Below are 57,671 nucleotides of genomic sequence, written 5' to 3'. Positions count from 1 at the left end.
GCGCGGCATCTCGGCAATCGCCGAGGCGGCAAGTTCGCCGAACTGCTTGGTCAGCGCGCCCCACCATTGCATCGGGTCGACCACGCCGGCCGGCGGCGCTTCGGTCTCCGCGGCTGCTGGGGGTTCCGGCGCGGGCGCTGCGGCTGGCGGTGGCGATGCAAAGGCGGAAGCGAAAGCCGAGGGTGCGGGGCTGGGTGCCGCAGCCTGCGGCTTGAGCATCATCGACTCGCGCAGGTCGGCCATCGAGACGTTCATGGTCTTCAGCGTCGACAGCGTCATGCGCTGCACTTCCAGCGCCTGGATGGTGGTGCCCAGCAGGCGGGCGTTCTGCTCCAGCCAGAACTGCACCGTGCGCAGCTCGTTGATGCGTTTTTCCAGCTCTTCGAGGTTCAGCGTCGGCGCGACCCACTGGCCCATGGCCGGCATCGCGGCACCGGCGTTCTTGACCATGCCTTGCAGGAACTCGAAGCCCGGCACCATCTTCATGAACGAGGGGGTCTCTGACATGGGCGCTGTCTCCTGCTGGTTTCTATTTCGGGGTGGCCACACGGGCCGGCGATGCCGATTCTGCGCCCGGCCCCGGGAGCGCTGCAAAGCGCACGCGCTCGACTTCGTAACCACGGGCCTTCAGCAGCGCCGGCAGCCCGTGCGGGCCGATCATGTGCAGCCCGCCGACCGCCACGAACACGCCGCGCGCGCGCTGGTGCAGCCGGGCGATGGCCGCGGCCATCGCGACGTTGCGCTCGTCCAGCAGCCTGCGCATGGCCTGGCGCTGCTCGGGGCTGTTGAGGCAGTCGCACCACTGCGGGTAGGTGGCCAGCGTGTCGAAGTCGCTGCCGGCCCAGGCGTTGACCAGGCGGCGCAAAGTGCGCTGGGCCTGGCCTTGCGCCAGTTCGTCCAGGCCTTCGGCGACGATGGCCTCGCGGGCCGCGGCGTCGTCGCCCAACAGCAGCTTGATCTGGCGCTCGGGCGTTTCCAGCGAGTGCACTTTCTTGCCCATGCCGTGGGCCATGCCGGCGAGGAAGTTGTCCACGCCCCAGCTCGGGTCCAGGCCTTCGCCACGCAGCACCAGCGCGGTCAAGGTGGCCACGCGGATCTCCGGCCGCAGGCCTTGCAGCGCGCTGCCCAGGCAAGCCTGCTGCTCGGCCTTGACCAGGCGCTCAGCCAACGCGGCGGGCAGTGGCGGGCCATCGGCCGGCTGGCGGGTCAGCGCGGTCAGGCGCTCGATGATCAACGGGTCCAGCAGGTCCAGCTCCAGCGCCAGTTCCTGTGAGCCGCGCAATGCGGCCATCACGGCCGGGCCGGGGAACATCCAGTCGCGCTGGGCGACGTGCACGGTGCCGTAGAGCCAGGAGGTGCGGCCATCACGCTTGAGCTTCCACAGCAGGCCGTGGTCGCGCGCCTGGGCCATGGCTTGGCGGACTTCCTCGGCGGTGGGCTCGACTGGTGCCGGCGGGCAGGCCGGGTCGACAGGCTGGGACGCCGCTGGCGCGGGCGCCGAGGCGGGCGGCTCGGCAACGGGATCGGCTGCGCCCGCCGGCAAGCCGGAGCCCGCGGCGAGCAACAGTGCGCAACAGGCCAGCAGGTGGCGGATCGGCAAGGGCATGCGCTTACTCCGCCTCGGTGACGCTGTGTTCGATGGCGCCGAAGACGCTCAGGCCGTCGCGGCCCTTGAGGTCCACGTACAGCGTGTCGCCGTATTCGGCGTAGGCGGTGCGCGGCTCGCCGTGAGCCTGCATTTCCTGCGCGCGCTTGTCGGCCAGGCAGGCCACCCCCTTGGCCGCGTCCTGGTTGCTGACCGGGCCGCTGCCGACCAGGCAACCGGCACCCAGCGGCCGCTGGCGCGAGAGCTGGGCGATGAGCTGGCCGAAGTGGAAGCTCATGTCGCTACCGGTGTCGCACTGGCCGATCTTGCGGCCATTCCAGCTGACCTGCAGCGTGGCCGAGACCTTGCCGCCCTGCCAGGCTTCGCCCAATTCGTCGGGCGTGACGGCAACCGGGCCGAAGGCCGTCATGGGCCGGCCTTGCAGCAGGCCGGCACTGGCGGGGCTGGTGGGGCTGACCTCGCGGCGGCACCAGCTGGTGCTCAGCAGCAGCAGGCGCACGGCGTCCAGGCCTTGTGCGCTGGAAGCGCCGGCGGCCAGGTCGCCGGTCATCACCGCCAGGCCGGCCTCGAAGTCCAGCCCGCCGGCCACGCTGGCAAAGCGCTGCTCGGCGCAGGGCGCGAGGAATTGATCGCTGGCGGCCGGTGCCAGCAGCGGCTCGCCGAGCAGGGCTTCAGGCATTGGCTCGCCGCGCTGCGCATGGCCCAACTGCAGGTGCTGCAAGTAGGCCACGCTGCTGGCCCAGTGGTAGGCGCGCGGCAGGGGCGAGAGGCATTTGGCCGGCTCGAACGGGAAGGCATGGCGCGCCTTGCCGTGGTTCAGCGTGATGGCCAGGTCCTGCAGCTGCGGCGACAGGAAGTTCCAGTCGTCCAGCACCTGCTGCAGCCGGCTGGCGATGCCGGTGGCGTAATGGGCGGTGCTCAGGTCGCGCGAGACGACGACCAGTTGCCCGTCGCGCGAGCCGTCTTGGTAGGTGGCGAGTTTCATCGGAAAGCGGAAGTGGCGCGACAGTATTGTCCAATGCGCCTGTGACCGCGCAGAACGCCCTTCCGCCCCCGCCCGCCGCACCCCGTCATCGCGGTGTGCTGCCGGGCATCGTGGCCGCCGTGCTGGTGGTGCACGGGCTGCTGTTGCTGGCGCCGAGCTGGCGCGACTGGCGCTGGACGCCACCCATGGCACCGACGAAGCGCAGCGCCAGCGTCACGCTGGCCGCCGTGCGCCCGCTGCCGCCGCCGGCCGCTGCCGCACCGGCCGTGCAGCCGCATGCCGCGCCGCCAAAACCGCAGCCCAAGGCCACGGCCCGGCCGCCGGCGGTCGCCAGCACCACGGCTTCGGCGGTGCAGCCGGCCTCGCCGGACAGCGTGGCGCAGGAAGGCGCGGAACCCGGCCTGCCGGACATCGGCGGGCTGATGCCCGAACTGCCGACGCTCACGCTGCCGCAGCCCCTGCAACTGCGCTACAGCGCGCAGCGCAACGACGGCCAGCCCGGCCAGGCCGAACTGCAGTGGCAGCCGGACGCGCAGGGCGAGCACTACACGCTGCACTGGCAGGTCAACCTGCCCGGCGGGCGCGGCGAACAGGACTGGCAGAGCAGCGGCGAGCTGGGTGACCAGGGCCTGCTGCCGGTGCGCATGGTGGAGCGCAAGCGCGGCAAGGACCAGCACGCGGTGAACTTCCAGCGTGAGAAGCGGCTGATCAGCTTTTCCGGCCCCAGCGGCATGCAGCGCCTGGTGCCGGGCACGCAGGACAGGGCCAGCTGGCTGCTGCAGCTGCCGATGATCGTGCAGGCGCTGGGCAACGGGGTCGACGTGGGCACGCTGGTCACGCTGCCGGTGGCCACCGTGCGTGGTGATCTGGAATTCTGGCAGTTCGAGGTACAGGCCGGCCCGCCGCTGATTCTGCCCGGCCAGGCCCATGCCTGGCCCGCCTGGCGGCTGGTGCGCGAGCCGCAGCGACCGTATGACCAGCGCATCGAGGTCTGGCTGGCGCGCGAGCGCGGCATGCTGCCCGCGCAGCTGCGCTTCACCACGGTGCCAGGCGAAGCCAGCCTGATGCTCACAGTGCAGGACGGCCTGCCGCCACCCGCCGAGACTTCTGCCTCGGCACCGCAGCCTGGTCACGCAGGCCGCCCTTGAAATCGGCTCACGGGTCGGCATCTGCAGTGGCAAGACCCGAGACAGCGCCCCCAGACCTGCCGCTTCGCGTCAGGCCCCCCGTGGGGGATGAGGAAACTTGGGGCGGCCCGGCGTTTCCTCATGAGGAGCCCTTGATGCACATGCTTTACAACTCCGACAGCTTCGCCGTGCTGGAGATCGACGCGGCCGAGCTAGCGAGCGGCGCCCCGGCGGGTGAACCGAGCGACAGCGGCCCCAGCGGCTACGAAATCGTCGACAAGGCCGCCCGCAAGGGCATCTTCATCGACGGTGAACTGGCCCGCGGTTTCCGCGCCCGGGCCCAGGCACTGGTGCAGGAAGAGGCTGACGAGGACACGCTGGAAGCCTTTGTCGCGACCTATGCCGGCCTGGCCCAGCAACCGATGGCGCTGCATTGATGCCCTGCTGAAGCCTTTCGGCTGAGCTGAAGCCAGGCCGCCCAGGGCTTGCCGGCCCCTCACGGCTGCGCCAAGATCGGCCTCGCCGGGCCGCATGGCCCGCCGCTGCGAGGCAATCCATGGTCGAACGTGTGCCGGAATCCCAGCTGCTGCTGTCGCCAGGCCTGAGCCAGGCGCCGGTGCTGGACCGCATGTGCTCGCATTTCGTGCTGGCGCTCACGCTGGCGCAGGTCAGCCGCTTCCCGCTGCGGCGCGACTGGAGCGCGCTGCTGAGCCTGACCGGCCGCCACCTCGTCTGGCCCCAGCCGGTGCTGCACCGGCTGCGCCGCTTCCTGCAGCGCCGCGGCCTGCCGCAAGGCCCCTGGCTCGGCCACGACAAGCTGGACGACGCCACTTTCCTCGCCCGCCACGGCAGCTGGAACGGCCCTTACGAAGAGGGCACGCTGTTCTTCTACCTGGACGATTACCTGAAGGACACGCCCAAGGACCTGATGGCGGTGCTCAACAGCACCGCTGACTGGCTGGCGCGCGACCTGAAGAAACACTCGACGCTGGTGCAGCAGAACATCGCGGCTTTGGGCCAGCTGCTGCAGCTGAACCCGGCAGAGCGCGCGCTGCTGCTGTACGGCACGCTGGCCCGCTACCAGCGCGAGCTGCGCGGGTTGCTGCTCGAATTCAAGGTCTCCAGCGCGCAGGAGGCCCATGCCGCGCTGGCCCGCGTGGCCGGCGTGGACGCGCGCGAGGTGGCAGAGGCACTGCGCGCCGGCTCGCGGCTGGAGCGCATCGGCATGGTCGAGAACCTGATCTCCGAGCACAACGTGACGGACCTGGCCGACCTGATGAAGGTCAGCGAACAACTGCCCACGGTGCTGATGCGCGAATACCGCGGGCCGGACGACCTGATGGCCGTCTTCACCCGCCCGGCCCGTGCCACCGAGCTGAAGCCGGGCGACTTCTCCTTCGTGGCCGATGACGTGCAGGTGCTGGCCGGCCTGCTGCGGGCGGCCGTGGCGCAACATGCCGTGGGCGTCAACATCCTGCTCTACGGGCCGCCCGGCACCGGCAAGACCGAGCTGGCCAAGGTATGCGCCCAGGCCGCCGGGCTGGCGCTGTACGAGGTCGAGCATGCCGACCGCGATGGCAACGCCCTCTCCGGCCGGGACCGCTACCGCTCGCTGCAGATCAGCCAGGCCTTCCTCAAAGGCCATGTCCAGGTGGCACTGCTGTTCGACGAGGTGGAAGACGTGTTCCCGCCGCTGCATGGCGACACCGCGCAGCTGCTGGCCCGGCTGGATGCGGGGGACGCCGCGAGCGCCAGCGTCTCCGGCAAGGCCTGGGTCAACCAGGTACTGGAGAGCAACCCGGTGCCGGTGATCTGGGTGACCAACCGCATCGAGCAGATCGACCCAGCCTTCCGCCGCCGCTACCAGTACCACCTCGAACTGAACTCGCCGCCGCCGGGCGCGCGCGAGGCGCTGGTGATGCGCGCGCTGGCCGGCTCGGATGTGAGTGCAGACTTCACCGCCAAGCTCGCCAGCCGGCGGGGCCTGACCCCGGCGCAGCTGCGCACCGCCGTGCGTTTTGCGCAGCTGGCCGGCGCCGGTGCGCAAGCTGCAGGCATGGCGGCCGCCCAGCCGACGACCGAATACCTGATCGAGCGCCAGCTGGCACATGCGGACAAGGCGCTGGGCCACGACGCCGGCGCAGGTCGGCCGGCGCGCAGCATCGTCACCGACTACCAGCTTGGGCTGCTGAACCTCGAAAGCCGATTCGCACCCGCGGCGATCATCGAGGCGCTGCGCCGGCGTGGTCACGGTGCACTGTGTTTCTTCGGCCCGCCCGGCAGCGGCAAGACTGCGCTGGCAGAGCACTTGGCGAACCAGCTCGGCAAGCCGCTGCTGCAGCGCCAGGCCAGCGACCTGGTCAGCAAATACGTCGGCGAAACCGAGCAGAACCTGGCCCGCATGTTCGCGGAAGCCGCGGCCGAAGAAGCCGTGCTGCTGCTGGACGAGGCAGACAGCTTCCTGCGCAGCCGGCGCCTGGCCGAGCGGCACTACGAGGTGACCGAGGTCAACGAGATGCTGCAGGGCATGGAGCGCTTTGCCGGCATCTTCATCTGCACCACCAACCTGTTCGAGGACCTGGACGAGGCGGCGCTGCGGCGCTTTGCCTTCAAGGTTCGCTTCCTGGCGCTGCGGCCCGAGCAGCGCGAGCAGATGTTCGCCGCAGAAGCGCTGGCGGGTGACGCGGCGGCGCTGACCGGCGAGCAGCGCCAGCGCCTGGCCGCACTGGACCAGCTGGTACCGGGCGATTTCGCCGCCGTGCAGCAACAGGTGCAGATCCTCGGTGCGCCGTTTGCGCCAGACGAATTCCTGGCCCAGTTGGAGAGCGAACACCGCGTGAAGCCCGAGGTGCGGCAGCGTCGCGGCATTGGTTTCATGCGCTGAGCCCGCCCATGCCTGCAATGCTCACGCCCACCGTGTTGCGCGCGCTGGGCCTGGTGCCGCTGAGCTGGCGCGCGCTGCTGCGCGGCTGCGGCGACGCGGGGCCGACCGGGGGAAGCCCCCAGCCGGCCGGCTTCAGGTTGCGGCGCGGGCGCGGCGCGCAGCGACCGCGCGGGCCAGCGTGCGCAGCACGGGCTCGGTGTCGGCCCAGCCGATGCAGGCGTCGGTGATGGAGACGCCGGTCTTCAGTGGCTGGCCGGCGACCAGGTCCTGACGGCCTTCTTCGAGGTGGCTCTCGATCATCACGCCGGTGATGCGCCGGTCGCCCGCGGCGATCTGCGCGGCCACGTCTTCGCCGACGTTGACCTGCCGCCGGTGCTGCTTCTCGGAGTTGGCGTGTGAGAAGTCGATCATGACCTGCTCGCGCAGGCCGCTCTTGCGCAGCACGTCGCAGGCGGACTGCACATCGGCCGCGGCGTAGTTGGGCTGTTTGCCGCCGCGCAGGATGACGTGGCAGTCGGCATTGCCGCGGGTCTCGAAAATGGCGGCCTGGCCCATCTTGGTCATGCCCATGAAGGCATGCGGCGCCGCAGCGGCGACGATGGCGTCAGACGCGACTTTCACGCCGCCATCGGTGCCGTTCTTGAAGCCCACCGGGCAGGACAGGCCTGAAGCCAGCTGGCGGTGGCTCTGGCTCTCCGTCGTGCGTGCGCCGATGGCGCCCCAGGAGACCAGGTCGGCGATGTACTGCGGGCTCAGCAGGTCCAGGAACTCGGTCCCGGCCGGCAGGCCCAGGGCGGCCACGTCCAGCAGCAGCTGGCGGGCGCGGCGCAGGCCTTCGTTGATGCGGAAGCTGCCGTCCAGCCGTGGGTCGTTGATGTAACCCTTCCAGCCGACGGTCGTGCGCGGCTTCTCGAAGTAGACCCGCATGACGATCTTCAGCTCGCCGGCCAGTTCGTCGGCCAGCACGCGCAATAGGCGCGCATAGGCCAGCGCCTGCTCGTGGTCGTGGATGGAGCACGGGCCGACGACGACGATCAGCCTGTCGTCCTCGCCGGAAAGCACCGCGGCCAGCTGGTTGCGCGCCTGCTCGACCACGGCTTGCGCCGCAGCCGGGGCCGGCATGTCGTCCAGCAGCAAGGCGGGCGAGATCAGCGGGCGGACCGCGCCGATGCGCAGGTCGTCGACCCGCGTGGTGTCGTGGGTGGCAGGCGGGGGCAGCAGGGAATCGCCGCCCACTTCGTGGTCATGCTGCCAGTCATCGGGACGGTTCAACGCGGGCTCCTGTGGGCTTGGCCGGAAAAGCCTGCGATTATCCCCGCCGGCCCAACGCCGTGCGGCGCGCGGCACACTTGGCCTCGGAACGAGCGGCTCACGGGCCTTCGTCTTTTGTCACGGCAGACTTTCTCCGTCTTGCTGTTTTTTTCTTTCAGGAGCCTCAGCGTGATCCTCGAACTCGCGGACATCCGCATCCAGCCCGGCCAGCAGGCCGCTTTCGAAGCGGCCATCCAGACGGCCCTCGCCACGGTAATCCGCAAGGTTGACGGCGTGCAGCGATTCAACGTGCACCGCGGCATCGAAAGTGCCGAGCGCTATGTGCTGCAGATTGTCTGGGACACGCTGGAAGCGCACACCGTGGGCTTTCGCCAGTCGCCGGCCTTCGCCGAATGGCGCGCCATCGTCGGCCCGTTTTTCGCCGGCCCGCCGATGGTCGAGCACTTCGAGCTGGTCACCCAGTCCTGAGCTTGCGAGGGCTCAGGCGCTGGCCAGGGCCGCGGCACTGACACGCTGCGCCAGCCAGCGCGAGAAACGCCCTGTCTGCTGGGCATATTCCTCGTCCAGCGCTGCCCGGCTGGTCACCGCCTGGGCATGCAGCGCCGCCAGGCAGGCCACGGGGTCGGGCAGCAGCGTGTCGAACAGGTAGTCCACCAACGCCTCGGGCGAATCCAGCACCGGCAAGGTCCACAGGTGGGCCAAGCCTTCGGCACCGGACGGGGTCGTCAGCACCGGCTTGCCAAAGGACAGCGGCTCGACCGTCTTGATCTTCAGGCCGGTGCCGCCCACCATCGGGTTCAGTGCAAGGTCGATCCCGTCGTAGAAGCCACCCAGCTCCTTGACGAAGCCGATGTTGACCAGGCCCGGCATCTCGCGCACATGGCGGCAGATGCCACCGGCGACAGCCACCTGGAACGGCAGCACCGGCGCCTTGCGCGCCAGCGCCGCGACAAAGGCCTGCATGCTGCGCACGTTCCAGTCGTTGCCGCTGCCCACGTAGCCCAGCCGCAGCCGCGGCACCTGCGCCGGTGGCTCGAACGGGCGAACCTGCGCCTCCACATACGGCAGGTACAGGACATGGCGATGCCCACGCGCCGCCATTTCCTGCGCCTCACCGCGCTGGATCGCCAGCACCGCGTCGGCCATGCGGAACGCGCTGTCTTCTTCAGCCAGCGTGGTGCTGAACCAGCTGGGTTTCATGCCCGCAAGGCGGTATTTCTCGCTGCGCTCGGCAAACAGGTCATGGCTGTCCAGCACCTTCACGACTTCCGGCCCGAAGCCTGTCAGCAAGGGCGCATACCAGACGTAGTTGACGTGCACCACCTGGTAGCCGCGCAGGCTGTGCATCTCCTGGCAGACCTGCGCCAGCGCCGGGTCGTACCAGTCGGACAACAGTGCGAAGTGGCCCTCGCGAATGCGCTTGGAGGCCCGCGAAGCCAGCACCTGGACCCGGCCGAACTCGGCCTGCATGGCCTGCGACAGCCCGGCGTCCAGCCCTTCCTCGTTGTGATAGACGAGGTCGATCTCGTAGCCCAGCCGGCGGTAGACACCGACCAGCTGCATGATGCGCCGCGAGTTGCCCTGGTCGGCCGGCATCAGGCGGTTGAAGGTGACGAGCAGGACGCGTGGCGGCGGCGGCGCCTGCACCGTCATGGCTTGAGCTCCAGGCTGAATTCGGCAGCGCCGATGTCGCAGAAATCGTCGGGTGGCAAGGCTGCCGCTGGCAAGGTCAGGTGCAGCATGGCTTGCCCGCCAGGCCGACCGGCCGGGAACACAAAATCCACCAGCGCCCCGTGCTCGGTGTAATGCACCGCGGCCGGCGGCAGGTCCGCCCCCTGGCATGCGGCGTGCAGATCGTCCACCTTGCTGCGCACATTGCGCAGCAGCAGCCGGACCCGATCAGCCCCCGCCCACGGCAGGACCACGGTGGCTTCGCCTCGTGCCCCGAACAAGGCACGGTCCTTCACCAGCACGTGATGCAGCATCGGCTCCGCCAAGGTGGCAATGCAACTCACCGCAACCGGGCGGAACTGGAGGCGGGGATGGCCTTGCGCCGTCACCTGCAGTGAGAGGCCCGCCGGCGTGCGGTCCGCGAGCGCTGCGAGCAAGCGCCTGGCCAGCGGCAGCTGATAGTCCGCATCCAGTTGCAGTGCCTGCGCGGCGGCGGCCAGAGGACGACCCACCAGCAGGCGCCAGCCCCGGGGCGCGGGCAGGGCCTGCCACTGGCGCGACGTGTCCTCGACACAGCGCCACGCAGGCGCCTCCGCTTCGCCCGCAACCAGCCAGGGCGCATCGGGCTGGAGCTGCGCGAGGAACGGCTGCAGCGCCTCCAGCGATTCGGCGCGGCGTGGCAACACGACCACGCCCAGCGCAGCACGCTGCAGCAGTTCCAGCGCCTCGCCACCGCGCCTGTCCAGCCCGATGCGAAGCCGGGTTGCTGGCAGGCGATGGGCCGCAGCATGGAAGTCTGCCCATGGCGACTGGTGCGGCTGCAACCAAGCGGTGGGCAGGCCCTGCTCCACCGCCGGCAGCCAGCGGTGGTCCTCGTGCACGACCACGGCCGGCCCGGTTGCGGCGGCCGCGGGCACCAGCGCGGCGGCGATCAGGTCCAGCCAGGCTTCGGCGCTGCTCAAGATGCCACCCCCACGGTCGGAGACCGTACCGCCTCACCGGGCTGCGTCAAGCGCCAGGATTCGTGCAGCCAGTCCCGCAGGCCGGGGTACAGCAGCGCGGGCGTCAACGCTTGCTGGCGCAAGGCTTCGTCGGCCTGCCGGCTGGCGCGGGCGGCAGGGCTGTCTTGTTGCCACATCCGGTAAGCGCGCAAGATGCCTTCGACCAGCGCGGGCACGCAAGGACTGCCAACGGGAACCGTCCGGACCTGAGGCGACTGAAACTCGGGGTAGGCGCCGATGTCGACCGTCAACACCTGCCCGCCACCCAGTGCGGCGCGGGGCAGGATGCCTGAGGACTCGCCATAGGTCGGATAGCGCAGCACGAAGGACAGGTCGGCGCGCCCCAGCAGCACATCAAGTTCGTCCGCTTCGAGATAGCCACTCACCTCTGGTCGGTCGCCTTCGGGCCACCAGCCGGCAATGCGCTGCGACACCGGGTATTCGTCGGCCCGCTCTTCGCCGGCCAACAGCAGCTGGCTGCCAGGGCATTGCGCCTGGACCTGGCGAAAGGCAGCCAGCACTTCGTAAAGCATCTTGTTGCCGGTCAGAAAACCCGGCACCAGCATCAGGAAAGCATCGGGCGAGACGCTGAACTTTGCCAAGACCTCGGCGCGCCTGTCCACCGCCAGCGCTGGCGGCGGCAGCACGAAGTGCGGCATGCGCAGCAGTGGCCGCCCTTGCTCGGCGCCCAGCGGCAGGCCATGAACGGCCCCGCGCAGGCGGCGCTCGGCATAGCGCGTGTGCACCATCACGCCCTGCCCGGCGCCAACCACTCGGCGAAGCATCAGGCACTCCTGGTACAGCATGCCGGGCGTGCTGTGCAGTGCGCCGTCACGATGCAGGAACTCACCGGGAATGGCATGGCCTTCTTCGGCCAGCCAATGCCCGAACAGGCTGTTGGCCCAGGCGCGTTGCAATGCCAGCTGGTGCAGGTAGAACAAGGACACGTCGTGCACGATCACGGCGCCGGGAAAGGCGCGAAGGTGATCGAGCATGTAGACGCAGTCGCCGTTGTTGCCGAGGTTGAACAGCGTCTGCGCTGCCGGATCGGGCTGGCGTGCCAGGAATTGCGACTCGCTGATCAAGGTGATCGGCAGCGAAGTCAACGCCTGCTGCGAATCGAGCAGATGGCGGGCCTGCGTGACCGCAAGCACCTCGAAGTCCTGCGCCAGCAAGCCCAGGTACTCGACCAGGTAGTCGGCCAGGCCGTTGCGCTGCGGAGGCAATGGCGAAAACACATACAGGCGGCGACGTGCGCGGACCACGCTGGCTTCAGCGGCCGCCGCCTGCGCCGGCGTCGCCGGTGGGCGCCGTCTCATCGGCCCAGGCGCAGGCCGAGCCGGCCCAGTGCGGGCGCCGGGCTTGCCGGCGCGGCACGGGCGGCAAGCCCCATTTCCACGGCGGCCAGGGCCTCCCGCTCGAAGTTGGCGCGCTGCAGGGTCAGCATTTCGGAGCAGATGCCGACGATCTCGCTTTTCAGCAGCGCAAGCCGGGCCGGCAGCGCCTCGCTGGGCTGGGACATCATCAAGTGATTGAGGAAGCCGACCTGGGCTTCCAACGCCACCACCCGCCGCTGCAGTTCGCTTTCGGCCTGCGCACCGAGCTGGATCGGATAGACCGCCAGCGGCTGGCCGTCGCGGCCAGTGAGGTGCAGCGAATTGCGGCCTTCGCTCAGCGCCTTGACCGGCAGGTCCCAGAGAAAGAAGTGCGCCCGCCCGTCGCCCGCGCTTTCCAGCCACAGCCGCTCTGGCGGGCCATCGTTGAGTCGCCAGTACAGCGTTGGCTGCCTGCCCGCGCCGAGCTTGTCCAGCACCACGCCATGCAAGGCGCCGTCGCGCACCCCGCGGAACTGCACTTCATACAGCAGGTCCAGCGGCGCACCATCGGCCAGCTGCAGCAGTTCCTGCGGGCCTTGCAGCGCATGTTCGAACACGATCTCGCCGCGCGTGCTGCGCACCGTAAGCTTGACGCTGTCCTGGCTCAGCTGCGAAGGCAGCAGGCTGCCCGACGGCACCCGCAACTCGAAGGCACACGCCTCGCGCGAAGGCAGCGGCAGCCCCGTCAAGGCCTGCGCGAGCTCGAACACCGAACGATTGGCCACCGCGGTGGCCACCACCCGGCCGTCCAGTGCGAGTTCGACCACGTCGAACACTTCGCCAGCATCGGCCGGCACCGAAAAACCGATCACGCAAGCCTTGGCCCAGTCGATGCGCGCGCCCCGCGCCGTCATGCCAGCGGCGCTCATGGCGCCACCTCGAAGATGCCGTCGGAATCGGACGAAGCGACTGGCACCGCCATCGCGGTTTCATCGACCACCAGCACGGCCGAGAGGCGCCGCAAGCTCAGGATACTGCGCGCCGCTGGCGTGAAGATCACATGGAAGGCCAGCATGGAAACATCTGCCGGTACCCAGTGCCCCAGGTCCGCTTCGAAGCTCATGTTGGCATTGGCATGCAGCTCGAAATCGCGGTTTTGCACCTGGCCATCGACCGTCAAGCTGCAGCGCAGCTTGACCGGCATGGCGGGCTCGGTCTGCGCGTGCGCTGACAGCAGCAACCGGGCCTTGCCCGCACGGCTTTGAGCAATCAACGGCTGCGCATCAAATACCAGCGACAACCAATCGCCGTCAAATTCCGCGACCTGAACAATCAAGCCATAGCCAAAACCAGCATCCACATCCGCGGTAAGCGGCTGCTGAACAACCTGCACGTAACCGCCGCGGCGATCGCTGTAAAACGCCGCACCTGCAGCAACACTGGCTCCGCGGCCCGGCTGCTGACACAGTGGAGCCGTCTCGGGCAGTTGGAAGCACGCTGGAACAAACAACCATTCCTGCCGCACGTTTGGCTCGTCGGCGATTTGCAAAGGCGCAGCACCAATTTCGCCACACAGCGCTTCGACGGTCTTGTTCATGCGATCTTGCAACGAGCGCAGTTCAAGCGTCAGCTGTCTCACTTTGTCACTGCGTGATGGACCGACTTTTCTCAACTTGTCACCTCAAACACTGGGTGTCGCCGATCCACAGACTGTGGCTCCGGCATGCGGAGTCACAATGATATGCTGACCCTGCACTCAGATTGCACGACGCAAGACACGCCCACGCGCAGGGTTCTCGTCAAAGCCACTCGCGCAGACCCGGTTGCAACATGGCAACCCACGGCTGACCGTGTCCTTCGAACAGCAGCACGCATGACATCCGCAGCAACCTCCAAGGTATCGGGCCCACCTTTTTTCATCATTGGCTGCGTTCGCTCCGGCACGACGATGTTGCGCAACATCCTGCGCCTGCATCCGAATCTGGCCAGCCCGGAAGAAACCCACTTCTTTCGCTGGAGCGACCCCTTCGGCAGTCCCGGCTACCGGCATGTGGTGACCAAGAATCCGGTGCTTCGCCGCCACCGGGAACTCGACGGCGTCACTGAGGCCGAATTCGAAGCCATGCTGCAGGCATCCACCAGCCGGGCTGACTTGTGCACACGCTACATCCAGCACTATGTGTCGCTGCGCAAGCCGACAGCCAGGCGCTGGTTCGACAAGTCGCCGCAGAACGCCTACGGCGCGGCAATGCTGGCGGGTGAGTTTCCGCGCGGCAAGTTCCTGCACATCGTGCGCAATCCGGTCAACGTGGTCGCCAGCCTGCGCATCGGCAAGGTCATGAAGATGGACGACCTGGTGGGGGCTTGCAGTTACTGGAACGAAGCCATTGAAAACCTGGCTTTGCTGCAGCGGGCCCACCCCAGGCGCGTGCTCACACTGAGTTACGAAAAATTCACCGCGGATCCGTTGGAAGGCATTCGCGACGTACTGGCCTTCATCGGCGAACCCTTCGACGCGGCCCATTTCGCCGACGTGGTGACCAAGGAAGTCCGGCACGAAGAGGCAGGCATCCTGACGGACGACGAGCTCGCCAAGGTCCGTTCGCTGTGCCAGACCGGTCGCCTGATGCACGGCTACGGCACCGAAGAGGAAATGGAAGCGGAGCGCCAACGTGAAGCCACCCGCCTCAAGCGGCGGGAGTCCCACGCCGCAGCCGTGTCGACGGCGCCCGGTGACATGCCTGGCAAGCCCGCCGCTGGCGCCAAGGCCGTCAGCAAGGAGCCCGGTGCGCCCCGGACCGGCAAGCCGGCAGGCCCTGTCCACGAGACCAAACGAAAGGCTTGATCCGAAGCCTGCCGCGGGGCTGTTGCGCCATCCCTGTCGGCGTACCACGGCCCTGAAACGTTGGGCGTGGTCTGCCTCGTGGCAGCGGCTTGCGGGAAGTGGCCCGCAGACTGCATTCGGAGTGACCGATGACCTCTTCGCTTCAAGCCGCCCTGGCCGCGCACCGCTTCGGCCTCGGTGAGCCCGATCTGGCCGTCGTCGGCCCGGATCCGCTGGCCTGGCTGCGAGGCCAGATCGGCCCGGCTGACCCACAACGTGGCGGCGCACTGGCCAGCACTTCAGAAGCCATGCGCGCGCGCGCGGAAACCGCCCGCAAGGCGGCACGCCAGGGCGTGGCGATTCCGGATGCGGCCGCCATGGCCGACCACGCCAAGGCGCGCGCCGAGATGCATCCCGGCGTCAAGAAAAAGGACGATCCCAACCGTGTCGACGCCGCCGCCCGGGAAGCGCAGCGCGACATCGCGGCGCAAGACGTCTACGCCAGGCTGTTGACTGCCAGCCAGACCCGGCGTCCTTTCGCCGAACGCCTGGCGCTGTTCTGGATCAATCACTTCAGCGTTTCCGGCCAGGCGGCCAAGGTTCGCGGCCTGGTCGGCGCATTCGAGCGCGACGCGATCCGCCCGCACATTGCCGGCAACTTCCAGGACCTGCTGCACGCCTCGACACTTCACCCTGCGATGCTGCGCTACCTGGACAACCAGCGCTCGGTGGGCCCGCATTCGCGCGCCGCGATGCGCCAGCCGGCGGGCGACAAAAAGCCCAGGGCCACCGGCCTGAACGAGAACCTGGCGCGCGAGGTGCTGGAGCTGCACACGCTCGGCGCGGAAAGCAGCCGGCCTGGTACCAACGGCCAGGTCGCCTACACCCAGGCGGACGTGACCGAATTTGCGCGCGTGCTGACCGGCTGGACCACGCCGGACCGCGCAGATGCCAGCGCACCGGTGGCGTTCGAGCCGAACCGGCACGAACCCGGCGACAAGCACCTGCTCGGCAAGACCTATCCCGCGGGCCAGCAGGCGCTGGACATGGTGTTGCACGACTTGGCACTGCACCCGGCAACGGCGCATTTCCTGGCCACCAAACTCGCTCGGCATTTCGTCGCCGACGATCCACCACCCGCGCTGGTCAACCGCCTGGCGGCTGCCTACCTCGACAGCAAGGGTGAGCTGCCGGCGATGTATCAGGCCTTGCTGGCTTCCCCGGAAGCCTGGCAACCGCAGTTGGTCAAGTTGAAGACGCCGGAGGAGTTTGCCGTTTCCAGCGCCCGCATGCTGCAACTGGACCAGCGCTGGCTGCAACCCGCACGCGACGGGCAGGTCTCGGTGATGGGCCAGGTGCTGCATGAGCCGCCCTCGCCTGCGGGCTGGTCAGACAAGGCCGAGGACTGGCTGGGGCCGGACGCGCTGTGGAAGCGCATCGAATGGAGCACCGGGCTGGTGACCCGCTTCGGCACCGCACTCGACGCCCGCGCACTGGCACGGGACGGCATGGGGCCGCTGCTGAGCGCAGAGACGGGCCAGCAACTTGCCCGCGCGGCGGACGGCAGCCAAGCCTTGTCGCTGCTGCTGATGTCGCCCGAATTCCAGCGCCGCTGAACCAGCCGCGCCTCGTCAGGAGAATGGCCATGACCGGCTTCGATGCTTCCCTCTCGTTTTCACGGCGCGGCTTGCTGCGCGCAGCTGGCGCCGGCGCACTGCTCGGCGCTGCCTCTGGCTTGTCTACCCTGGCGCTGGCCGGACCGGGGCAACCTGGCGGCCCGCGCCTGGTATTTGTGATCCTGCGCGGCGGACTGGACGGCCTCTACGCCGTGCCGGCCATCGGTGACCCGGCATTCGCCAGCGCACGTGGGCCGCTGGCCGAATACGCCAGCGCACCATTGCCACTGCAAGGCGTGTTCGCGCTGCACCCGGCGCTGACCGAACTGCATGGCATGTACCAGCGCAACGAGGCTGCCGTGTTGCATGCCGTTGGCCTGTCGTACCACGAGCGTTCGCACTTCGACGCCCAGCAGGTGCTGGAGTCCGGTGGCACGCAGCCCTATCAGCTGAAGGACGGCTGGCTGGGGCGTGCGCTGCAGGCCGACGCGCGCAAGGGTCTGGCGATGAACACCGCCGTGCCGCTGGTGCTGCGCGGCAGCCGCAACATCGACACCTGGGCGCCGTCACGCATGCCCGACCCTTCGGACGACCTGCTGCAACGCCTGTCGCGCATGTATGGCAACGACGCGGTGTTGGCCGCGGCCTTGCAACGCGCCAGGGGCTTGCGCGATGGCGCAGACGGCGACGCGATGGCGGATGGCATGGCCGGTGGCAAGGCGTCCGCCGCATTTCCGGCGCTGTGCGCGCGCGCGGCCGAATTCCTCGCGCAGGATCAGGGGCCGCAGGTCGCCGTGCTGGAGATCGAAGGCTGGGACAGCCATGCCGACCAGGCCGCGCCCAAGGGTCGCCTGTCGGCCAACCTGCGGCAGCTCGACACCGGGCTGGCCGCCTTGCGTACAGGGCTCACGGCGCCAGGTGCCAACGATGCCTGGCGAAGAACGGTGATCATGGTTGCCACCGAATTCGGCCGTACGGTCGAAGTCAACGGCACGCGCGGAACCGACCATGGCACCGGTGCCGCGGCCTTCCTGCTGGGGGGCGCGGTGCGCGGCGGGCGAGTGATCGCCGACTGGCCCGGGCTGGCCGCAGCCCAGCGATTCGAGGGCCGGGACCTGAAGGTGACGACCGATTTGCGTGCGCCGATGAAGGCGCTGTTGGGCGAGCATCTGAGAGTCGCCAGTACGGCGATCGAACGCGACGTCTTCCCCGGCTCTGCAGCCATCAAGCCTGCGGATGGCTTGCTGAAAGCCTGAGCGGCGCGCACGCGGCCTTGCCGGTCATGCCACGGCTGGTGGCCGCACCGCGTGCGAGGCCAGACGCTGGACCAGCCAGCGCGTGAAGTGGCCCGCCTGCCGGTCACATTCCGCTTGCCAGGCCACGCGTGTGCGCAGCGCCTGCTCGCGCAGCTGCGCAAGGCCTTCCGCAGCGTGCGGGGCCAGTTCGGTCACCAGGAACTCTGCAAGTTCGGCCGGTGACTCGAACACCGGCAGCTGCCAGACCTGGCTCAGCCCGTGAATTCCTGACTGCGTGGCCAGCACAGGGCAGCCATAAGCCAGCGGCTCCACCGTCTTGATCTTCAGGCCGGTGCCGCCCACCATCGGATTGAGTGCCACGTCGACCGACGCGTAGAAACCGCTCAGTTCCTTCACGAACCCGTAGGGCACCAGCCCAGGTGTGTTGCCCAGCTTGGCAGCGTGCCAAGCCAGGCTGCCGGCCACGATCAACTGGAAAGCCGGTCGCCCGCGAAGGGGTCGCTGCATTAGCGCCTCAGCCAGTGCCTGCAGGCTGCGCACATTCCACATGTTGCCGCTGCCCAGGTAACCCAGCGTCAGCACACCGCCTGCGCCGTTGCTCGGCCCATCCGGGCGCGGAACGAAGTCTCGCACCGGGACTTCCACCCAAGGCAGGTACAAGATGTGCCGGTGGCCCCGCGCGGCCATCTCTCTGGCCTCTTCGTGCTGGATGGCCAGGACCACATCGGCCATCTCGAAGGCACGGTCCTCCTCAGCACGCGTGGTGCTGAACCAGGCCGGTGGCAGGCCGGCCTCGACATGCCGGGCCGCGCGGTCGGCAAACAGGTCATGACTGTCCAGCACCTTGGCCACGCCGGCGCCGAAACACTGGAGCAGCGGCGCGTACCAGACGTAGTTGACGTGCACAACCTGGTACACGCGCAAGCGATGCATTTCCAGAGCCGGGGCTTCCAGCCCCCTGTCATACCAGTCCGAAAGGCGGCAGGCGTGATCCGCGCCGATGCGCTTGCTGGCCCGAGCAGGCACCACCCGCACCAGGCCGAACTGGGCCCGCATGGCCTGCGAAAGGCCCACGTCGTGCCCTTCGTCGGCGTGATAAAGCAGGTCCACCTCGTGGCCCAAGCTCCGATAGATGCGCAGCAGCTGCAGGATGCGCCGCGAGTTGCCCTGGTCCGCCGGGGCCAGGCGGTTGAAGCAGACCAGCAGGACGCGGGGGCGCATCTGCACCGATACAGGCATGCCGCCGCAGGTCAAGCCGACACGACGCCGCTCGCCGCCGGCAGGTAACCGTGCCGGCGCATGCCTGCTTCGCAAGCCTGCAGCACGACCTGAGTGTCCTCGGGCGAGAGCACTTCTGCACCGCGATGGTCTGAAGGGGTCATGACGAAGTCAGCGAACCAGGTTGGGTCATAGGCTTCGCCGAGGAAAGACATCAGCAGGCGCGTGTGGCCCGGACCATCGTCCATCAGGTCTTCATAGCGCATTTCGTAGACCCGGTCCGGGAAGGCTTGTTTCAGGCCGCGCATGATGTGCTCGGCCTCGGTCCAGTAGTTGATGGCGCCCAGCAGGGCTCCGACCTTGATGACCTTGCCCAGCCGCAGGCTGGCCACGACATTCAGCGGATTGCGCACGATGTGAACAAAGCGGGCATCCGGCATCGAGCAGGCCATCAGCATCGCGCCGTAGACGTTCTGCGGCGTCTTGTCAAACCAGCGACCGGCCTGCGGCTTGTTGCGCTCGATGTAGCACTGCATGTAGCGCTGGTACAGGTCGGCGCGCGAGGTGCTCTGTTCCATCATGCGCGTGAATTCCGATTCCTGAATCTGGTCGATCTTGCGGTGCTCACGCAGCACGGGGTTGCTGGACAACACCTTGCGCAGGTTGTCGGTGCCCATCGGGTCACCCCAGCGGTAGAAATGTGTTTCTTCCGGGCAAGCCAGGTTGGGATGGCGGCGCAGCAGATCGCGCAGCATGGTTGTGCCTGAACGGACACAACCGACAAGGAAAAAGGGTTCGGGCCTCATGAACCGATTCTCCGTCACTGAGCTAGCGAAGCCCAACGTCTGGCATCAGACCTGTGAACGACGAGCTGTCCACATAGCGCGTGGAATGCACGGTCGAATACAGCGTGCCACTGGCCTCGGCCAGCAGCGACATGTATTGGCGATACTCTTCCGCCCCATTGAAATGCTGCTTGCGCGCGACCTCTTCCTGCACCTTGCGGGCAAAGCCCGCGTGGTACTTGAAGTGCGCCAGCCAGGCATGCTGGGGCGACACCTTCACACCAGACGCGTAGTGCACACCTTGCGACAGGCGCACCCAGGGCATGTAGCGCAAGGCGATCAGCTTCTGCGAGGTGTACTGGTTGGGCGCAGAGCCGGGAATCAGCCGATGCCGCAGCGCACTCACGGTGCTGGGCGCATTCGAATACCAGCCACTGCCCAGTCGCCATGGCAGCAGCGGGTGGCGATCAAAATAGGGCGCAGCGTCAAATGGCGCGACCTGCTCGAAGTCCGCCGAGGTCAGGCTGCCGGCGGGGTACATGTCGATCATGCCACCCCGCACACCATCGAAACCTTGCGCCTGCTGTTGCCGCAACCAGTCCAGCAGCGGCGTTTGCTCGCAGCCTTCGAAGACCATGAATTCATCGATGTCGGCCAACACTGCCCAGCGGCCCAGCCCGTGGGCAGCCAGGACCGCCTGCTGCCAAGCCACGCCATAGTGCGACAGTCGGTACTGCGAATCGACGGAATAGAGCACAACGTCCGGCTGCGACAGCAAATACTCGCGCGTGCCGTCATCCGACAGGTTGTCGATCAGAACGAAGTGGCGCACGCCCAGTTTGCGGTAGTGCTGGAGAAAATGCGGCATCAGGACCCGCTCATTGCGCGCCACGGCCACCACCAGCAGTTCAGCCTGCTCGTGCATGGCCCGCACCACCGAAGCGGGTGACAGCAACTCCAGTTGGCCAGAGGCCTTGCCGTGCCGGTCCGTCAGGCTGGGTGCCTGGCAAGTGGGCCAGATGCGCAATGGCGCAACGACGGCCTGGGACAGGCCTTGGTGAACGGCGTCCAGCGCGTTGGCATCGTCCAGATGCGTCAGCATCGTCGGACTGAGGGGGCCAGGATAGAAAGTGTTCTGCCAGCAATTCACTGGCACTGCGTTGTGCCCCAGCTTGCGGCGCAGCAAAGTCTCGTAGCCAGCATCCGTCAGCGGGATATCGGCCGCCCGAAGCAGGTCGCCCACCAGCTTGTCTTCCATGAAGACACTGCGGGTCAGGCGCGCGCCCCGAGTGGTCTGCAGCAACTTGCACAACCGCCCCATGGCCAGGCGCGACAGCAGGTAGCCCGTGCCACCGTCGGCATACACCGAGGGCTCGGGCGACTTGTCGATCGCGTTCGCTGCGCGGGCATCGTGCGACTTGGCCTGATGCCAGCGCCGGTCGGTGCCGCCCTCGGCCCGATGCAAGGGCCGGCCGAGGTAGTGCGCCCCCCAATGAGGGCAAAGATCGAAAAACGCATCCACCGCCAGGTGGCAGTCGTCGTCGATCTTGTAGAGGTGATCGAAGTTGGTGTGACGCCACACCCAATCGATCAAGGCCAGGCTCTTGGCCGGCAGGTCTTCGTAATGGTCCGACACCCGAAGGCCGAGCACACCGTCCGGCTCGATCTGACCGTGACCGTCGCCCACGGCAATGAGCCAGGGAATGCCCCTCGCGGTCAGGTCTCGGCCCCAGGTCTGCCGGATGCGTTCGACCCGCGTGGCCAGATTGGCGCGGCAGGAGTAGACCACCACCAATGTGCGGGAAGACCATGCCGGCGAGGCAAAGCGCAACGCTTCGCCCGTGGGCAAGGTCAGCGCCCAGGCGTCTTCGGCTGGCAGCACGGACAGAAATTCCTGGACGAGGCTTTCTTGCAGACTGCCTTTGGCTGCCGGCGTTGCCTGCAGCAACAACAACGCATTGCACAGTGGCGCAGGCACAGCGTGGGAAGGCTGGGCGATCACGGCGCCACACGGCGTGACCGGCAAGCTCATGTGCGCGGTCATCCACCAGGCCCGCAATTCCGATAATTCAGCGTCAACCTGGGCAGCGTCCCAGCGAACCCGGCCGATGCACCAGCGCCACGCCGCCAACTGCACGCCAACAAAATCGTGGGCAGGTCCCGCCAAGCGACGGCATGTGGCAAGCGACGGCAAAGGCTGCGTGGCGTCGCTGGCCAATGTGCGCAGTTCGCGGAGCAACCGCTGCTGCAGTTCTCGTCCGGCCCGCTGCGTCACCCCACCTGCAGCCCTCATGCGGTCGACCAAGTCGTCCTTCCCGGCCAACAGCGCGGGAGGCAACAATGGATGTGCCGCCAACCGCAAGGATTCAGACGCGCCCAAGCCGTCGGTCTCAGCCCATAACGGCAGCACATCCGCGGCCACTTCGGTGTCCAGTTGCGGCACCGCTGCCTGCAGAATGTCCCGCGAGAACTGCGGCACGTCGATGTTGCCGCAGGCCCGGAAAGGCTGTAATTGCAGCAAGAGGGCTTGCGCACGTGTGGGCGACAAGTCCGACCTCAGGCCCTCGCTCACCGATACAAAACCACGATGAACCGAGCGCAACTCAGGAGGCCACAGCAGACCCGCAGGCCAGCGACTCTCCAGTCGGGTCCAGAAGCTGGGGACCAGCGCAAACAGCTTCAGGCAGGATTGAAGGACAGCGTACGCGGCATTTGCCGGCAGCACGGGCGCCAGCAGCAAAAGCGAGACCTGGGCATCCACGATGTGCTGGTCGTGCAAACGACCCCAGTAACCAGCCTCGCTCATGGAGGCCAAGAGGGCCAGGAATTTCTCAACCAGTTTCAGCGCCTGTCGGTCGTCAACGGACGAGCTGCCCAGTTCCTGCAACAGCAAGTCCGCCGCCTGGCCAACACATTCGGTATTGAGCCAGCCAGACTTGCCCTTCACAAGTCGCTTGACCAGCGTCGCCGCTGCGTTGTAGTCAGAAGTCGCCACCAGCTCTGGCAACAGCTGAGACAAAGACCATACCTCGTCCGAGTCCGCAAGCTCCCGCAACTGACTGACTCGCAACAGCGGCCGCAGACTGGCGTAGTCCCGCTGACCGGCAAAGACAGGAATCAGCGCTCGCAGAAAGCGATCCTGCACCTCGCCGGCCACGGGATGACGCGCAAGCACCGCTTTCAGGCTGGTCGCCGCCGTGGCACCAGGCTGCCCCATCTCATCGCTGAGGGCGCGTTGCAGTTGTCGCATCGTCGCCTGGTCAGGTTGCGGCAGCACCATCGGCGAACGATCAGGCAAAGTGGCCTGCGCGGGCAGCAGGTTCGTCAAGCCAAAGCGCTCGGCTTGCCGCCTGGCAAAACGCATCAAGAGATCCGGCAGCAGGTCCCAGGCCTCGGCCGCGGCCAAGTGCTCCAGCGCTTGCATCACCTGGTACTGTCCCTCGAAACCCGCCAGCTCAAGAACCGGCAACGCCGCCAACCGGCCGAAGTGACTCACAAGGTGACTGACGTCCAACCGCCTGGGCAGAGGCGGCAAGGATCGTGAACCGACCGCCAGCCGGAACTGGCAGGCCCCCGCCGAGTCCCGATGACGCCAGATGCCTGCCGGCAGCTCCAGCTCGAATCCGAGCATGGGATCTTGCAGCCCCAGCGCCGCACGCACATCGTCGCGATGAACGCGGATGACACTGGCTGACAAGTTGCCCGAAGGGGTCCGCAGGCACAGCGCCTGCCCCGAGGTGGCGTCCAGCTGCAGCCACCCGGCCAGCACCAGCCCCTCCATGGACTCGATCTGGCCACGCAACGGGGACGGCACATGCCGGGCCAATGCAGAGTCAGGCTGGGTCAGTTCGTTTTCCAGATGCCGGGCTCGGGCCTCCTGCCGGAGCCAGTCGGCAGCAGGCCCCAACAACTTGGAGGGGCCACCGGCCACCGCCACATGGTGCATCAACCAAAGCACGCTTTCCTCGCGCGCATCGCCATCAGGGAGTTCGCGCAGGAAGTTCGCCCATTGCTCCATGGAGCCGGCGATTGGCAAGGCCAGTTCAACACTGCCCTGGCGCAAGCGCAAATCGCCCGCCGCTGCGCAGCGTGCCAGATGAGGCGTCAGGTAGACACTGAAGCCATAGGCGTCGTCACCTTGACCTCCCAATGCAGCCTTGACATCCGCGCGCGAATGACGTTGCAGCACGACGTCTGCCACAGGCTTGCCGCGCAGCAGCAACTGAAGCTCGCCCGGATTGACCGAAGCATCTGCGGACCAGCCCTCCAGCATCCCAGGCCAATGGCGCTCCAACGTGATCCGGGCAACAGGCACAGGCTCCCTCCGACTTTGACAACCAGCCCGCGCCGTGCGCCAGGGAGCTGTTGGACACACCGTCGGCCGATTGGGCAGCCGGACACGATGTCACTGACAGTTAAAAGCCGATCGCCACCTTGGCTGCGATCGCGATCTGATAGAGGATCTGCGTGATGCCACGGGCCACCTCGATGCTCTTGGATTCGATCTTCGGCAGGATCATGATCTCGTCGCCCGGCTTGGGCGTGGTACCGGGAGGAGCCACGCTGCCATTGCGGTGCAACAGGATCTGCTTGGAGGTGTCGGCCGATTGGGTGTAGCCGCCGGCCAAGGCAATGTAGTCGTCCACCGCCGCATTTGGCTGGTACACCAGCGCGTTCGGAAACAGCACCTCGCCGCTGAGCAGCACCATGTTGCTGCGCTCAGGTACAACCACCAGATCACCATCTTCCAGCGGCAGCTGATCGGCCTGTTCACGATCGCTCAGCACCACTTGCCCCAAGGGCTGGATCTGCTGGGCCCGGGTGATGAACTGAAGCATCAGGGTGGCCTCAACCTGGCGCAGCGCCGCCTCTTCGCTGGTCGAAGAACGTGCGGTCAGCGCGGCGGTTTCCAGGTTGTGCAGAGAGATGTCGAGCGAACGCTTCTGCCGCACGGCCACGGACTTGCGGAACAGCTGCAGCGAACTCAGGTCTGCCTGCGGCGAAGGTGAGAGACGCGCGATCACGTCCTTGAGTTTCGCGCCATTGGGCATCACCAGCGCGCGCTCACCCAGTTGCGCGCCGTCGATGCGCACCAACAGCGTGGTGGCGTACTTGTCGGCGGTGAAGGTCACCAGATCGCCGCTCTGGATCTGCACATTGGCGGTGCTGCCCAGCGGGTAGTACTCGCTCTTCAGTTCCACGCCGGTGTTGCGCACGATGCTGATATGGGTGGCATCGGCCTTTGGCTGTGCCAGCGCGATCAGCTCGGACGCCGGCACCGACTGCCTGGGCAGTTCGAACACGTAGGCGTTCTGGGCTTCGCCCTGCACCGCCACCGCGTACTGACGCGGCCGAACGACGATGGTGTCCCCGTCCTGCAGCTGGATGCGGTCGATCTTGCCATCCAGCAGGAAGCGGTACAGGTCGATGGTCGCCCTCGGCTTGCCACCCCGCAGAACCTGCACCGAGAGATAGCTGCCACGGTCCGGATCGATGCCACCGGCCAAGTCGAGGTAGGTCAGCACGGTGTCCGACGACAGGCCGCCATAGAGGCCTGGCGCGCGCACGAAACCAGTGACGTAGATCTTCACGGGCTGGGCCGCTTCCAGCGTGGCATAGACGCCCACGTTGGCCTTGAAGGTCTTCTTGACCAACTCGTCGACCTGTCGATTCAGGTCTTCGTTGCGAACCCCCAGCACGCGGATCGGGCCGGCGTTCTGCAAGAAGATGTTGCCTTGCGCATCGACCGCCTGCACACCCTCCTGGGTGACAGCTCCCCACATGCGAATGCTGACCCGGTCGCCGACGGTGATCTGGTAATCAGGATTGAAGCCGCTGCTGGACTGCGCGAAGCGGCCACTGAAGATCTGCGAGCCGAACACCACGGACTTGCCAACCCCACCATCACTTGGCAGCGATGGCAAAGGCGTGCTTGCCGCAGCCGGGGTCACAGACGGCGCCTGCATCGTCAGGCCTTGCGTGGCCGGGCTCTGCAAGGCCGCGGTATTCAGCGTGACGCCCGGCGGCAAGGTGATGCTCTGCTGCGCCTGCACAAGGGGCGATGCCACAATGACGCAGAGGGCAGTCAGCGAAGCAATGACAAAAGACTTGGTCATGACATTCAATCCTGGTGCTCGCGCACCGTGGCATAGATCAGGCGGACGATGGCGAACAGCATGGTGCAAACAGCCAACACGGTCAGCCAATCCATGATGCGGCGCGGATAGAGGGCCAAGTCCGGCAAGGTTGGCGACTCCAGCACCAGGATTGTCTTGAGCTTGCGCGATGCTTCCAGCCTGGCTTGTTCCACCGACAGCAGGGCGCTCTTGTAGGCGTCCTCGGCGTAGCCGGCTTGCAGCAACAAGCCCTGGTATTCGATCGCAAGCGCGGGCAACTGGCTGCCGTTGACGGCCGCGGTGGCGCGCAGTCGCTCGACCTCCAACTGGGCTTGTGTCGCCCCAAGTTGACTGCGCAAGCTGCGCACCTGCAGGCTGTCGGGGCTCATGAAGGCCTCAGCAGCCTTCAGGTCGGCCTCCTGCTTTGCCTGGGCCGCCTGCAAGCTGGCCGTCAACGTGTTGGCCGCAACCGCCTGGGACAGCGGATCCAGCAATTTGTATTTTGTCTGGAAGGCCAGCACATCACCCTTGGCACTGCGCACGCGTTTCAGCGAATTCGCTTCCTCACCCTCGTAAAACGCCATGCGGTCGCGGGCCACCCGGTGGGAGTTTTCGTTGATGTAGCCCTCACCCTCGTCGATCATGGCCTGCGCCAGCTTCTGCGCAAATTCCCGATCGAAGGCCTGCACTTCGACAGTCAGCAGCCCGGACATTTCATCGTGCGTGATGGACACGCGGCTGTTGAAATAGTCGAGGAACCTCTCGCGCTCGGCATCCTTTGAAATGCGGTAGAACAGGTCCAGCTTGGGCTGGCTGTAATGCGCCCGCAGATTGAACTGCTTGTCCATCTTCAGCATCATGGCCATGGAGTGCATGTAGCTCTCCAGCATGTAGGCATCCGACAGCGAGACGGGCGCCCCACCCCCCCCCAGCAGCAAGCTCGCGGCCGAGAGCCCACCGCCGCTGGACCCGCCGGACGAGGTGTCGCGGATACTCAGCACGGCATGGCTGGCATATCGATCGACGGCGACGAAGCTGTAATAGACCGTGGCCAACACGGCGGGCACCACAAACAGGGCCAGGCTCAATCGGCGCGGCGTGACGATGTCGAAAAACTTCATGGTGTGGCAGGCGGCAAGGAGTTGTCGGCCCCGGCGGGCAGGGGCGCCGCGGGTGGAAGCGCAGCCGGCGCCGCAGGGCTCCGGCCGAGCGCAGATTTCTGGCGCTGTTGCATGTTCTGGTAGATCTCCAGACCTTCCTTCACGTCGCTGTAGAGCGTGGCGCGCCCATCTTCCAGCACCACCACCACGTCGCACATGTTCTGGATGTCGCGCACCACATGCGACACCAGGATCAGGTTCGAATTCTTGACCCGGTCCTTGAAGACTGCCTCGGCCTTGCGCTTGAAGATGGGGTCTCCCGCCGACATGCCCTCATCGATCAGGTAGTAGTCGAACTCGAAGGCCATGCTCAAGCCAAAGGTAACCCGGCTGCGCATGCCCGAAGAGTAGGTCTTCATCGGCATGTCGAAGAATTTGCCGATGTCGGCAAAATCCTCGACAAACTTCACCCGCTCACGCGTCTCTGCGGGAGATGAACTGTAGAGCCGGCAAACGAACCGGACGTTGTCGCGGGCGCTCAGCGAGCCCTGGAAGCCACCGCCCATGCCGACGGTCCAGGAAAGCGTGTTGCTGGTTCGCACCCGGCCACTGTCCGGCGAAACCACGCCAGCGATGATGCTCATCAGCGTTGACTTGCCGGCGCCATTGCGCCCCATCAGCCCGATGCTGGCACCGTCGGGGAAGGTGAAATTCAGGTCCCTGAAAACATAGTGCCGCCCGGTGGGCGTGGGGAAGTACTTGGTGAGGTTGACCAGCTCAATCATGGCGCACCTTCATTCGCCGGCAACCAGCCGCTCGCGGCGCAACCAATACATGCAGATCCCGATGGCCCACAAGGTCAGCGTCCACATCAACGGATAGGTCAGGCTGACACCCTGCAACGGCACATACCCTGGCAGGAAGGCTGCTCGCGCCAACTCCACCAGATGCAGCAGCGGGTTGAACAACAGCCAGTAGCGCGCTTCGCTGGTGAAGCCGTGGACCGAAAAGATCACCCCGGCCGTCAGATAGAGAGGCAGCGAAAGCAAACCGATCGCCAGGCCGAGGCGAGGCAGCGGACCGATCAGCGTCGCCAATACCAGACCCATGCCGGTACCGAACAGGATGAAGGCCATCCAGGTGCCCAGGTAGCCGATCAGGCTGTCGGGCAGGATCGGCGAGAAATTGAGCCGCGCCAGGATCATCAGCGTCAGCACAAAGACGATCACGTCGGTTGCCACCTCAAGGATGGTCCGCGCGATGAGCGTGTCGAAAGGCTTCACCTGCCGGTAGTTGAACAGCCCCAAATTTGAAGTGATGCCGGTCATCAACTGCCCCCAAAGGCCAGAACACAGCCGATAGGGAATCAAGGCGATGATCAGGAAAATCGCGTAGTCATAGGTGCCGCGGGTCAATCGTCCACGCAGGAAGGTGTTGACCGCCACCAGCGCGAACATCTGCGCCAATGGCGCGCCCAACATCCAGACCACCCCCGTCCAATGGCCGCCGAATCGGGTCTTGATCTCGCGCATGAGCAGCGCAAAGATCACAGCTCGTTGAATTTGCCAGGGGGTGCGCTTGATCACGGTGACGGACAGAACTGAAGCTTGAGATGCATGGAAACGTATGGAGACGCGGAACGCGCAAGGCCTGTAGCGCGAGGAAACGCTGCTTCGGCTTCAGGCTTGATGGCAGACCTACGGACACAGACCATACGGACCTACAAGCAAGCGCGCCGCCCGGGAGAAACCCGCAGGCAGCGCGACGCGGACTTTACCCCAGCCCATATCGGCAAGCCAAGCCGCCAAAACGGAGCTTTGCGAGGCGAATGCCGCATCTTTCCGCGCGCGACAGGTCTGTGACAGCCAGACGACCGCACCCGCACTCAGCCTTCACGTCGCAGCAACATTCCGCCTGCAGCACTCTGCTGGCCCAGCGCCGCACCCGTCGGATCCGGCGCCCGCATCGCCCGCAGCAACAAATCGGCGAGTTCTTCCGGCTCATCGGCCAGCCGCAGCGGCAGCACCAGATGCTGTGGATCGTGCAGCCGGGCGCGATCTGCCTGCGCCCCGAGGTCGAACACCGCGATGCGTCGGCCGCTGCGCAGGGCACCGGACAGCACATAGCAATAGGTCTCCGGCCAGACCGAAGGCACCAGGATCAGGTGCGGATCGAAGCTGCTGATCTTCTCTGACAGCTCGTTGTCGAAGTAGCGACCGAGCAGCTTCACCCCGGCACCGGCCAGGCGGCCATCGTCTGACGAATAGCCCAGCAGCGAGAATTCCAGCGGCAAGCCGCGACGACTTGCCGTTTCAGCCAGCCCCAACAGCACGTCGTAGCCCTTGATGCGGTTGATCGCGCCGATCACCATCAACCGCACCGGCTGATCCGCTGGCACCAGCACCGACGCCGACACCCGGGGCGGCGGGTCCGCCTCATGCGGGGCCACCCGCACCGCAGTGCTGGCGGCGAGCATCGTCAGCCGACGTGCCACGTCCTCCGACGGCACAACGACCTGCTTGGCGGCCTGCAGCAGCCTGCGGGCCTCGCCGCGCCAGACCTGGATGGTGCCGGTCTGCTGGATCAGCTGGTCCTGCGTCAGGCAGCGGTTGCAGTCGTCGTCGCCGGGCAGGCCACAGAACCGGCCCTCCAGGTTCACCAGGTTCACCCGTGGGCACAGCGTGTAGTAGTCATGCACCGCCAACCGGATCTCGATGCCCAGGCGCTGCGCCGCCTCGATCAGCTGCGCGCCGGTCTCGGGGGGGAAGTCGATCAAATGGTGAATGTGCAGCTCGTGGATCTGCAGCCGCTGCAAGGCTTCGACCAGCATGTCCATGGGCCGCAGCGGGAGGCTGGCCAGGTTCTGCAAGCCGAAGAGACCAGGATGCAGCAGCGAAACGCAGCCGGCCTGCGGCGAGGGTCGCAGCTCGAAGACGCCGCAGCCTTCGTTCAGCAACTCACGGCTTTGCTCCAGCAGGTGGCGCTCGGTGCCGCCGCCGCGGTTGTGGCAGACCAGCAGCACGTTGCGCTGGGTGCACTGCCGCGCCAGTCGCGCCAGGTCCAGCCGCGCCCGGTGCATCCAGGACGGGTCGTCGGCGATGTAACGCAGCACGTCCGGCTCGTACTTGGGGTGCAGCCTGGCCAGCGTCTTCATCGCCGCCTGGGTGCGCTCCAGCGCCTCACCCTTGAAGCTGACCGAGCCCACGTGGCGCACATAGATGTCGCAGGCGATGCCGTTGGACCAGCCGCGGCGGATCGCCCGCTGGCACCAGTCGTTTTCCTCGCCATACCCGCGCCCGAAGTTGCGCTCGTCCAGGCCGCCGATGTCATCGATTGCCTCGCGCCGCATGTACATGCAAAAGCCGACGCCGGTCGGCGCTTTCACATGCTGCAGCCGGTTGGTCTCGGCGGCCAGCTGGTCGATCTCCTGCGGCGTCAGTTCCAGCGGAATGCGGTTGTCGCCCAAGGTCTCCGGGTAGCTGCAGATCGTCGCGTTGTTCGACAGCGGCGTGACGCTGGCCAGGCGGGGATGTTCGGCGGCATGCGCCAGCAGGCGGTCCAGCCAGTCGTTGTAGACCACGGTGTCGCTGTTCAGGATCACGACATCGCGGTCGCGGCACAGCCGCAGGCCGTGGTTCACCGTTTTCACGAAGCCCTGGTTGCTGCGGTGCTGCTCCAGCACGAACAGGTCGCGTGCGGCCAGGCTGCGCAGCATCGCGTTGAGCTCCGGCACCGGGCCGGCATCGTTGATCAGGACCAACCGATGCGGCGTGCGCACTGGCGCGGTCAGCACGCTGTGCAGGCAGCGCAAGGTTTCCTGCAGTCCGCCATAAACCGGCACGAAGACGTCGACCACCGGCGCGCTGTCCCACTGGCGCGGCTGCACGCTGACCCACTGCGCGGGATCGAGCATGTCGGGCTCACGCAAATGCGGGGAGCGCTCGACTGCCCGCAACGCAGCCTGGCTGGCGCCTTCCTGCATGTAAAGCGCCATCCACTCCGAACCGAACAAGGCCAGCACGCTGCCTTTGACCATGCGCAGCTCCGGCCGCGAATTCAGCAACCTCCGCATGTCCAGCCCCGGCAGCGGATTGCGCCCTTCGCGCCAGCCCCAGCGCTGGAAATGGTTCAGCGCGTCGATCGGCCGCGCGCCAACGTCAGGATTGCTGCGCAGGTAGTAGTCGATGTCGAACCAGGGCGTGGGCGACAAGCCTTTGTAACTCGCCACCAGCCCGTAGTGCAGCAGCCGGTTGATGCCATGCCGCGGTCCGCAATGGGCGTCGTAGTGACGGATGTCGAACAGCGGGCTGGGCGACAGGCCAGCGGCGTCGCCATGCAGGACGTAGTGGCGCAGCGGCGTCATGCCGTTCAGGCTGGCCTGCTCGACCTGCGCGACATAGTGGTCGCGATCAAACAGGCCGAGCAGGCGGGTCAACTCGACCTCGAAGTCCAGCAGCGCCGGCTTTCGCCGGCCCAGCAGACGGGCAGCGGCGCGCAGCAGGCGGATGCTGTGCAGCATCACCTTGGCATCCAGCGCCCGTTGCGGCACCTCGATCAAGGCCGACCTCTGTGATTTCCCGACATCTTCGTTTGCATGATTCCAGCGCGAACGCGAGCGCCACGCTGCCGTGTCGTGGGCCAGCGTCGCGCGCGTGTGGACAGCCCGCCGGGCCGGGCAAAGCCTGCGGCGAATGTATCCCACTTGACCAGGCAGGCCGTCCCCCGTACGGGGTGGGCGGGCGCTGGGCACCTCATGCGACCAACCCCGGCACTGGCGGCGCCAGGTCGCTCAGGCCCTCGGCCCGCCAGCGCTGCAGCAGCGCGCGCTCGGCATCCCAACGATGGCGCCGGCCGGCGGCGTGCCCGGCCAACAGATGATGCCCGCCCAGGGGCGTGGCGCCCCAGCCTATGCCTGCGGTGGACAGACCTTGCCATCCCGCCCCGAGCTGATGCAACCACGCCAGCATCAGCACACCGGCGCTGGGGGGTGCCTGCAGTTCACGAACCAGTGCACGCCAGACGGCCAGCGGCACGGTCAGCACGGGCACGGCTTGTTGTTCAAGCGCCCGCGCCTGCCGCCAGCGCGGCAAGGCTGCGCAAGGATCCGGCCCGGAAAACAAGGCCCATTCCAGCCCGGCCGGGGGCGCCTGCTGCAGGTCTGGCGCCAACACCCAGACCTGCCAGGCAAGGCCAACGTCCACGGAAGACACCGCTGTTCCGTCGACGGCAGTCGGTTGCCATCGATTGAAGCGCAACACCGCCGCGTGCGCATCAATGCGCTCACCCAGCGCGCTGCCCCGCAAGCCGGCCGCATTGCCGACCACGCACACGCCGCCAGCCGCACGCCGGCCTGCCAGCCAGCCGGCAAAGGCCTGGCGCCGTGCGGCCATGGCCTGCTGCACCGGACCGACGTCCGCCGACAGCAGCTCGCGGGCACGCAGCGCCGCAGCCGGCCCCAAGCACGGCAGCGCAGCCGTCAGGGGCGCTCGCCAACGTGTGGGCAAAGCCAATCCAAAATCTCGCCGGCACAAGGCCAGCTGCAACAAGCTGGCCGGACGCGGCCAACTGCGAAACAACCACCAGCGCCAAGCCAGCAAGCGCCGCCGATAGCGCCCCTGGCGACGCTGCCAGGCGCACCAGCCGCTGATCGGAAGATCGAGGCACAAACGCCAGAATCCGGCTGCGCGGCTCGCTGTCGTGAACAGTCCGCCCGCCCGGTGGAAGGCGCGGCTCACGCCCGCAACGCCGCCGAAGCGGGCGGGCGCGGCGCCAGCATCACGCCCTGAAGCCACTCGGCAGCGACGCTGTGCACATTGGCATGGGCCATCACCCGCGCCCGCAAGCCGGTGGCGTGCTGTGCATGGAAGCCGTCATCGTCCAGCAACCGTGCCAGCAAAAGACGCCACTCCGCATCCGTACTGGCGGCATGGGCCCCGGCGTGGACCAGGCGCCGTGCATCGGGCAGCGGCGAGCAAACCGTCGGCACGTTCCAGAATCCGGCTTCGATGACCTTCAATGCCGACTTGCAGCGGGTGAAGCGGGTGTCTTCCAGCGGCGCCAGATTGACCCGCGCGCCACGCACCGCCTGGTGGTAGCGGTCAAACGGCAGCTTCTCGCGCCGCGTCACCTGGTGCGGCGGCAGCGCCAGCTCGCCATCCAGCGGACCGACGATTTCCAGTCGCACACCAGGGCGCTCGCGCAACACCGCGGCAAGCGGCGCAGCGATCTGCGCAAAGTCGCGCTCATGGCTGCGCGTGCCGGGCAGGTAGCGGATCACCGGCGCCGGGCCATCTTCGTCTTCACTCAGCTGCCGGCCCAGGGCGCTCCAGCTGTGGTGCACCGCATTTGGCACGACTTGCACCTGCGCCCGCTGCCTCAGCACCGGCAGCGCCAGCAGCTCGTCACGCAGCGGCTCGGTCGCCACGGTGAGGTAGCCAAAACGCTGCAAGGCCTGGCGGTGGCGCTTGAAGCGCTGCTCGATCGCGGCCAGCGTGGCTCGGCCGCTCAACACGGCCGGGCTCAGGTGCGCCATCGCGGGGTCGAAGATCAGGTCATCCACATCGGCCACCAGCCGCACCTCGCGCTGGCGCAACCAGTTCATCAGCAGCCACAGACGCGGCGAAAGCTGCGGACGGTGGAACACCACCACGTCGGGGCGGGAGGCCCAGTCAAAGCGCGTGAAATGCTCGCACAGGACCTTGTGGCCTTGCTTGGCGAGCGCTGCCGCCAGGTTCTCGCAGCGGTAGACAAAAGACGCGTCCTCGCGGAACCGCCCCGGGTTCTTGTTGCAGGCCAGAAAGGCAATGGCCAGCGGACGTGACACGGGCGGCGGACTCCGGAACGATCAGACAACAGATAACAGGCAACGGTCGAACACGCCACCCACGCAACGCGTGCCCGCGGGCTCGTGCTTCACTAGAAAGTCAAGTTTAAGGTAGGGCGCCTGCGACGCTGCTGCCTGCACACCCCCTAATGTGTGTGCTGCTGCGCACAAACCTGCTTCACACAGTTCAGGGCCGCCCCAAGCTTCCTCCTTCCCCTCGGGGAGCCTGGCGCGAAGCGGCAGGTCCAGGGGCGCCATCAGGCCCCCGGCAGCGCGCGCCGGTACTGGACAGCTTCGGCCACCTGGGCCACTGAAACCGTGGGGGACCCGGCCAGGTCGGCAATGGTGCGGGCCAGCTTCAACACCCGGTGCAGGCCGCGGCCGGACCAGCCCAGCCGCTCGGCCGCAGCCCGCACGAACGCCGCAGCAGCCGGATCCAGCTCGACCAGCCGGTCCAGCGCACCGGCATCCAGCGCGGCATTCAGGCCCGCCTGGCGGCTGTGCTGGCGCTGCCGCGCCAGCAGCACGCGTTCGGCCACCGCCGCCGAGGACTCGCCCATTGCCCCGTCCAGCAGTTCCCCCGGTCGCACCGCCGGCACCTCCACCTGCATGTCGATGCGGTCGAGCAGCGGGCCGGACAGGCGCGCCTGGTAGCGCAGGATCGCCTCAGGCGAGCAACGGCAGGCACGCCCTGTTGCCGCAAACGCGCCCTGCCACCCGCAAGGACAGGGATTCATTGCCGCCACCAATTGGAAGCGCGCCGGAAACTTGGCTTGGCGTGCTGCCCGCGAAATGGTGATGTGCCCCGTCTCCAGCGGCTCGCGCAAGGCCTCCAAAGCCGTGCGGGCGAATTCGGGCAGTTCGTCCAGAAACAACACGCCCCCGTGGGCCAGCGAAATCTCGCCTGGCCGTGGCGGCGAGCCGCCCCCCACCAACGCCACCGCACTCGCACTGTGATGGGGCGCACGCACCGGGCGCGTGCGCCAACCGGCCTCCAGTCCGTGGGAGCCCAGCCCGCACAAGGCCGCGCTCTCCAGCGCCTCCTCATCGTCCAGCGGCGGCAGCAAGCCGGGCAGCCGCTGGGCCAGCATGGACTTGCCGGAGCCCGGCGGCCCGATCAACAACAGGCTGTGCCCGCCAGCCGCCGCCACCTCCAGCGCCCGCCGCGCTGCGGATTGGCCACGCACCTCGGCAAGGTCCGGCCCGGGCCGGGATGGCGGATCAACCTCCCCCAGCGCCCGCGGCAGGGCCTGCCCGTCGGGCAGCAGCGACTCGACCACCTCGGCCAGCGTCGCCGCCTCGCGGATGTCCAGGCCCGGCACCCGGGCGGCCTGGCGCGCGCTTTCGGTCGGCAGCACCAGGCAACAGTCGGGCGAAGCGCGCCGCACCGCCAGCGCGAGCGCAATCGCGCCGCGCACCGGGCGCAAGCCGCCTGCCAGCGACAGTTCCCCGGCAAATTCAAAGCGCGCCAGCCGGGCCGGATCGACCACGCCCTGCGCCGCCAGGATGCCCAGTGCAATCGGCAAATCGAAGCGGCCGGACTCCTTGGGAAGGTCTGCCGGCGCCAGGCTGACGGTGATGCGCTTGTTGTGCGGGAACTGGAACCCGCTCTCCATCAGCGCAGCCCGCACCCGCTCCCGCGCCTCTTTCACCTCGGTGTCCGCCAGCCCGACCAGCGTGAAACTGGGCAGGCCATTGGCCAGATGCACTTCCACCTGAACCGGCGGCGCCTGCACGCCATCAAGGGCGCGGCTGCTGATCACGGCCAACGTCATGCGGCCCTCCCTGGTTTGATTGTTGTCCCCCCGTGGGGGCTGCCTGCCATTGTCCAAACGGGAGAAGCCCCGGCAATCCCGCTGTGGAGGGAGACAAAGGCGATTCGCACAAATCTGGTGCCTCACCATCCCCTGGATCGCACCAACTTAGAACAAACACCGGTGCAGCTTGCCGTACAGGCGCATACAAGCCGGTATCAGGCAGTTTCAGGTTGCGGGCATGAAAGCTGCAGTTCTCCAGGCGCTGACCCCGACCCGACCCCACATAAACCGCGGACTCATCAAGTACCCCGGAGCCGTTGCATGAAGAAGTCCTTGACGGCGCCTGCTGCGCCGAGTCTGTCAACTTTGCACACCAGTGCGGATGCGAGCCTGATGGTTCGCATCGGTCACGCGTGGAAGACGGCGGACAAGGGCTTCGATTTCCAGGATGCCCAGAACCCGGGCCATCTCGATCCGAGCGCGAACTACAAGTTCGCCGAAGGCTGGACCGCCAACCCGCGCGTTGGCTTCACCGCTCGCCCAGGCAGGGCCATGGAAGGCACCGGTCTTGCAATGCCACCGATGACGAGCTTGGCGCGATCTACAACCCGGCTGCGCGACGCCGGCCCAACGTATTCGCTTGCGCTTGCAATGAAGCAAGGCCTCTGATCGATTGAATCCCCCGGCCGGTAGCGCCTTGCGCAACCCGGCCCCAACCTCTGGAGCAGACAATGAAAATGGTGACTGCCATCGTCAAGCCTTTCAAGCTTGACGAAGTGCGTGAAGCCCTCAGCGCCATCGGCGTGCAAGGCATCACGGTGACTGAAGTGAAAGGCTTTGGCCGTCAGAAGGGCCACACCGAGCTGTATCGCGGCGCGGAGTACGTGGTGGACTTTCTGCCCAAGGTGAAGATCGAAGCGGCCGTGGACGACGCGCTGGTCGACCGCGTAATCGAGGCCATCGAGTCCTCGGCCCGCACCGGCAAGATCGGCGACGGCAAGATCTTCGTCTCCGCCCTCGAGCAAGTCGTCCGCATCCGCACCGGCGAGACCGGCAAAGACGCCCTCTGATACTGAGCGCCCCCAGACCTGCCGCTTCGCGTCAGGCCCCCCGAGGGGGTCAAGAAAACTCGGGAACGGCCCTTCGTTTCCTTGAGATCCGCCAGCACACCGACCAAGAGACACACACACCATGAGAAAGCTGATTGCTTCCCTCGCCCTGGGCTTTGCCGCCCTGGGCTTTGCGGGGACATCCCTGGCACAGGACGCTGCTTCGGCGCCCGTCGCCACCGCGGCCTCCGAAGCCACGCCCGCTGCAGCACCTGCAGCCGCCGCTTCCGAAGCTGCGCCGGCTGCGTCTGACGCTGCTGCCGCACCGGCTCCCGTGCCAAACAAGGGCGACACCGCCTGGATGATGGTCTCCACGCTGTTGGTGATCATGATGACCGTGCCCGGCCTGGCGCTGTTCTACGGCGGCTTGGTCCGCAGCAAGAACATGCTGTCGGTGCTGATGCAGGTGATGGTCACGTTCTCGATGATCGTCGTGCTGTGGGTCATCTACGGCTACAGCCTGGCCTTCACCGAAGGCAATGCCTTCGTCGGCGGCTTTGACCGGCTGATGCTCAAGGGCATCTGGGACAACGCAGCTGGCACCTTCGCCAACGGCGCGACCTTCAGCAAGGGCGTCTACATCCCCGAGATCGTCTTCGCGGCCTTCCAGGCGACGTTTGCAGGCATCACCTGCGCGCTGATCGTCGGCTCGTTCGCAGAGCGCATCAAGTTCTCGGCCGTGCTGCTGTTCATGGCGCTGTGGTTCACCTTCAGCTATGCGCCGATCGCCCACATGGTCTGGTTCTGGATGGGTCCGGACGCCTACACCGCCGCCAACGTGGTGGACTCGATGAATGCCAAGGCGGGCTACATCTGGCAGATGGGCGCGCTGGACTTCGCCGGCGGCACCGTGGTGCACATCAACGCCGCCGTTGCTGGCCTGGTCGGTGCGTACATGATCGGCAAGCGCGTGGGCTACGGCAAGGAATCGATGGCCCCGCACAGCCTGACGCTGACGATGGTCGGTTCCGCCCTGCTGTGGGTGGGCTGGTTCGGCTTCAACGCCGGCTCGGCGCTGGAAGCCAACGGCTTCGCTGCGCTGGCCTTCATGAACACCTTTGTCGCCACCGCTGCTGCGGTGCTGGCCTGGTCGGTAGGTGAAGCGCTGCACAAGGGCAAGGCCTCGATGCTGGGCGCTGCGTCCGGCGCCGTCGCCGGCCTGGTCGCCATCACGCCGGCAGCTGGCAACGTCGGTGTGGGTGGTGCGCTGATCATCGGCGTCATCGCCGGCTTTGCCTGCCTGTGGGGTGTGACCGGCCTGAAGAAGCTGCTCGGCGCGGACGACACGCTGGACGTGTTCGGCGTGCACGGCGTGGGCGGCATCCTGGGTGCGCTGCTGACCGGCGTGTTCAATTCGCCGAACCTCGGCGGCCCGAGCGCCGTGGCCGATTGGGTCACCGTGGGCATGATCGCCCCCGATGCCTACAGCATCGCATCGCAAGTCTGGGTGCAGGCCAAGGCCGTGCTGATCACCATCGTGTGGTCGGGCGTGGTCTCGCTGGTCGCCTACAAGATCGTCGACCTGGTCATCGGCCTGCGCGTGCCGGAAGACCAGGAACGCGAAGGCCTGGACATCTCTTCGCACGGCGAAACCGCCTACAACAAGTGATGCCACGCGGCGCCAGCGCCTGAGTCGCTGGTGCCCACAAGTTCGGAGCGAGTTGGGGACTGCCTGGAAAGGCAGTCCCCTTTTTTATCTGCATTGCTCATGCGGATCTTGCAATTTGGCTCGCCAACCCCGATTTGCAAACGCGGCGCTTCCCGCGCCATCTGCCAGAATTCCAAAGAGTCCCCTGTCGCACCCAGGCAAACACGGCCCTGGCGTGCGTGCAAGCGTTCCGCTGTCTCCCGCCGCCGCACACGCCAGAAAACACCATGGTTCCGCACCTCGTCACCGCCCTCACCGGACCGATCAATGAACTGGAACTGCGCATGCTGGAGTCCATGCCGGCGATCGAACGCTGGTTCCGGCTCGAATGGATGGAGCACACGCCCCCGTTCTACAGCTCGGTGGACCTGCGCAATGCCGGCTTCAAGCTGGCGCCGGTCGACACCAACCTGTTCCCGGGCGGCTTCAACAACCTGACGCCCGAAATGCTGCCGCTGGCGGTGCAGGCGGCGATGGCGGCGATCGAGAAGATCTGCCCGGAGGCCAAGAACCTGCTGCTGATCCCGGAGAAGCACAGCCGCAACATGTTCTACCTGATGAACGTGCAGCGCCTGGTGCAGATCTTCGGCCAGGCCGGCCTGAACGTGCGCCTGGGCACGCTGGACGAAGCCATCACCGAGCCCAGCACGCTGGAACTGCCCGATGGCAGCACGCTGACGCTGGAACCACTGGAGCGCAGCCAGCGCCGCCTGGGCCTGAAGAATTTCGACCCCTGCACCATCCTGCTGAACAACGACCTGTCAGCCGGCATTCCGGACGTGCTGAAGAACCTGCACGAGCAGTACCTGCTGCCGCCACTGCACGCTGGCTGGGCCGTGCGCCGCAAGACAAATCACTTCCGCAGCTACGAGGAAGTGGCCAAGAAGTTCGCCAAGCTGCTGGGCATGGATCCTTGGCTGATCAACCCGATGTTCTCGCACTGCGGCCCGGTCAACTGGGCCGACGGCACCGGCATCGATGCGGTGCAGACCCAGGTCGATGCGCTGCTGACCAAGATCCGCCGCAAGCACAAGGAATACGGCATCAACGAGAAGCCGTTTGTCGTCGTCAAGGCCGACAACGGCACCTACGGCATGGGCATCATGACCGTGCGCGATGCCAAGGAGCTCGACGAGGTCAACCGCCGCACGCGCAACAAGATGGGCGTGATCAAGGACGGCCAGGAAGTCACCGACGTGCTGATCCAGGAAGGCGTGCCGACCTACGAGCGCGTCAACGACGCGGTCGCCGAACCGGTGGTCTACATGATCGACCGCTACGTCGTCGGCGGCTTCTACCGGGTGCACGCGGACCGCGGCATCGACGAGAACCTCAACGCCCCCGGCGCCAGCTTCGTGCCGCTGGCCTTTTCCGACAGCCATCTGCTGCCCAAGCCCGGCAGCCGCCCCGGCGCCAGCGCCCCGAACCGCTTCTACATGTACGGCGTGATCGGCCGCCTGGCCATGCTGGCCGCCTCGTACGAACTCGAAGCGACCGATCCGGACGCCGAGGTTTACGACTGAACGCAGCCCTGGCACGCCCCCCGGATCAGGGCTGCATACCACGATCACGTGGGCTTGGAAAGACGCTTCCTGCACAGGTAGGCGGCGCACAATAGCGGCTCCGTTTCGCCGAGTCTGCGCTTGAGTTCATCCGCCCCACCCAAGTCACCCGCCGCGCTGGCCGCCCTGACGCTGGCCGCGCTGGGTGTGGTCTATGGCGACATCGGCACCAGTCCGCTGTACGCGCTCAAGGAAGTCTTTCATGCGGGGCATGTGCCGGCCACGCATGGCAATGTGCTGGGGGTGCTCAGCCTGATCTTCTGGACGATGACCATCATCGTCTCGTTGAAGTATGTGCTGCTGATCCTGCGGGCCGACAACAACGGCGAAGGCGGCTTGATCGCGATGCTGGCGCTGGCGACGACGGCCGTGCGCGACCAGCCGCGGCTGCGGCGGGTGCTGATGGTCGTCGGCCTTTTCGGCACCGCGATCTTTTACGGCGACGGTGTCATCACGCCGGCCATCTCGGTGCTGTCTGCCGTCGAGGGCCTGGAGGTCGCGGCGCCTGGGCTGCACAGCTTCATCATCCCGATCACGCTGCTCGTGCTGACAGGACTGTTTTCGGTGCAGCGCTTCGGCACCGGCGGCATTGGCAAGTTCTTCGGCCCGATCACGCTGGTCTGGTTCGCCGTCTTGATCTGGCTCGGCCTGCCGCACATCATCGAGAATCCTGCGGTGCTGGTGGCGCTGAACCCGCTGCATGCCGCGAGGTTCTGCATCGACCAGCCGCTGGTGTCGTTCATCGCACTGGGCGCGGTCGTGCTGTGCGTGACCGGCGGCGAAGCGCTGTATGCCGACATGGGCCACTTCGGCCGCAAGCCGATCCGCATCGCCTGGTACAGCATGGTCATGCCGGCGCTGGTGATCAACTATTTCGGCCAGGGCGCGATGCTGCTGGAGCACCCTGAGGCGGTCGAAAACCCGTTCTACATGATGGCGCCCGCCTGGGCCCAGTTGCCGCTGGTGTTCCTGGCCACCGCCGCCACCGTGATCGCCTCGCAAGCGCTGATCTCGGCCGCGTTTTCGGTCACCAAGCAGGCCATCCAACTCGGCATCCTGCCGCGCATGACGATCCGCCACACCTCCGTGCGCGACACCGGGCAGATCTACGTGCCCTTCGTCAACTGGGGCCTGTTCGTCTTCATCGTGCTGGCGGTGGCGCTGTTCAAGAGCTCATCCACGCTGGCTTCCGCCTACGGCATTGCCGTCACGCTGGACATGACCATCACCACGGTGATGACCTTCTTCGTGATCCGCTACGGCTGGCGGTATCCGCTGCTGCTGTGCATCGCGGTAACCGGCTTCTTCTTTGTCATCGACCTGACCTTCTTCCTGTCCAACCTGCTGAAGCTGATCGCAGGCGGCTGGTTCCCGCTGGTCATCGGCTCGGGCATGTTCCTGCTGATGCTGACCTGGAAGCAGGGCCGGACCATCATGCGGCATCGCGTGCGCGACGACGCCATCGAACTTGAAGGCTTCCTCGAAGCCGTGTTCGTCAGCCCGCCGGTGCGCGTCTCCGGCACCGCCGTCTTCCTGGTTGCCGAGGAAGGCCTGACGCCGAATGCGCTGATGCACAACCTCAAGCACAACAAGGTGCTGCACGAGCACAACTTGTTTGTCACCGTGCGGCACCACGAGGTGCCGTGGGTCGGCTTCGACAAGCGCTTGACCGTGCATTCGATGGGCCACGACTGCTGGCAGGTCACGCTGAACTTCGGCTTCAAGAACGACCCCGACGTGCCGGAAGCCCTGCGCCTGCTCGAAGGCCGCGGCGTGCCGATGGATGACATGGACACCAGCTACTTCCTGTCGCGCGAAACCGTGATCCCGACCTTCGGCGACGGCATGGCCATGTGGCGCGAAAAGCTCTTCGCCGGCATGCACCGCAACGCCACCGACATGGCCGACTTCCTCAACCTGCCGTCCAACCGCATCGTCGAGCTGGGCGCCAAGGTTGAGATTTGAACCAGTGCTGCAGCGACTGCTGAAAGATGCGTCGTTCTCGGCCACCGTGGCGGGTTTCGTCGCGGTGCTGGTGGGCTTCACCAGTTCGGTCGCACTGATCTTCGCTGCGACACAAGCCCTGGGCGCCACGCCGGCGCAGACTGCCTCGTGGATCTGGGCGCTCGGGCTGGGCATGGGCTTCACCAGCCTGGGCCTGTCGCTCTGGTACCGCCAGCCGGTGCTGACCGCCTGGTCCACGCCGGGCGCCGCGCTGATCGCCGCGACGCAGGGCGTGCCGATGGCCGAGGCCATTGGCGCCTTCATGGCCTGTGCGCTGCTGATCGCCATCGTCGGCTACACCGGCTGGTTCGAACGCATCATGGACCGCATCCCGATGGCGATTGCCTCGGCGCTGCTGGCCGGCGTGCTGGCGCGCTTTGCGCTGGACGCGGTGCTGGCCAGCCGTGCCCAGCCGCTGCTGGTGCTGGGCATGGCCGCGGCCTTCCTCGCGGGCCGGCGCTGGTGGCCGCGTTATGCGGTCCCGGGTGTGCTGGCGGCCGGCATTGCGCTGGCGGCCGCGCAGGGCCTGCTGCACCTGGGCGACGTGCCCTGGGGCTGGGCCCGGCCGGTGTGGACCACGCCGCAGTTTTCGCTGCACGCCTTGATCGGCGTCGGCCTGCCGCTGTTTGTCGTGACCATGGCTTCGCAGAATCTGCCCGGCGTGGCGGCGCAGCGGGCCGCCGGCTTTCAGATCCCTGTTTCACCCACCGTGGGCGCCACCGGCGTGGCCTCGCTGCTGCTGGCGCCGTTTGGTGGCTACGCGCTGAACCTGGCGGCCATCACCGCGGCCATCTGCATGGGCCGTGAGGCACATGAAGACCCGGCGCGCCGCTACATGGCCTCGGCCGCGGCGGGCGTGTTCTACATCGTCGTCGGCCTGGCCGGTGGTGCGGTGGCCGGTTTGCTGGGCGCGTTCCCGAAGGAGCTGGTGATCGCCGTCGCCGGCCTGGCGCTGCTGGGCACCATTGGCGCCGGGCTGGCCAACGCGCTGAGCGCCGAACGCCACCGAGACGCAGCTTTGCTGACCTTCCTGGTCACGCTGTCCGGCCTGAGCTTCTTCGGCATCGGTTCGGCCTTCTGGGGCGTCATCGCGGGTGCCGTGGCCTTGCTCAGCAGTGCCAGGCGGCAGGCTGGCTGAGGGATTCGTCCCGCCATGAGAAAAGGGCCCGCAGGCCCTTTTCTCATCGGGAGATGCCGACAGGCTTCAGTGGCCGACGCGCATCGAATTGCCTTCCACCGTCACCGCGGTACCGACCGAGACCGGCTGCGGCTGGGTGATGGTGCGGCGGGTGCCATCGTCCATGCGCACATGCATGCGGTAGACAGTTTCGGTGCGGGCATGCTTCTCGATGGCATTGCCGGCAAACGCGCCGCCGACCGCACCCAGCAGGCGCGCCGCAGTGCGGCCACCACCCTTGCCGAACTGGTTGCCGATCACGGCACCGGCCACGCCGCCCGCGACAGCGCCAGCGCCAGAGCCCTTGCCTTCAACGGTCACCGTCTCGACCGATTCGATGGTGCCGCAAGTCGCGCAGATCACCGGTGCGGGCGGTGCCGGCTGGGCTTCGACCGGATAGTCCTCCGCCTTGGCGGTGGTAGTGGTGTTGCTGTTGGCCGGGTAGGCATTGGCAGGCTTCGCCGGCTTCGGCGTGGCGTGCTTGACAGCGGCCACCGGCTTGACGGCCGGCTCGACCACTTCGGCCTGCTGCGGCACCGGCGCGGTCGCTGCCGCCATCGGCGCGCTGGCGGCGTCGTCCAGCAAGGTGGCCGGGGTGGCTGGCAGCGTGGCCACTTCGCTGGTCGGCGCGGCAGAGATCTGGCTGCGCTGCCAGACGACAGTGCCGGCCAGCGCCGCGATGGCCACGGCCATCAGGCCGCCAGCGACCCAGATGGCGCGCGGCAGGCCGGAACTGGCGGAAGACGAGGGAACGGTGGTGGAAGGGTTCATTGTTGTCAGCTCCTCCAGGAGGCTGTGGGGCAAATACTGTGGGTACCTGCGGGTACGACGTTGAAGGCTTGAAGCCTGTGGGTATAACGCAATCGAGGCCTTTCGGCTGACGCTCAAGCGGTATCAGAATGCTTCCGGCGCCAGAGGTCAAGCCCGAACCTGCCGGCAATGGCTGACGCTTCAGGGCACACTGCGCCTCAGTTTGTCACGGGCTGCCGCCATGAACCTGCTTTTTGTCGCCGACGCGCTGGATCACTTCAAGACCTACAAGGACACCACCTTCGCGATGATGCGCGAGGCCCGGCGGCGCGGCCATGTGCTGTTCGCCTGCGGCCCGCAGGACCTGCACTGGCGCAGCGGCGGCACCGTGCAGGCGCGCCTGCGCCAGGTCACGCTGACCGGCCGCTCCGGCAAGGACGTGCACGACTGGTTCGAGGCCGGCCCGGAGCTGGTGCGAAACCTGGCCAGCTTCGACGCCGTGGTGATGCGCAAGGACCCGCCGTTCGACAGCGAATACTTCTACGCCACGCACCTGCTGGAACGCGCCGAAGCCGAAGGCGCGCGGGTCTTCAACTCGCCGCGTGCGCTGCGCGACCACCCGGAAAAGCTCGCCATTCTCGAGTTCCCGCAGTTCACGCCGCCCACGCTGGTGACCCGCGCTGCAGCCGACGTGCGCGAGTTCCACGCCGAGCACCGCGACATCATCCTCAAGCCCTTGGACGGCATGGGCGGCATGGGCATCTTCCGCGTCAAGGACGACGGCCTGAACCTGGGCAGCATCATCGAGACGCTGAACCGCGACGGTGCCCAAACCATCATGGTGCAGCGCTTCCTGCCAGCGATCGAAGCCGGCGACAAGCGGGTGCTGGTGATTGGCGGAGAACCGGTCTCGCACTGCCTGGCCCGCATTCCGCAGGGCGGCGAGGTGCGCGGCAACCTGGCGGCCGGCGGCAAAGGCGTGGCACAGCCCATCAGTGCGCGGGACGAGGAAATCGCTCGCACCATCGGCGCCGTGCTGGCGCCTCGCGGGCTGATGCTGATCGGCCTGGACGTGATCGGCGACAACCTGACCGAGATCAACGTCACCAGCCCGACCGGCTTCCAGGAGATCACGAACCAGACCGGCGTGGACGTGGCAGCGCTGTTTGTCGACGCACTGGAAGCCGGGGGGCGGCCGAGCTGACCGGCCGGGCTGGCGCGCTTCAGGCCGGCACGGCCATGCGCAACGGCACCGTCGCCGGCTCGGCCAACGAAAGCTGGTCCCGGCCTGCGGCCTTGGACACGTAAAGCGCCTGGTCCGCAGCGTCGATCAGCGCGGCCAGCGAGTCGGCACCGGGCTGCCATTCGGCGCCGCCCATTGAAAATCGCACCCCGTGCGGCGTCGGCAGGCCGGCAATCTCGCAGGCGGTGAAAGCCGCACGCAGCCGGTCGAACACCGAGTTCAGCTCGCCCAGCGTGGTGCCCGGCATCAGCAGCAAAAACTCTTCGCCGCCCAGGCGACCCAGCCGGTCCTGCCCACGCAGCACCCTGCCGGCCGCGGCGGCCAGCGCCTGCAGCACCGCATCCCCTGCCGCATGGCCCAGGCGGTCATTGACCTGCTTGAAATGGTCCAGGTCGATCAGCGCCACGCTGAAAGGCAGCTGCCATTGGCGGGCCTGCGCGAGCTGCGCCTCGCCGGCCGCCTTGATGGCGCGCCGGTTCGGCAGCCCGGTCAACTCGTCGCGCATGGCCAGCTCGGCCAGGTTGCGCCGCTTGCGCCAGCCACGCACCACCACCACGGCGGCAAGCGCCAGCAGCAGCAGCAAGGCCGTCAACGCGGCCCACAAGGACTGCCGCGTGGCGGCCTGGGCCACCAGTTCCAGGTGGGCCGTTTCCGAGCGGCGGCGCAGGTCGGCGTTTTCGGCGTCGCGCCGCGCGCCTTCATAGCGCGCCTGCAACCGCAGCATCTGGCTGTCGCGCAGGATTTCCTTGGCCTCGTTGCGCAACAGGTTGGCGCGGCTCAATTCGGCATAGGCCTTGGCATACAGGCCTTGCGACGCAAACCCCTCGGCCATCGCGGTGGCCAGCTCGATGCGGCGAAACGGGATGCGCGCCGGTGCGTCCAGCGGCCTGGCCTGCTCGATCGCATGCAGCACGTCGGCGCGGCGCAGCGCCGTCAGAGAGCGCACGACCAGCACGTGTGCGGACAGCAGCCGGCCCTCGTTGTGCTGCGCCTCCATCAAGGCCTGCGCCTCGCGCGCCATGCTCAGGCTGGCTTCGGCATTGCCGTCTTCCAGCACCCGCTCGCCCACCTTGATCAACGCTGCGGCAACACCGGCCTCGTCCTGCAGGTCGCGGCTCAGCACCAGCGCGTTCTCGAAGTGCGCCCTGGCCTGCGGCAATTGCCGCGAATAGACCAGCGCATTGCCCAGCTGCCACTCCAGCAGGCTGCGCATGAAGCGCGCCGGCCGGTCGCCCAGCAGCGCCAGCGCGCGGCGGAAATAGTCCTCCCCCTGGCCCGCGGCCGGCACCTTGCCGCTGACCTGGCTGGTCAGCGTGCCAAGCTGCAGCAGCGCCGAGACTTCCTGGTCCAGGCTGCCCACCGCATGCGCGCAGCGCTCCAGCGCCTCGCCCGCCACCCAGGCCTCGTCATTGTTGCCGGCATACACCATGGCCCACAGGTCCAGCGACGCCAGCTCGCACTGCAGGTCCGACGCCTTCAGCGGCTCGATCTGCCGGCGCAGCGCGGCAATGCGCGCAGCAATCTCGGCGGCAGGCTTCTCGCGCAGGTCTGCCAGGATCATCGCCTGGGCCAGCCAGGCCTTGTGCAGCTCGCCCGCCCCGGGCCAGGCCTTCAGCAAGCCTTCGGCCTGGTGCAGCAGCACCAGCTGCGCGGGCGTGTCTTCCAGTTGGTCCTGCACGCTCGCGGCGCCCAGCAGCAGCCAGAACTGGCCGTCCGCATTGCCAGCGATGCGCGCCGCCGCCAACTCGTGCTGCGTCCAGCGTTCGGCAGCATGCGGGTCGTCCAGCACCAGCGCGTCCTGCTGCTGCCAGACGGCTGGCCGCGCCTGCACCCCGCAGGCCCACGGCAACGCCAGCACCAGCAGCCCGGCGCGCAGCAGCGCTGCAAGGGCGGCGGCGCCAGGAGAAAGGTGGGAGAAAACAGGCATGTCAGGTGTCCACCCCCTTTCTCGGCCCCTGGTGGCCTGACTTGAGCAAACGAAAAGGGAGTCTGACCCCATTTATTTCGAATCGGGCCAGACTGCCAACAAGTCGCGCCGGGCCGGGCTGGCTGCAGCGTCGGCTGGTGGCCGATGTCCGCAGCCAACACGGCGCGCTGTCCAGCCCGGATAATCCCCGGTTGGCCGGCGCGTGGCTTTGCGCGCCGCGCCGCCTTCCGTGCCGACCGGCCGGCCTTCTTGCTTTTTGCCTCCGGCAGCTCCCATGGCCCTGATCACCCTCTCGAACGCCCACCTCGCTTTTGGCCATGTGCCGCTGCTCAACGGCACCGACCTGACCCTGGACATGGGCGAGCGCACCGGCCTGATCGGCCGCAACGGCGCCGGCAAGTCCTCGCTGCTGAAGATCCTCGCCGGCCTCGAAAAGCCCGACGATGGCGTGATGCAGATCCAGACCGGCATCCGCCGCGAATACGTGCCGCAGGAACCGCACCTGCGCCCCGGCGCCACCATCTTCGAGACCATCAGCGAAGGCGTGGCCGAGGCCAAGGCGATCCGCGAGCGTTATGAAGCCCATGCCGACGGCGAGGACCTGGACGCCTTGCAGACCCGGCTCGAAGCGCTGGACGGCTGGAACTGGGAACAGCGCGTGGACGAAACCATCCACCGCCTGGACCTGAACCCCGACACCGTGGTGGACACCCTGTCCGGCGGCCTGCGCAAGCGCGTCGCGCTGGGCCGCGCGCTGGTCGCCACGCCCGACGTGCTGCTGCTCGACGAGCCGACCAACCACCTGGACCTGAACGCCATCGACTGGCTGGCCGGCCTGCTCAACAACTTCCGCGGCGCGCTGCTGCTGATCACCCACGACCGCGCCTTCCTGGACGCCGTGGCCACCCGCATCGTCGAACTGGACCGCGGCCAGCTGCGCAGCTACCCCGGCAACTTCGCCGCCTTCGAGGCGGCCAAGCAGCGCGAGCTGGAAGCCGAAGCGCTGCAGAACGCACGCGCCGACAAGCTGCTGGCGCAGGAAGAGGTCTGGATCCGCAAGGGCGTCGAAGCGCGCCGCACGCGCAGCGTGGCCCGCATCGGCCGGCTGGAGAAGCTGCGCGAGACGCGCGCCGCGCGGCGCGACGTGATCGGCGGCGTGCGGCTGGACGTGGACACCGGCGGCGCCAGCGGCAAGATCGTCGCCCGGCTGGAAGACGTCAACAAGGCCTACGGCGACAAACAGGTGGTGCGCAACTTCTCCAGCACCGTGCTGCGCGGCGACAAGATCGGCCTGATCGGCCCGAACGGCGCCGGCAAGACGACCCTGCTCAAGCTGATCCTCGGCGAGCTCGCGCCCGACAGCGGCAGCGTGCTGCAAGGCAGCAAGATCCAGGTCGCGTATTTCGACCAGATGCGCGAGGCGCTGAACATGGAGGCCACGCTGGCCGACACCATCAGCCCCGGCAGCGAATGGATCGAGATCGGCAACCAGCGCAAGCACGTGATGAGCTACCTGGGCGACTTCCTGTTCGCCCCGGCGCGCGCCAACTCGCCCGTCAAGAGCCTCTCCGGCGGCGAGCGCAACCGGCTGCTGCTGGCCCGGCTGTTCGCCCGCCCGGCCAATGTGATGGTGCTGGACGAGCCGACCAACGACCTGGACATCGAAACCCTGGAAATGCTCGAAGAGCTGCTGCAGGACTACGACGGCACCGTGTTCCTGGTCAGCCACGACCGGCGCTTTGTCGACAACGTCGTCACCAGCACGCTGGTCGCCGAAGGCAATGGCCAGTGGCGCGAATACGAAGGCGGCATTGCCGACTGGCAGGCCCAGGCCGCACGCACCGCGCAGGTCCGTGCGCAGGCGGCCCGCTCCTCGGCTCCTGCGCCCACGCCGCCGGCACCGGCACCGGTCGCCGCGCCCGCTGCCGCCCAGCCTGTCGCCGAGAAGCGCAAGCTCAGCTTCAAGGAGCAGCGCGAACTGGGCGAACTGCCCGCGCGCATCGACGCGGTGGAAAAAGAGATGGCCCAGCTGGCCGCGATGCTGGCCGGCACCGAGCTGTACAGCCAGGGCGCCAAGCGCATCGCCGAAGTCACCCAGCGCCACGCGGAGCTGGACGAGCAGTTGCTCGAAGCGATGGAGCGCTGGGAGCAGCTGTCGAACAGGACCTGAGGCGGCTCAGGCCTGTTCCGCGGCAATCTGCCGCAACGCCCGCTCGAACACCTCGGGCGGCTGGCCACCGGAGATCAGGTGCCGGTCGTTGATGATGACGGCCGGCACCGAGTGGATGCCGGCCTGCTGCCAGTGGGCTTCCAGCTCGCGCACCTCTGCGGCGTAGGTGTCGCTCTTCAGCACCGTCTCGGCGGCCGCGCGGTCCAGGCCCACGGCCTCGGCGGCGTCCAGCAGCACCGCATGGTCGCCCGGGTTCTTGCCTTCGGTGAAGTAGGCGCTGAACAAGGCCTTCTTCAGCGCCAGTTGCAGGCCGTCTGCCTGCTCGCCGGCCCAGTGCAGCAGCCGGTGCGCGTCGAAGGTGTTGTAGATGCGGGCCCGCTTGTCCATGCGGAACTCGAAACCCAGCGCCGCGCCGCGTTGGCGGATGTTTTCGCGGTTGGCCTCGCTCTGGGCCGCGCTCGCGCCGTACTTGCGCTGCAGGTGCTCGCCAATGTCCTCGCCTTCGGCCGCCATCTGCGGGTTCAGCTCGAAGGGCTGGAAGTGCAGCGAGACCGGCAACTCGGGCCCTATGCGTTCCAGCGCCTGCTGCAGCGACTGCAGGCCGATGATGCACCAGGGGCAGGAAACGTCGGAGACAAAGTCGATCTTCATGCCCGCCATTGTTCCGGGCATGGCAAAGCCTTGATTCGCAGCAGGATTTGGCGGGGAATCCCGAACCTTTGGAGGATCCCGATGGATGCGCTGCCCGCTAGACTGGCGCTTCCGCTTGCTTTTGGCGCGCTGCTCGCCGCCCGACGCCTGGTGTCCCCAAACGACCCACCCGAGATCCTGCTGATCTGCCCGCGAACGCCAGCCGAGCTGGACGCGACGCGCAGCATCTTCCGCGAATACGCCGACGGCCTGGGCATCGACCTGGGCTTCCAGGACTTCGAGCAGGAGCTGGCATCGCTGCCGGGCGAATACGCCGGCCCTGCCGGCCACCTGCTGCTCGCCTATGTGGACGGCGCGCTGGCCGGCTGCGGCGGTTTCCGCCCCTGCGCCGAGGCTGACCACGCCAACGCCTGCGAGATGAAGCGCCTTTATGTGCGCCGCGCCTTCCGCCGTTTCGGCCTGGGCCGGCTGCTGGCCCAGGCGCTGATGGACCACGCCCACCAGGCCGGCTATTCCTGCATGCTGCTGGACACGCTGGACGAGATGGAATCCGCCCGCGGCCTCTACACCTCGCTGGGCTTTGAAGAGATTCCCCCGTATTACTTCAATCCCGTTCCAGGCGCGCACTACCTGAAAGCCGAACTTTGAGCACCCGGCTTCGCGAATACGCGAAGCCACCCGCCGGGCGGGTTGCGCAGCCGCCTTGGGGCGGCCCGGCGCCGGCTGCGTCATGAAGTGTTCCGCGTTCTTTCCCGACTGACGCATGCGCCTCACCCACAAGGTCGTCCTGCTGGCGATGACGCCGCTGATCGCGGCGATGAGCCTGATCGCGGTGGCCCAGCGCCACCAGGAGGAACTGCTGGCGAAGCGGCAGCAGGCGCTGGTCAAGCGGGCCTACCTGGATGCGGCGAGGTCCGAGCTGCGGCACTTCGTCGCCCTGGCGCTCAGCACCATCAGCCCGCTCTACAACACTGGCCGGGACGACGACGAGATCAAGCGGCAGGTCATGCGCCAGCTGGCCGCGCTGGACTACGGCAGCGACGGCTACTTCTTCCTCTACAACGACGAAGGCGTGAACCTGATGCACGCCCGCCAGCCCGAGCTGGTCGGCCGCAACCTGACGCGGCTGCGCGACGCCTACGGCCAGTTCCCGATCCAGCTGATGATGGACAAGGCCAAGGCCGGCGGCGGCTTCGTGGACTACAGCTGGCACAAGCCTTCCAGCGATGCCGATGCGGCCAAGGTCGCCTATGTCACGCCGCTGCCGCGCTGGCACTGGTGGTTCGGCACGGGGCTTTATGTGGACGACGTGGATCAGGTGCTGGCCCAGCTCGACGAGGAGCTGGCGGCCAGCGTCAACACCACGACCCGCTGGATCGCCGGCATCAGCGTGGCCGGGCTGCTGCTGATCTTCGGCGTGGGCCTGTGGCTGAACATGCACGAGCTGCGGCTGGCAGACGCCAAGCTCACGCTGCTGACGCGTCAGCTCGTCAGCAGCCAGGAAAGCGAGCGCGCCTACCTGGCCCGCGAGCTGCACGACGGCACCGGCCAGACCCTGGTCTCGGTCAAGCTGCTGGCCGAATCGGCCCTGCAGCGGCTGAATGCCGCAGAACTGGGCGACGAACGCGCCATTGCCGCGCGCACCGCGCTGCAGCGCGCGGTGGACCGGCTGCGCGACGCGCTGGTCGAGGTGCGTGGCATGTCGCACCGGCTGCGCCCGGTGATGCTGGACACGCTGGGCCTGCCGGCCGCGCTGGCGCAGATGGCGCAGGAGATGTGGGGCGACAGCGCCACGCGCTTCACGCTGCGCACAGACGGCGCTGTCGAAGACCTGCCCGAGGCGATCAAGACCGTGCTGTTCCGCGTCACCCAGGAGGCGCTGGCCAACATCGAAAAACATGCCGCGGCCTCCCGCGTCGAGCTGCAGCTGGACTACACGCCTGCCGGCCTGCAACTGCGGGTGCAGGACAACGGCCGCGGCTTCGACACCGAATTCTTCCAGCGCCACCCCAGCCGCGGCCTGGGCCTGCGCCACATGCGCGAACGCCTGGCCGCCATCGACGGCACGCTCAGCATCAGCTCGCACCCGGGCCAGACGCTGCTGCTGGCCAACGTGCCCAAGGCCGTGATCACGCGTTTTTCCCGACAGGAACCCCATGCCAACCGACAGCCCTGAGCGCCAGATCAAATTGATGATCGTGGACGACCATGCGGTGGTGCGCGACGGCCTCAAAGCAGTTTTTGCGATGGCCGACGACCTCACCGTCGTCGCCGAAGCAGGCAACAGCACGGAAGCCCTCGCGCGCCTGCGCGACTGCCCGCCCGATGGCGCGCCCGACGTGGTGCTGATGGACGTGGGCATGAAGGGCGGCGAAAGCGGCATTGACCTGACCGCCAGGCTGCTGGACGAAGACCCGGAGCGCGTGGTGCTGATGCTCTCGATGCACGACGGCACCGAGATCGCGCAGCGCGCGTTGCGGGCCGGCGCACGCGGCTACGTGCTGAAGGACTCGCCGTCCTCCGAGATCCTGCATGCGATCCGCACCGTGTTTGCCGGCGGCACCTTTCTCAGCCCGGCGATGGCCGCGCGCCTGTTCCGCGGCCCCAGCTCGCGGCCGCTGCTGTCCGACCGCGAACAGCATGTGCTCAGCTTCCTCGGCCAGGGCCTGGCCAGCAAGCAGATCGCCAACACGCTGAACCTGAGCGTGCGCACCGTCGAGTCGCACCGGCAGAACATCCGGCGCAAGCTCAACCTCGCCGGCCAGGCCGAGCTGATCAAGTACGCAGTCGAAAACGCCGCGCGCACCGGAGGGTGAGCGGCGGTTCGACATGCCGCACAGGTCGCGGTGCTTTCCCTGATCGGGTCTTGCCGGAGCGGGCAAACGAGCGCGTGAAAACGAGTGCGTAAAGCCACGCGGCGGCTCTAGGTATTGCAGCGGTGGCGCGCAGATGCGCGGAGTTACACACTCGTTCCACTCGCTTTTACACAATCCGGAGACAAGCCGATGACCTCGCAAGCAACGCATTTCCGCCTGCCCCTCATCACCCTGGCGCTCGCCGCGGCCTTCGCCAGCGCACAGGCCGCCGACACGATCAAGATCGGCGTCGCCGGCCCCTTCACCGGCGGTTCGTCCTCGATGGGCGTTTCGATGCGCGACGGCGTGCGCCTGGCCACCGAAGAGATCAACAAGGCCGGCGGCGTGCTGGGCCGGCAGATCGAGCTGGTCGAGCGCGACGACGAGGCCAAGAACGAGCGCGGCGTGCAGATCGCCCAGGAGCTGATCAACAAGGAAAAGGTCGCCGCCACCGTCGGCTACATCAACACCGGCGTGGCGCTGGCCTCGCAGCGCTTCTACCAGGAAGCCAAGATCCCGGTGATGAACAACGTGGCCACCGGCTCGGCCATCACCCACCAGTTCGACACCCAGCCCGAGAACTACATCTTCCGCAACGCCGCGCACGACAGCATCCAGGCGCCGATGATCGTGGAAGAGGCGGTCACCCGCCGCGGCTACAAGAAGCTCGCCATCCTGGCCGACTCGACCAACTACGGCCAGCTCGGCCGGCAAGACTTGGTCAAGGCGCTGGAGCTCAAGGGCATGAAGCCGGTCGCCGAAGAGAAGTTCAACATCAAGGACGTCGACATGACGCCGCAGCTGCTGAAGGCCAAGGAAGCCGGTGCAGAGGCGGTGCTGACCTACGGCATCGGCCCCGAGCTGGCGCAGATCGCCAACGGCATGACCAAGCTGGGCTGGAAGGTGCCCATCATCGGCAGCTGGACGCTGTCGATGGCCAACTACATCGACAACGCCGGCCCCGGCGGCGAAGGCGCGCGCATGCCGCAGACCTTCATCCAGGAGCCGACGACGCCCAAGCGCCAGTCCTTCATCGTCTCGTACCTGAAGACCTTCAACCCGAAGAACAGCCGCATCGATTCGCCCGTCTCGGCTGCGCAAGGCTACGACTCCGTCTACCTGCTGGCCGCCGCGATCAAGCAGGCCGGCAGCACCGACGGCCCGAAGATCAAGGCCGCGCTGGAAGACCTCAAGACGCCGGTGGACGGCGTGGTCACGACCTACAACAAGCCCTTCACCAAGACCGACCACGAGGCCATCACCGCCAACATCCCGGTGTTCGGCGAAGTCAAGGGCCAGCGTGTGGTTTACGCCTATGAGGCCGACTTCAAGAAGGCTTCCGAAGTGCGCGTGAAGGACGTCAACGCCAAGGGCGCGCTGACAGCCGTCAAGAAGTAAGCCGACCGCACCTGCCCACCCCTTTCGCCCTGAGTCCGCCCCCCTTTCTCGCTGAGTCCGACCTCCGTTCACCCTGAGTCCGACCTCCGTTCTCCCTGAGCTTGTCGAAGGGCCGGCGCACCACTCCTCCGTTCGCCCTGAGCCTGTCGAAGGGCTCGCGCGACACAGGCATGAGATCGATCGAAGAAGGCTTCGACAGGCTCAGCCCGAACGGAAAAGTGGGGCTCAACCCGAACGGAAAAGCGGGCTCAGCCGGAACGGGGGAGAGGTGCCTTGTTTTCCGTTCACCCTGAGCTTGTCGAAGGGCCAGGGCTTCGACCAAGCTCAGCCCGAACGGTGGTGGCCGCGGTGACCGGCGAGGCCGCTGCGCCCCGCCCGTTCGCCCTGAGCCTGTCGAAGGGTTCATCCCTCATTGAAGAGGAAGTCCATGCAGATCCTCACCCAACTCGTGTTCAGCGGCATTGCGCTGGGCATGATCTACGCCGTCATCGCGTTTGGTTACCAGCTGACCTTCGCGACCTCGGACACGCTGAACTTCGGCCAAGGCGACGCGCTGATGCTGGGCGCGCTGGTCGGGCTCACGCTGGTCGGCCTGGGCGTGAACTACTGGCTGATGATTCCCATCGTCTGCGTGTTCGGCGCGTTGCAGGGCGCGGTGGTCGAGCGCATTGGCGTGCGGCCTGCCATCAAGATCAAGTCCGAGTTCGGCTGGATCATGTCCACCATCGCTTTAGGCATCATCTTCAAGAACGTGGCCGAGAACATCTGGGGCCGGGACGACCTGAAGTTCCCGTCGCCGCTGCCTGAGTCGCCGCTGAAGTTCCTCGGTGCGAATGTGCTGCCGATGGAGATCCTCGTCGTCGGCGGCGCGATCCTGATGATGCTCGCGGTCGAGTTCTTCAACCGCAAGACGATCTACGGCAAGGCCGTCGTCGCGACCTTCAACGACCGCGATGCCGCGAAGCTGATGGGCATCAATACCGGCCTCGTGATCACGTTCTCGTATGCGCTGTCGTCGATGACGGCCGCGTTCGCCGGCGTGCTGATCGCGCCGCTCACGCTGACAGGCGCCACGATGGGCGCGGTGCTCGGCCTGAAGGCGTTCGCGGTCGCGATCATCGGCGGGCTGACGAGCGGCATGGGGATCATCGTGGGCGGCATCATCCTCGGCATCGCCGAGACGACGACCGGCTTCTACCTGAGCACCGGCTACAAGGATGTGCCCGGCCTCGTGCTGCTGCTGATCGTTCTCGCAGTCCGCCCCGCCGGCCTGTTCGGCAAGACCGCGATCAAGAAGGTCTGACCATGAAACGCCATCACCTTCTTCTCGCAATCGTCGGGATTGCCGCGCTCGCCCTGTTCCCGCTCGGCGTGCAGAACCCGTACTACATCCACCTGATCGAGACGATCATGATCTACGCGATCGTGCTGTTCGGTCTGGACATCGTGGTCGGCTACACCGGCCAGGTCTCGCTCGGGCATGCGGGGCTGTTCGGCGTCGGCGCTTACGTGGCCGGCGTGCTGGTGTTCAAGCTCGGCGCATCGCTGTGGATCACGGTGCCCGCCGCGATCCTGATCACGGCCGGCTTCGGCGCCCTGCTCGCACTGCCGGCGCTGCGCGTCTCCGGCCCTTACCTCGCAATGGTCACGCTCGCGTTCGGCACGATCATCCAGATCCTGATCAACGAGATGAGCTTCCTGACCGAGGGACCGCTCGGCATCAAGCTCGACAAGCCCGCGCTGTTCGGTCACAAGCTCGACGAACGCGAGTTCTACTGGGTCGTGCTGGTGCTGATGGTGCTCGCGCTGGTGGTCGTGCACCGCACACTGCGCTCGCATCTTGGGCGTGCGTTCGAGGCGCTGCGCGGCAGCCCGGTCGCTTCCGACTGCATGGGCGTTTCGGTGTACCGCCACAAGGTCTACGCGTTCGTGATCAGCGCCGGCTTCGCGGGCCTGGCCGGCAACCTGTATGCGTACTCGGAACAGTACATCTCGCCGAACTCGTACAACTTCGAGCTCACGGTGCTGTTCCTGCTGGGCATCATCATGGGCGGACGCAAGAGCCGGATCGGCGCGCTGCTCGGTGCGACCGTCATCGTGCTGCTGCCCAAGCTGCTCGACGACATCGAGTTGTTCCGCTACGTCTCGGTGGCGCTGGCGGCGATCGTGCTGGTCTGCGCCGTCGTCGCGGTGCGGCGCGGCAAGATGACGATGCCGCAGATGTCGATCCCGGTCGTCGGCACGATCGCGCTTGCGGCGCTGTCGTTCAAGCTGCAGACGATGACCGACTGGCGGCTCTCGATCTTCGGCGTGATCACGCTGTTCGTCGTGTACTACCTGCAGGACGGCATCGTCGGTTTCGTGCGCAGCGCGCTGAACCTGCAGCGCGCCAAACCGGTCGACGACGCCAAAGCCGCTCCGGCGCCGGCGGACGCGGTGTCGAACGCCGCAGTCGGCGCGTCGCCAGAGATCCTGAAGGCCAGCGGCGTGCTGATGCAGTTCGGCGGGCTGAAGGCGCTGAACAACGTCGACCTGGTCGTCAAGCGTGGCACGATCCACGGCCTGATCGGGCCGAACGGCTCGGGCAAGAGCACGATGATGAACGTGCTGACCGGCATCTACGTGCCGACCGCCGGCGCGATCGACTTCGGCGGGCGCACGCTCGTCGGCCGCACCTCGTCTGACATTGCGCTGTCGGGCATCGCTCGCACGTTCCAGAACGTGCAGCTGTTCGGCGAGATGACGGCGCTGCAGAACGTGCAGGTCGGCCTGCACCACACGTTCGCGAGCAACCTGTTCGACGTGGCCGTGCACACGCCGCGCTACCGGCGCGAGAGCGCGGCCGCGGTGGCACGCGCGATGGGCCTGCTGAAGTTCGTCGGGCTTGCCGATCTCGCGTTTGAGGAGGCGCGCAACCTGCCCTACGGCAAGCAGCGGCTGCTCGAGATCGCACGCGCGCTCGCGCTCGACCCGCAACTGCTCTTGCTCGACGAGCCGGCGGCCGGCCTGACCGCACCCGACATCAAGGAGCTGGTCACGTTCATCCGCAAGATCCGCGACCACGGCATCACGGTGATCCTGATCGAGCATCACATGGACGTCGTGATGAGCATCTGCGACACGGTGTCGGTGCTAGACTTCGGGCAGAAGATCGCCGAGGGCCTGCCGGCCCAGGTGCAGGCCGACGAGAAGGTCGTCGAGGCCTATCTTGGTGGCCAGGCCGTCGACAGCTTGGCTGCGGCATAGGACGGAAACCCATCATGTTGACCATCAACAACTTGCACGCCGGGTACGGCAAGGTCCAGGTCCTGCACGGCATCTCGATCGAAGTGCCGAAGGGCAAGGTCGTCACGCTGATCGGCAGCAACGGCGCCGGCAAGACGACGACGATGCGCGCGGTCTCCGGGATGATTGCACCGAGCGCCGGCGACATCTCGCTGAACGGCAAGCGCATCGACGGCATGGAGTCGTTCCACATTGCCAAACTCGGCCTCGCGCATTCGCCTGAGGGCCGGCGCGTGTTCGCAACGATGACCGTCGCCGACAACCTGACGCTCGGCGCATTTCCGCGCCTGACGGGCAGCCGCCCGAAGGGCGACGTCGCCGGCGACCTGGAGCGCGCGCTCGAGCTGTTCCCGCGCCTGAAGGAGCGCCGCACGCAGCTGGCCGGCACCTTGTCGGGCGGCGAGCAGCAGATGCTCGCGATGGCGCGCGCGATCATGCTGAACCCGGAGGTCGTGCTGCTCGACGAGCCGTCGATGGGCCTCGCGCCGATCCTCGTCGCCGAGGTGTTCAAGATCATCGAGCGGCTGAAGGCGCA

45 protein-coding genes (1 of these 45 running past the window's edge) are annotated in these 57,671 nt (G+C 67.2%); 22 read left to right on the top strand and 23 right to left on the bottom strand.

Features of this window, described 5'->3' with window-relative positions; genetic code table 11:
• The 3 genes in view from ACAH41_RS03210 to ACAH41_RS03200 are tightly spaced (at most 22 nt apart) and all read right to left on the bottom strand, a layout consistent with a single transcriptional unit that may run on beyond the window.
• Window positions 1-507: the 5' portion of a PhaM family polyhydroxyalkanoate granule multifunctional regulatory protein gene (locus ACAH41_RS03210; protein WP_325648041.1), read on the bottom strand. It extends 153 nt beyond the left edge of the window; only the first 507 of its 660 coding nucleotides appear in the window; it begins with the start codon at window positions 505-507; the stop codon falls past the left edge of the window.
• Between the two features lie 22 nt (window positions 508-529).
• Window positions 530-1,606, bottom strand: a complete 1,077-nt coding sequence (locus ACAH41_RS03205; RefSeq protein ID WP_325648040.1) for a TraB/GumN family protein — start codon at window positions 1,604-1,606, stop codon at window positions 530-532.
• 4 nt (window positions 1,607-1,610) lie between these two features.
• A complete protein-coding gene (locus ACAH41_RS03200; RefSeq protein ID WP_325648039.1) occupies window positions 1,611-2,591 on the bottom strand; it encodes a fumarylacetoacetate hydrolase family protein in 981 nt (326 codons plus the stop codon).
• 95 nt (window positions 2,592-2,686) lie between these two features.
• On the opposite strand from ACAH41_RS03200, the gene ACAH41_RS03195 reads away from it, so the two are divergent.
• The 3 genes from ACAH41_RS03195 to ACAH41_RS03185 all read left to right on the top strand — a co-directional run bounded on the left by ACAH41_RS03195 (window position 2,687) and on the right by ACAH41_RS03185 (window position 6,602).
• Window positions 2,687-3,739 carry a DUF3108 domain-containing protein gene (locus ACAH41_RS03195; protein ID WP_370538170.1) on the top strand — a complete coding sequence of 351 codons (1,053 nt, stop codon included), beginning with the start codon at window positions 2,687-2,689 and terminating at the stop codon, window positions 3,737-3,739.
• 134 nt (window positions 3,740-3,873) lie between these two features.
• On the top strand, window positions 3,874-4,155 hold the full coding sequence (locus ACAH41_RS03190; RefSeq protein WP_325648037.1) for a DUF3567 family protein: 282 nt from the start codon (window positions 3,874-3,876) through the stop codon (window positions 4,153-4,155).
• A 119-nt stretch (window positions 4,156-4,274) separates the two neighbouring features.
• Window positions 4,275-6,602, top strand: a complete 2,328-nt coding sequence (locus ACAH41_RS03185; RefSeq protein WP_325648036.1) for an AAA family ATPase — start codon at window positions 4,275-4,277, stop codon at window positions 6,600-6,602.
• A 132-nt stretch (window positions 6,603-6,734) separates the two neighbouring features.
• Here the strand turns inward: ACAH41_RS03185 and ACAH41_RS03180 are convergent, their stop codons facing one another.
• Window positions 6,735-7,874 carry a 3-deoxy-7-phosphoheptulonate synthase gene (locus tag ACAH41_RS03180; RefSeq protein ID WP_370538169.1) on the bottom strand — a complete coding sequence of 380 codons (1,140 nt, stop codon included), beginning with the start codon at window positions 7,872-7,874 and terminating at the stop codon, window positions 6,735-6,737.
• A 168-nt stretch (window positions 7,875-8,042) separates the two neighbouring features.
• Between ACAH41_RS03180 and ACAH41_RS03175 the strand changes: the two genes are divergently transcribed.
• Window positions 8,043-8,342, top strand: coding sequence for an antibiotic biosynthesis monooxygenase family protein (locus ACAH41_RS03175; protein WP_325648035.1), 300 nt, complete (start codon window positions 8,043-8,045; stop codon window positions 8,340-8,342).
• A 12-nt stretch (window positions 8,343-8,354) separates the two neighbouring features.
• On the opposite strand, the gene ACAH41_RS03170 is transcribed toward ACAH41_RS03175, so the two are convergent.
• The 5 genes from ACAH41_RS03170 to ACAH41_RS03150 are packed head-to-tail and all read right to left on the bottom strand — an operon-like array spanning window position 8,355 to window position 13,459.
• Window positions 8,355-9,527, bottom strand: coding sequence for a glycosyltransferase (locus ACAH41_RS03170; RefSeq protein WP_325648034.1), 1,173 nt, complete (start codon window positions 9,525-9,527; stop codon window positions 8,355-8,357).
• Complete coding sequence (locus ACAH41_RS03165; protein WP_325648033.1) at window positions 9,524-10,507, bottom strand: hypothetical protein; 984 nt, start codon at window positions 10,505-10,507, stop codon at window positions 9,524-9,526. Before ACAH41_RS03165 ends, ACAH41_RS03170 begins: the two co-directional genes overlap by 4 nt.
• A complete protein-coding gene (locus tag ACAH41_RS03160; protein ID WP_370538168.1) occupies window positions 10,504-11,811 on the bottom strand; it encodes a hypothetical protein in 1,308 nt (435 codons plus the stop codon). The genes ACAH41_RS03165 and ACAH41_RS03160 overlap by 4 nt, the downstream gene beginning before the upstream one ends.
• 50 nt (window positions 11,812-11,861) lie before the next feature.
• A complete protein-coding gene (locus ACAH41_RS03155; protein ID WP_325648031.1) occupies window positions 11,862-12,791 on the bottom strand; it encodes a hypothetical protein in 930 nt (309 codons plus the stop codon).
• Window positions 12,788-13,459, bottom strand: coding sequence for a hypothetical protein (locus ACAH41_RS03150; protein WP_325648030.1), 672 nt, complete (start codon window positions 13,457-13,459; stop codon window positions 12,788-12,790). Before ACAH41_RS03150 ends, ACAH41_RS03155 begins: the two co-directional genes overlap by 4 nt.
• A gap of 144 nt (window positions 13,460-13,603) precedes the next feature.
• On the opposite strand from ACAH41_RS03150, the gene ACAH41_RS03145 reads away from it, so the two are divergent.
• The 3 genes from ACAH41_RS03145 (at window position 13,604) to ACAH41_RS03135 (ending at window position 17,558) form a co-directional block, all read left to right on the top strand.
• Window positions 13,604-14,707, top strand: a complete 1,104-nt coding sequence (locus tag ACAH41_RS03145; RefSeq protein WP_325648029.1) for a sulfotransferase — start codon at window positions 13,604-13,606, stop codon at window positions 14,705-14,707.
• Between the two features lie 128 nt (window positions 14,708-14,835).
• Window positions 14,836-16,302, top strand: a complete 1,467-nt coding sequence (locus tag ACAH41_RS03140; protein ID WP_325648028.1) for a DUF1800 domain-containing protein — start codon at window positions 14,836-14,838, stop codon at window positions 16,300-16,302.
• Between the two features lie 29 nt (window positions 16,303-16,331).
• Entirely contained in the window at window positions 16,332-17,558 is a 1,227-nt protein-coding gene (locus tag ACAH41_RS03135) for a DUF1501 domain-containing protein (RefSeq protein WP_325648027.1), read from the top strand.
• A gap of 24 nt (window positions 17,559-17,582) precedes the next feature.
• Here ACAH41_RS03135 and ACAH41_RS03130 read toward each other — a convergent pair whose 3' ends face one another.
• From ACAH41_RS03130 to ACAH41_RS03080, 11 genes are all read right to left on the bottom strand, one after another.
• Complete coding sequence (locus ACAH41_RS03130) at window positions 17,583-18,779, bottom strand: glycosyltransferase (protein WP_325648026.1); 1,197 nt, start codon at window positions 18,777-18,779, stop codon at window positions 17,583-17,585.
• Window positions 18,780-18,808: 29 nt separating this feature from the next.
• Window positions 18,809-19,582: a sulfotransferase gene (locus ACAH41_RS03125; RefSeq protein WP_325648025.1), complete on the bottom strand. Its 774-nt coding sequence runs from the start codon at window positions 19,580-19,582 to the stop codon at window positions 18,809-18,811.
• Between the two features lie 22 nt (window positions 19,583-19,604).
• Window positions 19,605-23,834, bottom strand: coding sequence for a glycosyltransferase family 2 protein (locus tag ACAH41_RS03120; RefSeq protein WP_370538167.1), 4,230 nt, complete (start codon window positions 23,832-23,834; stop codon window positions 19,605-19,607).
• 142 nt (window positions 23,835-23,976) lie between these two features.
• On the bottom strand, window positions 23,977-25,677 hold the full coding sequence (locus ACAH41_RS03115; RefSeq protein ID WP_325648023.1) for a polysaccharide biosynthesis/export family protein: 1,701 nt from the start codon (window positions 25,675-25,677) through the stop codon (window positions 23,977-23,979).
• A gap of 5 nt (window positions 25,678-25,682) precedes the next feature.
• Window positions 25,683-26,798, bottom strand: coding sequence for a capsular biosynthesis protein (locus tag ACAH41_RS03110; protein WP_325648022.1), 1,116 nt, complete (start codon window positions 26,796-26,798; stop codon window positions 25,683-25,685).
• Complete coding sequence (locus tag ACAH41_RS03105; protein ID WP_325648021.1) at window positions 26,795-27,562, bottom strand: ABC transporter ATP-binding protein; 768 nt, start codon at window positions 27,560-27,562, stop codon at window positions 26,795-26,797. Before ACAH41_RS03105 ends, ACAH41_RS03110 begins: the two co-directional genes overlap by 4 nt.
• A gap of 9 nt (window positions 27,563-27,571) precedes the next feature.
• Window positions 27,572-28,363 (bottom strand): ABC transporter permease, encoded by a 792-nt coding sequence (locus ACAH41_RS03100; RefSeq protein WP_325648020.1) that lies wholly within the window; start codon window positions 28,361-28,363, stop codon window positions 27,572-27,574.
• A gap of 299 nt (window positions 28,364-28,662) precedes the next feature.
• A complete protein-coding gene (locus tag ACAH41_RS03095; protein WP_325648121.1) occupies window positions 28,663-31,326 on the bottom strand; it encodes a glycosyltransferase in 2,664 nt (887 codons plus the stop codon).
• A gap of 202 nt (window positions 31,327-31,528) precedes the next feature.
• Entirely contained in the window at window positions 31,529-32,236 is a 708-nt protein-coding gene (locus tag ACAH41_RS03090; protein WP_370538166.1) for a hypothetical protein, read from the bottom strand.
• Between the two features lie 272 nt (window positions 32,237-32,508).
• Window positions 32,509-33,600 (bottom strand): hypothetical protein, encoded by a 1,092-nt coding sequence (locus ACAH41_RS03085; protein ID WP_325648018.1) that lies wholly within the window; start codon window positions 33,598-33,600, stop codon window positions 32,509-32,511.
• A gap of 257 nt (window positions 33,601-33,857) precedes the next feature.
• Complete coding sequence (locus tag ACAH41_RS03080; RefSeq protein WP_325648017.1) at window positions 33,858-35,375, bottom strand: YifB family Mg chelatase-like AAA ATPase; 1,518 nt, start codon at window positions 35,373-35,375, stop codon at window positions 33,858-33,860.
• A gap of 303 nt (window positions 35,376-35,678) precedes the next feature.
• Here ACAH41_RS03080 and ACAH41_RS03075 point away from each other — a divergent pair, with 303 nt between their 5' ends.
• The 6 genes from ACAH41_RS03075 (at window position 35,679) to ACAH41_RS03050 (ending at window position 42,818) form a co-directional block, all read left to right on the top strand.
• Window positions 35,679-36,026: a hypothetical protein gene (locus tag ACAH41_RS03075; protein ID WP_325648016.1), complete on the top strand. Its 348-nt coding sequence runs from the start codon at window positions 35,679-35,681 to the stop codon at window positions 36,024-36,026.
• 62 nt (window positions 36,027-36,088) lie between these two features.
• Window positions 36,089-36,427, top strand: a complete 339-nt coding sequence (locus ACAH41_RS03070) for a P-II family nitrogen regulator (protein ID WP_141288170.1) — start codon at window positions 36,089-36,091, stop codon at window positions 36,425-36,427.
• Window positions 36,428-36,548: 121 nt separating this feature from the next.
• The gene (amt, locus tag ACAH41_RS03065) at window positions 36,549-38,075 is read left to right on the top strand and encodes an ammonium transporter (protein WP_325648015.1); all 1,527 of its coding nucleotides are present in this window, start codon (window positions 36,549-36,551) and stop codon (window positions 38,073-38,075) included.
• Window positions 38,076-38,341: 266 nt separating this feature from the next.
• Complete coding sequence (gene gshA, locus ACAH41_RS03060; protein ID WP_325648014.1) at window positions 38,342-39,637, top strand: glutamate--cysteine ligase; 1,296 nt, start codon at window positions 38,342-38,344, stop codon at window positions 39,635-39,637.
• Window positions 39,638-39,757: 120 nt separating this feature from the next.
• Window positions 39,758-41,641, top strand: a complete 1,884-nt coding sequence (locus ACAH41_RS03055; RefSeq protein WP_325648013.1) for a potassium transporter Kup — start codon at window positions 39,758-39,760, stop codon at window positions 41,639-41,641.
• 7 nt (window positions 41,642-41,648) lie between these two features.
• On the top strand, window positions 41,649-42,818 hold the full coding sequence (locus ACAH41_RS03050) for a benzoate/H(+) symporter BenE family transporter (RefSeq protein WP_370538175.1): 1,170 nt from the start codon (window positions 41,649-41,651) through the stop codon (window positions 42,816-42,818).
• 66 nt (window positions 42,819-42,884) lie between these two features.
• Here ACAH41_RS03050 and ACAH41_RS03045 read toward each other — a convergent pair whose 3' ends face one another.
• Window positions 42,885-43,628, bottom strand: coding sequence for a glycine zipper 2TM domain-containing protein (locus ACAH41_RS03045; RefSeq protein WP_325648012.1), 744 nt, complete (start codon window positions 43,626-43,628; stop codon window positions 42,885-42,887).
• Window positions 43,629-43,848: 220 nt separating this feature from the next.
• Here ACAH41_RS03045 and gshB point away from each other — a divergent pair, with 220 nt between their 5' ends.
• A complete protein-coding gene (gshB, locus tag ACAH41_RS03040) occupies window positions 43,849-44,811 on the top strand; it encodes a glutathione synthase (protein ID WP_325648011.1) in 963 nt (320 codons plus the stop codon).
• 19 nt (window positions 44,812-44,830) lie between these two features.
• Here gshB and ACAH41_RS03035 read toward each other — a convergent pair whose 3' ends face one another.
• Window positions 44,831-46,777: a GGDEF domain-containing protein gene (locus ACAH41_RS03035; protein WP_325648010.1), complete on the bottom strand. Its 1,947-nt coding sequence runs from the start codon at window positions 46,775-46,777 to the stop codon at window positions 44,831-44,833.
• Window positions 46,778-47,051: 274 nt separating this feature from the next.
• Here ACAH41_RS03035 and ACAH41_RS03030 point away from each other — a divergent pair, with 274 nt between their 5' ends.
• Window positions 47,052-48,947: an ATP-binding cassette domain-containing protein gene (locus ACAH41_RS03030; protein ID WP_325648009.1), complete on the top strand. Its 1,896-nt coding sequence runs from the start codon at window positions 47,052-47,054 to the stop codon at window positions 48,945-48,947.
• Window positions 48,948-48,953: 6 nt separating this feature from the next.
• On the opposite strand, the gene ACAH41_RS03025 is transcribed toward ACAH41_RS03030, so the two are convergent.
• The gene (locus tag ACAH41_RS03025) at window positions 48,954-49,607 is read right to left on the bottom strand and encodes a DsbA family oxidoreductase (protein WP_325648119.1); all 654 of its coding nucleotides are present in this window, start codon (window positions 49,605-49,607) and stop codon (window positions 48,954-48,956) included.
• A gap of 72 nt (window positions 49,608-49,679) precedes the next feature.
• Between ACAH41_RS03025 and ACAH41_RS03020 the strand changes: the two genes are divergently transcribed.
• From ACAH41_RS03020 to ACAH41_RS02990, 7 genes are all read left to right on the top strand, one after another.
• Complete coding sequence (locus tag ACAH41_RS03020) at window positions 49,680-50,246, top strand: GNAT family N-acetyltransferase (RefSeq protein WP_325648008.1); 567 nt, start codon at window positions 49,680-49,682, stop codon at window positions 50,244-50,246.
• Window positions 50,247-50,361: 115 nt separating this feature from the next.
• Entirely contained in the window at window positions 50,362-51,774 is a 1,413-nt protein-coding gene (locus ACAH41_RS03015; protein WP_325648007.1) for a cache domain-containing protein, read from the top strand.
• On the top strand, window positions 51,755-52,414 hold the full coding sequence (locus ACAH41_RS03010; RefSeq protein ID WP_325648006.1) for a response regulator transcription factor: 660 nt from the start codon (window positions 51,755-51,757) through the stop codon (window positions 52,412-52,414). The genes ACAH41_RS03015 and ACAH41_RS03010 overlap by 20 nt, the downstream gene beginning before the upstream one ends.
• A gap of 189 nt (window positions 52,415-52,603) precedes the next feature.
• Window positions 52,604-53,851: an ABC transporter substrate-binding protein gene (locus ACAH41_RS03005; protein ID WP_325648005.1), complete on the top strand. Its 1,248-nt coding sequence runs from the start codon at window positions 52,604-52,606 to the stop codon at window positions 53,849-53,851.
• A 427-nt stretch (window positions 53,852-54,278) separates the two neighbouring features.
• Window positions 54,279-55,154 carry a branched-chain amino acid ABC transporter permease gene (locus ACAH41_RS03000; protein ID WP_370538165.1) on the top strand — a complete coding sequence of 292 codons (876 nt, stop codon included), beginning with the start codon at window positions 54,279-54,281 and terminating at the stop codon, window positions 55,152-55,154.
• Window positions 55,155-55,156: 2 nt separating this feature from the next.
• Entirely contained in the window at window positions 55,157-57,097 is a 1,941-nt protein-coding gene (locus ACAH41_RS02995; RefSeq protein ID WP_370538164.1) for an ATP-binding cassette domain-containing protein, read from the top strand.
• Window positions 57,098-57,111: 14 nt separating this feature from the next.
• A partial coding sequence (locus ACAH41_RS02990; protein ID WP_370538163.1) for an ABC transporter ATP-binding protein occupies window positions 57,112-57,671 on the top strand: 560 nt, incomplete at its 3' end.

This window comes from Ideonella sp., from assembly GCF_041287625.1.
In the GTDB taxonomy this organism is placed as follows: domain Bacteria; phylum Pseudomonadota; class Gammaproteobacteria; order Burkholderiales; family Burkholderiaceae_C; genus Ideonella.
Note: the sequence above shows the minus strand (reverse complement) of the source record. Positions and strands in the feature narration are given on the sequence as shown.

Coding starts and splice junctions, on each gene's coding strand:
- ACAH41_RS03080 (WP_325648017.1), bottom strand. CDS start 35,375: ATGACGTTGGCCGTGATCAGCAGCCGCGCCCTTGATGGCGTGCAGGCG.
- ACAH41_RS03130 (WP_325648026.1), bottom strand. CDS start 18,779: ATGCGCCCCCGCGTCCTGCTGGTCTGCTTCAACCGCCTGGCCCCGGCG.
- ACAH41_RS03110 (WP_325648022.1), bottom strand. CDS start 26,798: ATGAAGTTTTTCGACATCGTCACGCCGCGCCGATTGAGCCTGGCCCTG.
- ACAH41_RS03145 (WP_325648029.1), top strand. CDS start 13,604: ATGCTGACCCTGCACTCAGATTGCACGACGCAAGACACGCCCACGCGC.
- ACAH41_RS03135 (WP_325648027.1), top strand. CDS start 16,332: ATGACCGGCTTCGATGCTTCCCTCTCGTTTTCACGGCGCGGCTTGCTG.
- ACAH41_RS03120 (WP_370538167.1), bottom strand. CDS start 23,834: ATGCTGGAGGGCTGGTCCGCAGATGCTTCGGTCAATCCGGGCGAGCTT.
- ACAH41_RS03200 (WP_325648039.1), bottom strand. CDS start 2,591: ATGAAACTCGCCACCTACCAAGACGGCTCGCGCGACGGGCAACTGGTC.
- ACAH41_RS03140 (WP_325648028.1), top strand. CDS start 14,836: ATGACCTCTTCGCTTCAAGCCGCCCTGGCCGCGCACCGCTTCGGCCTC.
- ACAH41_RS02995 (WP_370538164.1), top strand. CDS start 55,157: ATGAAACGCCATCACCTTCTTCTCGCAATCGTCGGGATTGCCGCGCTC.
- ACAH41_RS03015 (WP_325648007.1), top strand. CDS start 50,362: ATGCGCCTCACCCACAAGGTCGTCCTGCTGGCGATGACGCCGCTGATC.
- ACAH41_RS03205 (WP_325648040.1), bottom strand. CDS start 1,606: ATGCCCTTGCCGATCCGCCACCTGCTGGCCTGTTGCGCACTGTTGCTC.
- ACAH41_RS03155 (WP_325648031.1), bottom strand. CDS start 12,791: ATGAGCGCCGCTGGCATGACGGCGCGGGGCGCGCGCATCGACTGGGCC.
- ACAH41_RS03020 (WP_325648008.1), top strand. CDS start 49,680: ATGGATGCGCTGCCCGCTAGACTGGCGCTTCCGCTTGCTTTTGGCGCG.
- ACAH41_RS03190 (WP_325648037.1), top strand. CDS start 3,874: ATGCACATGCTTTACAACTCCGACAGCTTCGCCGTGCTGGAGATCGAC.
- ACAH41_RS03025 (WP_325648119.1), bottom strand. CDS start 49,607: ATGGCGGGCATGAAGATCGACTTTGTCTCCGACGTTTCCTGCCCCTGG.
- gshA (WP_325648014.1), top strand. CDS start 38,342: ATGGTTCCGCACCTCGTCACCGCCCTCACCGGACCGATCAATGAACTG.
- ACAH41_RS03075 (WP_325648016.1), top strand. CDS start 35,679: ATGAAGAAGTCCTTGACGGCGCCTGCTGCGCCGAGTCTGTCAACTTTG.
- ACAH41_RS03045 (WP_325648012.1), bottom strand. CDS start 43,628: ATGAACCCTTCCACCACCGTTCCCTCGTCTTCCGCCAGTTCCGGCCTG.
- amt (WP_325648015.1), top strand. CDS start 36,549: ATGAGAAAGCTGATTGCTTCCCTCGCCCTGGGCTTTGCCGCCCTGGGC.
- ACAH41_RS03010 (WP_325648006.1), top strand. CDS start 51,755: ATGCCAACCGACAGCCCTGAGCGCCAGATCAAATTGATGATCGTGGAC.
- ACAH41_RS03070 (WP_141288170.1), top strand. CDS start 36,089: ATGAAAATGGTGACTGCCATCGTCAAGCCTTTCAAGCTTGACGAAGTG.
- ACAH41_RS03000 (WP_370538165.1), top strand. CDS start 54,279: ATGCAGATCCTCACCCAACTCGTGTTCAGCGGCATTGCGCTGGGCATG.
- ACAH41_RS03170 (WP_325648034.1), bottom strand. CDS start 9,527: ATGACGGTGCAGGCGCCGCCGCCGCCACGCGTCCTGCTCGTCACCTTC.
- ACAH41_RS03105 (WP_325648021.1), bottom strand. CDS start 27,562: ATGATTGAGCTGGTCAACCTCACCAAGTACTTCCCCACGCCCACCGGG.
- ACAH41_RS03125 (WP_325648025.1), bottom strand. CDS start 19,582: ATGAGGCCCGAACCCTTTTTCCTTGTCGGTTGTGTCCGTTCAGGCACA.
- gshB (WP_325648011.1), top strand. CDS start 43,849: ATGAACCTGCTTTTTGTCGCCGACGCGCTGGATCACTTCAAGACCTAC.
- ACAH41_RS03185 (WP_325648036.1), top strand. CDS start 4,275: ATGGTCGAACGTGTGCCGGAATCCCAGCTGCTGCTGTCGCCAGGCCTG.
- ACAH41_RS03150 (WP_325648030.1), bottom strand. CDS start 13,459: ATGAACAAGACCGTCGAAGCGCTGTGTGGCGAAATTGGTGCTGCGCCT.
- ACAH41_RS03035 (WP_325648010.1), bottom strand. CDS start 46,777: ATGCCTGTTTTCTCCCACCTTTCTCCTGGCGCCGCCGCCCTTGCAGCG.
- ACAH41_RS03005 (WP_325648005.1), top strand. CDS start 52,604: ATGACCTCGCAAGCAACGCATTTCCGCCTGCCCCTCATCACCCTGGCG.
- ACAH41_RS03115 (WP_325648023.1), bottom strand. CDS start 25,677: ATGACCAAGTCTTTTGTCATTGCTTCGCTGACTGCCCTCTGCGTCATT.
- ACAH41_RS03030 (WP_325648009.1), top strand. CDS start 47,052: ATGGCCCTGATCACCCTCTCGAACGCCCACCTCGCTTTTGGCCATGTG.